Raw genomic sequence first — 57,671 nt, 5'->3', positions numbered from 1 at the left:
AAAAAATATTCTGTAACTATTCATACCAAATAAATAGGAATTATCCACGATAAACAGTCAATTATCATTGCCGATGTCGTAGTGGCAAGATTTAAGTATAATGAAATAATGTAAAAACTAAATCGGGTCTTACTGTAACGGTTAAAAAGCTATGCTAGAATCACAATCATCTCAAATTTTATTCCACAATAGTTATCAACCTAATTTATATTCCGTGCAGGAAGTGAATATGATCAACAATTCTGTACCAATGGTAGTGGAATCTACAGGTATGGGAGAAAAAGTTTTTGACGTTTATTCTCGTTTGTTGAGAGAAAGAATTATTTTTTTAGGCACTGCTATTGACGATAAATTAGCAGATTCTATCGTAGCTCAACTATTATATTTAGAAGCAGAAGATCCAAATAAAGATATTTATATATATATCAATTCCCCCGGCGGTTCAGTTTATTCTGGTTTAGCAATTTATGACACCATGCAACATATTCAACCAGATGTTTCTACAATCTGTTATGGTATTGCAGCTAGTATGGGAGCATTTTTACTCTCTGGTGGTGCAAAAGGAAAACGCTTAGGTTTACCTAATTCTAGGTTCATGATACATCAACCCCTCGGTGGTGCCCAAGGGCAAGCTAGTGAAATTGAAATTCAAGCCAAAGAAATTCTTTATATCAAACAAAAATTAAATCAATTACTAGCAGATCATACTAATCAACCCATTGAAAAAATTAGTGAAGATACCGAAAGAGATTTTTATATGTCTTCTACCGAAGCTAAAGATTATGGACTTATTGATGAAGTGATCATTCGAGACGGCATCGATCTTCCCCTAAGCCGTAAATCAATAGATGTAAGCGAATTTTTCTAATTATCTATTTTTACCAATTTTATTTCTCAATCTTAATCTTATGGCTAAATATGACTCTCATTTAAAATGTTCTTTTTGTGGGAAATCCCAAGAACAAGTACGCAAATTAATCGCCGGACCCGGTGTTTATATTTGCGATGAATGTGTCGAACTTTGCAACGAAATTTTAGAAGAAGAATTAATGCCTTCCCCTCCGAAAAATCATAACTCTCTCATCCATGGGAATAATAAATCTTCTAAAAGTGGTGCAACTAACTATAAACCTCTCTCTTTCAATAAATTACCTAAACCTAGAGAAATTAAACAACGTCTTGATCAATATGTAATAGGACAAGATGACGCTAAAAAAGTATTGTCTGTTGCTGTTTATAATCATTACAAACGTTTAACGGTTTCCGAAGATTCTGAACAAAATCAAGTTAATAACGATGACTCTATAGAGTTACAAAAGTCAAATATTCTATTGATAGGTCCTACTGGTTCAGGTAAAACCCTATTAGCACAAACTTTAGCAAAAATTCTTGACGTACCTTTTGCGATCGCTGATGCTACCACTCTAACCGAAGCAGGTTATGTTGGGGAAGATGTGGAAAATATATTATTACGTTTATTACAAGTCGCTAATTTAGATTTAGAACAAGCCCAGCGAGGTATTATTTATATTGACGAAATTGATAAAATTGCCCGTAAAAGTGAAAATCCTTCCATTACCAGAGATGTTTCAGGAGAAGGAGTACAACAAGCCTTATTAAAAATGTTAGAAGGTACAGTAGCAAATGTCCCCCCCCAAGGTGGTAGAAAACATCCTTATCAAGACTGTATCACTATCGATACGAGCAAAATTTTATTTATCTGCGGCGGCGCTTTTGTGGGTTTAGATAAAATTATCGAACAAAATAAAGAGAAAAAAGTTCTCGGTTTTGAAATTGCCCCCGATGCCATCTCAAAAGAACAAAGAGTATCTGAAGCAGCTCGTCAATTACAGCCTGATGATTTAGTCCGTTTTGGTTTAATTCCTGAATTCGCTGGACGTTTACCCGTTGTCGCTGTGTTAGATTCTTTAAATGAAGAAACTTTGATTTCTATTCTTACTCAACCTCGGAATGCTTTAGTTAAACAATTTCAAAAATTAATCGGCATGGATAATGTTACTTTAGACTTTGAACCTGATGCTATTCGTGCGATCGCTCAAGAAGCCTACAGACGTAAAACTGGAGCAAGGGCATTAAGAGGTATTGTGGAAGAAATCATGTTAGATGTGATGTATGAATTACCTTCTCGACAAGATGTTCAACATTGTATAATCACCAAAGAAATGGTAGAAAAACGCAGTACTGCTGAATTATTAGTTCTTCCTTCTCCTTTACCCAAATCAGAATCAGCTTAATTCAGAAAAGAAGGAAAATAAGAAAATGAATAAACATAAATTTTTTGTAAATTCTTTAACCTAATACCCGATACCTAACCTCACCAGAATACTTTATTCAGTAACCCCTAATTATTAAGAAATGAGTTCTAATACTGTTATTTCTACTACTAACCTAAAGTCTCGTCGTGATAAAATTAAAAGTAAACAGAGATGGGAAAATTTCGTTTCTTTCAATCGTAGTTTAATGATTTTATCTCTGACGGCGGGAGTTTTTTGGGTTTTAACTTTACCTCATTGGGTAATTCGAGACAGTCAGCAAATTAACTTACAAGGCAATGATTTACTTACCGATGACGAACTTCGGAGCTTAATTCCTCTGCAATACCCTCAATCTCTATTAAAATTATCTACTTCTCAATTAACGGAAAATTTACAAAAAAAAGTACCCCTCGCTAATATTGTCGTTACCAGAGAATTATTCCCTCCTAGTCTGACTATTAGAGTAACAGAAAAAAAACCAGTAGCCATCGCTTTAGCTTCGGTGGTATCTCCAAAAACAAAAAAACTAGAACTAAAAAGAATCGGTTATGTTGATAAAGACGGGATTTTTGTTGACAATGAAGTTTATAAACAGTTACAAAAAAAGTCAGATCAACTTCCTTCCTTAAAAGTTCTCGGTACACCACAAATTTATTTATCTTATTGGCAAAATTTATACGATTTAATCAGTCAATCTAATGTAAAAATAACAGAAATAGATTGGCAGAATCCCACAAATTTAATTTTAACCACTGAATTGGGTAAAGTTCATATTGGTGCTTATAACTCAAAATTTCCTCAACAATTAATGGCATTAGAAAAATTAAAATCGATTACCACAAAAATCCCTCGTGAAAGAATTATTTATATTGATTTAACCGATGTAGAAATCCCCTCTATTAAAGAAAAAAAACCTCCTAAAGAGGTAAAAAAAGATTCCTGAAAATTAATTTACCATACTTTCATATTTACCATAAATAGCTAATCCGGGTATATCATCCCCAAAAAGAATCGGTTGTTTAAATTCTTCAGGGGGATATTCTTGGCGAATAGCAATCAAAGGATTATAAAATTTTTCCCACTCTCTCAATAATCCTAATAATGATTGAAATTGATCATAGGATTTGCCGTGTCTATTTTTTAAAGCAATATACTGTAACATTAAAGCATAGGTTTCTGGGTTATTCTTAGGAGTTGGAACTTCAATAATTTGTCCTAATTTCAAGAAAACATCGGCATTTACCTGTACCATTACCATAAATTCTTTGATACTATCTAAATTCTTATCATAAAAAGTATCTGCAATGTCACCTACGGTACGCAATAAGGCAAAATTACTCAAATCATATTGCTTAAATAAATAAAGTAATTTTAATCCTAAGTTATTTTTAGCCACAATTTCTAAAGAATTAACATAGGCTTGTATTGCTGTTTTTCCTTCATCACTTTTGATTTGAGGAATAATATCTGTTAATTTCCTTTCAATTAATTCCTTAAATTGTATTGCATCATATTTTTTTTGTAACAGATCTAGGACATACTCATAAAATTCCTGTTGTGCATAGCTACGATAACGGGTTTCGGTAGCTTCAATCTTTAAAAAACTTTCTTTGGTTTCTAAAGCTATTTTTAATAAATCAATACTATCTTTTAAACCTTCATAAGCACCAATATTTTGCTCAAACTGACGATTTATCATTAAAAATTTGACAAATTCTCCACTGTTAAATTTATTATCATCTATAGCTTTCGCCATAGTAGAGATATTTTTCAGAGAATTGAGACAATCACGATAAATAGCTTGAGTAGTTTCAGGAATTTCTTGTTTACTAGCAAAAAGAGATTGAAACCATGCTAAAAAAGATTGATTCCCCCATAAAGGGCGACTATACCATGATTCGGCACTAACTTGTTTTACATTTCTATCTTTAAGATTTGTATCCATGACTAAACTTCTCAGTGACAATAATTAATATGTTAAAATTAACTTCAGTATTACACAGAATATAAAAAAAGACAACTTAATTTATATAACTGACGTGACGTACCAATTAAAATGTTAAGTTAAGGGAAGTTTTAGGTAGTAGATATGAGGGGAAGACAATGAAGTTAAACAGACTATGCTGTAAGGGATTTAAGATGCTAAAGGCATATCTAGTTACAAAAATAGATGAGTCATTTCCTTCGGAATCGAACATTTTTGCAAAAAGTTAAACAGAGTCAGAAAGAGTTTTTAGGCTAAAAAATGAATTATAGACAGACTTTTATTCGGCAAAATAATGCTATAAACAAGTCACAATAAGCATTAGAGAGGAATCGGGATGACAAGATTTGAACTTGCGACTTCTTCGTCCCGAACGAAGTGCGCTACCAAGCTGCGCTACATCCCGTTAATGACTTTAAATCATAACATACTTTGAGCAATCTTTTATAGAGTTACTAATAATTTTTTTCGGGTGTTATAAAATTAATGAATCAACTTTATAAATTAATTAAAGGCAATTTTTTATACTTTAAGAAATAACCTAATAAGATAAATAAAGTAATAGCCATTGTACCTAAACCAACATAATTAGGAAGCCAAAAAATAGCAGTAAGATCATTAATTTGTCCTGCTTCTAATTGAATACTATATTGATTATTAGGGGTTTTTTCCCATTTAGGAAACTCGTTATTATTGATTAATTTCGCACCCCAAGGAAAATTAAATTGTATTCTTAAATCGATTAAATCTCCCGAAGAAATAATAATTGTACCGTCATTAGAGATAACTCCTAAAGGACTTAAATCAGCATTAAAATGAAGAGTATTTCTCTCTAATAAAAGTAAATTATTTTGTTTAATAGACATTTTCGCTTCTAATTCGAGTAAATTACTAGAGTTATTTTTAGCGAGATTTTTTTGAGATTTTTTACTAAGTTGAGGCACAAAAAATTGATTAAATTTATCTACTAATTCTTCACCATTATGAAAAGGAATAGTTACTACTAATTCTTCCCTAGAGATACGCTTAGTTTTTCCTTGTAATTGAATGGCTTTATTCTGAAGGTTATTTAACCAAGCATTACCTTCACCATCGCTAAAACTGGTTAATTCTTCCCCTAATTTAATATGTTGAATCATTGTACCACTGTTGGCTTGAGGAAATTTAACCTCGACATCATAACGAACACAGCCTGTCAAAGTAATTATTAAACAGAGAAATAATATTAATTTTTTCATGATTTTTGTTGAATTAATATACTGAAATAAATTATTTAATAAAAGAAAGTTTTTAAGTAATGGAGAATAAGTAATTTATTCAAATTTTAGAAATAAATTTATCCTTATTCCCTATTCCTAATTATTTTTAGTCTTCAAAATCTTCATCAACGGCATCACTTCCGCCTCTGACGGTAACTAAATCAATTTGTTGGCGGTAATAATCAACGCTTTTAACTTCCACTTCTACTGTATCACCAAGACGATAAGCTGTACGATTTTTTCGCCCCACTAAACAAGTATGTCGTGAACGATATTCATACCAATCATCTTTTAATGAGCTAACATGGACTAATCCTTCTACTAAAGAATCTTCAATTTGTACAAAAAAACCATAGGATTGTACTCCAGTGATTAAACCACTAAAAACTTTTCCCGTACAATCTTTCATTTTTTCGGCTTTTTTTAATCCCGCCAAATCAGATTCCGCATCTTGTGCAATTTTTTCTCTTTCGTTGAGATGGGTTATTAAAGAATGTAAATCACCTTCTAAATAAGTTTGAATTGCAGGGGGTAAAACATTCCAGTTAATTTCACCATAACAAGTACTACTGCGTAAATCAATGCCTTTACTAACTCGACTATGACGGCGATCGCGCCCATATTGAAATAAGGCTTTTAAAATGCGTTGTATTTGTAAATCAACATAGCGTTGTCCGGGTGAAACACAATGAGTATAAATAGGTAAAGCCAAGCCGAAATGAGAAGAAGGATGTTGAGTATATTTATCAGATTTGAGGGAGTTTAAAAGGAGATAATGAAGGACTTTTTCATAGTCAGATTTACCAAATTCTTGAATAAGATGATAATAGTCCACAGATTGTAATTCATCTTCAGATTCTAAGTGAAAATCCAGTTTTAAATTAGCTACCAGTTTTAATAAATCTTCTAATTCATCCCAATCTGGTTTAGCTTGAGTACAATAAATACTAGGTAATTGTAATTCTTTTAAGTGTTGAGCAACTACTTTCCCCACTAAAACCATTAATTCTGTCATCAAAGATAATACGGGTAAACTAGCATAAGAAGCAATAGCGCCAATACGTCCTTCATCTTTAAAATAAGAAGTGATTTGATCTAAAGTAATATCAAAACCGCCTCTTTGTAATCTTTGAGCTTTAACTAAGGGAGCTAATTCAAAGAAAAGATGACTGAGTAATTCTAAAGTAGTTTCTAATTCTGGTTTAGTACTACCTGTACCAATCATATTTTGTACTTCTTTATACGTCAAAGAATGATCTACTCGAATAATGGAAGGTTGTATTTGAGATTCCATAACTTGCCCTTTTTCGTCAAAAATCAGAAAAACAGAAATAGTTAAGCGATCAACATCAGGAACGAGAGTACAATAATTTTGGACAATTTCGGGTAACATGGGGATAATTTTTTCACCTAGGTGAACTGTAGTACCACGTTTACGAGCTTCTCGATCTAAATGAGTTTCAGGTTCAACAAAATGAGCGACATCGACAATATGAATACCTAAACGCCAATGATTATCTTCGGTTTTGTCGAGAGTAAAAGCATTTTCGATGAATAAATTTAAGTCTTTACTAATTTCTTGTTCAATAGTAATAGTTAATAAATCTCGTAAATTTAAACGTTGTTGAATTTCAGCTTCGGTAATTTCAGCATTGATAACAGAGGCTTTTTGTAATACTCGTTCAGAAAATTCTTGAGGTAAATCATGTTTAGAAGAAACAATATCGGTATCCGCCGCCGCTTCCGCATCACTACCTAAAACTCTGATAACTTTACCTAAAGGAGGATTTTGACCGATAGGATAGCGAAGAACGTTAACATGAACTAAGTGATTAACCGCATCAATCAAAGAGTCATCATTATTTTTTAAATTCAACTCAAATAGTAAACGATCATCTAAAGGTACAGCATTATACTCTCCTTTTTCTTCTACCACTCTAGCTAATACCGAAGGATTTGCCCTTTCCACAATTAGTTTTACTTCCCCTTCAGGAGAACGACGACGAGTTCCTTCTTTAATGATTTTAACCAATACTCGATCACTATTCCAAGCATTACTAAGATGACTTTCTCGAATATAAATATCGTCTGCGTCTTCTTCATCTTGAATAGCAAAACAGAAGCCTTTACTCGAACAACGTAACTTTGCTTCTACTACATCTTCTTCCATTACTCGTCGGTATTTTCCGAACTCTTTAGTAACTACGCCGACTTTTTCTAACACATCGAGAGAAATTTGTAGTTTTTCGAGTTCTTCAGGTTCTTCACAACCTAGTTTTTTTTCGAGTACTTTACCCGGTACAAGTTTATCAGCACTTAAGTGAGAAAGTATTGTAGCGATTGAAAATTCCATTTCCTAATATCCTTTCAAATGTCTAAAATAATGTTGTTGAGTCAAATTGAATCCATTGATTTCTCATGAAGTAAAAATACTCATGGGATGATGTTTAAGAATAATAACCCTTGGTATTGTCCGCAAATTCAAGAATAAATAAAGCTATAAACATTTAAGTATCTATAACGCTGAAAAACTAATGATTAGCCGTGAGAAATAGTTATTTTTCCAGAATTAATGGTTATGCTCAATTTAATTATTTGTCTTTTTCTGTGTGGACAAAAACTTAGAAATGTCGAAACGGTATTTTTAGGGATGTCAATTTATATTTAACTTGTTTAAAAACCAAGACTTCATTTCTTTTTTACCTAATAATTTTATTCTTAACCTAATAATATATCTTATTCCGTGTTTATTATTTCAAATTCCTGATTTACATAGTAAAATTGTATTGATATTTTTTTATTGTTTATTCTAAATTTATGAGTATTAAGTCCTTAGTATTAATTAGTGATTTCGTTATAGTAGATCATGGTAAATACATTGTCAAAGTTTCAGTTTATCGAGATGGTATCATTTTAGGTTGTGCGTTAGCTTCTGGGGATACAGTGGAGAAAGCAGAAGATGAAGCAAGAAAAAGAGCGATTACTTTAGTAAATAGCAATATATCCCTAGAAATTCCTGAAAAAAGCAGTTATATTCCTAAAATTGAACTTCCATCAAAAATTGAGTCAGAAAAAAAAGATCTTTCTTCCTTACCAAAAAAAGTAAAATCGACAAAACCAACCCCTGAAGTTGTCCCTCAAGATTTAATTTCAGTATCTGAAAATATGGCTTATTCCCTAGAAAATGAACTGAATATGGACATAAATCAAGATGAAATTGTAGCAGATAATTTTATAGATAACGATAATTCTACAGAAGAAAATATAATAGAAACTCCTTTAGAATTTACTTTCTCAGAAGATAATGAGACACTAAATCTTTCTGAAAGTGAAGCTATTTTAGACAGTAACGATAACTCAGAAGATAATTCAGAGAATAATTTAATTTTATTTCCTTCTTCCACTTCAGAAGATGACTCTTACTCAGAAACTACTTTACCTTTGCCCATAGACTTAAGTGATACAGTGGACTTTTCCCAAATTATAGATCAAACTAGCATCGAAATGAAACGATTAGGATGGACACAAGATCAAGGAAAAAAATATCTTCTCGAAACCTATGGCAAAAAATCTCGTCATCTACTTTCAGATAATGAGTTAATCGAATTTCTTAATTATCTTAAAACCCAGTAATTAAGATCATTTCACTAAGATAATGGAGAGTTAGAAATATTTGGCAAAGTACAACAGTTAATTTCATCAATGCAAATTTTTCCCCATTGTAACGCCCAACGAACCAATTCTACTCGGTTATCAGTTTTTGTTTTCGTGAGGATATTACTGATATGATTATCAACGGTTCTTTTGCTTATTTCTAACTTTTCAGAAATGTCTTGATTAGTTAAACCAGTGGCGACTAACTCTAATATTTCTATTTCTCGATGTGATAAATAAGTTGATTCGGATATTTTGCCACTACTCATAAATATTTTTTAACCAGTAATTTTGCCTATTCTATATTGTCTAATTCTAACCAAAAATTTCCGATAAAAGATCTTTAATTTTTACGAGCAAAAACTGCATAAAAAGGATCTTTACCTCCCATACCTAACATTTGTAAAATAGCTGGTAATTCAGGTTGTGTTGCCACTATTTTCGGTGTATTAAAATCAGATACTGATTGAAAATAAGATTTAACTAAATGAATTCTTTGCCTATCCGTAGCGTCACGCCATGCAGAAATTGCTTTTTGATAAAACATTCGATTAGAAAAACTAAAAATAGCTACCCCCTTTGGTTTTAAAATTCGGGCTATTTCACTGAAAATTGCTTCAGGATATTGTAAATATTGCACTGAAACTGAACATAGCACAGCGTCAAAATCTTCGTCATTTAGCGGTATTTTAGGATTTAAGTTTAAATTTTGCACGAAATAATGATTTAACTGCTTATTTCTCTTTAATTCTTCCTCATTCATCCCATGCCCTTCAACATGACTAAATTTCATCTCTTTCGGTAAATGAGATACCCAACTACTCATTAAATCTAAAATTCGGCTATTCGATGGTAATTCTTGGCGATAAAGTTCTTTTAATTGATTGATATAGTTATCATCCACATGATTAACAAAACGAGGAAAAGAATAAAATAAGCTATCTTCACTATCATCTAATTTAGTGCGTTGATGAGGCTGTAATAACATTTTTCAAAGATATGGCGGATTAAATCAAGTTCAAATTAATTATAGTTATAGATTTAAAGATAGAAATTTTTTTTTCATGGCATAAAACCTCAAAACTGACTGGATAGATAAATAGAAACCATTAATTTAATCAATTATGACTACTATTCAATCTAATCTACATAATCTTTTTACCTCTATTTTCCCCGATGAATCTCAATCACCTAGTTTAATCATTAAGTTTTTACTGGTATTAGAGGCTGAAAATTTAATTCCTTTATTTAATGTTAATCAAGATCAAAATAATTCCACTATTAACGCTTTCATTCATACTCAAAATAATGAAATTATCCCCGTTAATAACATTATTCTTCAGTGTTTAAAACAAAATCAATCACCTTTATTTTTTGGCTCTAATTTTCCTCTAGAATTAACTCATTGTTTAAACGATACTATAGCCTTTAATAGTTTTCTTATTTTCACTCAAGAAGGTTTACTGTTAGAGTTTCCTCCCTCGAAATTTAACCCTATTCAAAATCAGGAAAAATATCAACTAATTTCTTGGGATTATTGGGAGAATGTTTCTCTTTCCTTTGCTAAAAATCAGCCTAAATGTACATTAATTTTTAATAATAAAAAAGGAGATTCTTTAAAAATAAATAGTGTTTTAGAATATCAATCAGAAACAGAACAAATAGAGCAACAATTACCTTTAATTTTTGTTTATTTTATTATGAAAAAATTTTGGAAATATGTTAAGAAATACCGTCATGAAAAGTTTTTCGTCTTTAATCCTCAAGATTTCCTTTATTTAGATAAAGACAGATTAACTTATTTCATTAAAAATATTTTGCAAAATATTAACATTACCGAAACAGATTTAGATAATTTAATCCGTAAAATTCAATTAACTTAAATTAGACAGTTGACAGTTAATTATTCTCTATTTTCTATGACACAGTTAAAGGTTTTTCTAATCTATGATGAGCAAATAATTGATTTTCTACTTGTTCACAAATACGATGATAAGTAATTAAATGTATCTCTTGTATGTAAGGAGTATTTTTTTCATTGACAAATAAAGGATAATCAACTAAATTATTCATCATTCCACCATTATTTCCGGCCATACCGATGGTAATTAAACCTTTTTCTTTTGCCACTTTTAAAGCCTCAATGACATTGCGAGATTTGCCTGAAGTGGATAATACCCACAACATATCTCCAGCCTTGCCAAAACATTCTACTTGACGAGAAAAAATAGTTTCAAATTCATGATCATTACTCCATGCTGTTAATGTAGCAGTATTTGTACCTAATGCCATAGCTGGTAAACCAGGGCGCTCAATGTGAAAGCGTCCTACAAATTCCGCCGCAATATGTTGCGCATCGGCAGCCGAGCCTCCGTTACCGCAAATTAAAAGAGTATGCCCTTCTTGAAACCTTCCAGCGACAATATTACTGATTTTTTCTACCCCTTGACAGTATTTTTGATCAAAAGCCTGTTGTAAACACTGTAACCTTTCTTGTACCCAATAATCCAATTTTTCTCTCCTCACAATTAATTAATAACTACTGAAATATTGATATTTAAACTTTGTCAATTTCTAATTTTTTTATGGTTAATTATGTTATTTCAAAGTCAAATATTCATAACTAACCTTAAGATAATTCTATTTAACGGCAAACTTGTGCCACTAAAGCCATAACATCATGACGGGTTAGTTTTGTTTTTCCTAAAATCAATACTTCTAAGGTAGCATGAGCGAGAGTTAAAGGTATTTGACAAAATTGTAAAGCTGGGCCTTTTGGTAAAGATTTAGTGTAAGAATCCCCTAAACTAAGATTATAACGAGCATAGTTGTGCATATCTTCTAATTGCCAACCTTCAGGAATGAAACTAACACCTCGAAGTTTATCTTCTTGATGATTACGCAAAATATTTATCGCTTGTAAACCTCTTCCAAAACCAATGGCTTCTTCTCTATTAGTTTGAGTGTTATCGTACCATGCCCATAAATCTGACAATAATAAACCTACCGCCCCTGCTACACTAAAAGTATATTGATCTAAATTAGATTTAGTTTTAATTGTCCAGTTATTTTCAGCCCAATAAGCCATTCTATCCGCCATAGATGCTGTGGCATCCCAGATTCTAGCAGAAATACTAGGCGGTGCTAATAATGCCCATTCCGCAAAACGATAACTAACTTCAGGAATTATATGTTGGTATGATTTAATTACCTCTGTCATTTCGTTATGAGTAGTACTTGAATGACCTGCTTGTAATGCTAAACTAATATTTTTTAAAATTTTGACTTTCGTTATATTATCAAGCTGAGGATGATCTTCAATTTCATCTATAGCTCTCATACACAAGTAAGCAGATATAACAGCTTCCTGTAAACCATCAGGTAATCGACTAATGGGAATATAAAAAGTTCTACTGGTATCCTTGAGAGTTTTTAAGGCATCTTTTTTTAAATTCATTGATATTCACTCCTCACGCCCACAAAATAGGACAATACTAACACTGTTTAGGTAATATTAACCGAATCTTCTCCAAATCGGATGAAAAATTTTTCAGATTCTACTTTGAATATTTTTAGGTCAAATTATGATTTAAGATTAGAAATTGTGGATTATTTTACAATAAAGGGATACTTTTTGTTAACTTTAGTCTCCATCTGGGATTATTTTTGTAAAAACAGTTTAAACCATCCTCTACGCCAAAAATAAAAAGTCATTCCTCCTGCTATTAATAACATTAAAAATAAAGTTCCAAAATATCCCCAACGCCATTTTAATTCAGGCATATATTCAAAGTTCATGCCATAAAGTCCTGCTATAAATGTTAAAGGAATAAAAATACTAGAAATAATGGTTAATAGAGTAATTACTTCATTCATTTTATTACTCATAGAAGATATTAAAACATCCATTAAACTCGATGCTAATTCTCGATAAGTTTCCAATATATCTAAAATTTGAATTGTATGATAATAACAATCTCGAAAATAAACATAAACTTCTTTTGTAATTAAATTATTATCTTCTCTAGTTAGTTCATTAAAAAGATTCCGTAAAGGCCAAATTGAGCGTCTTAAAGCTAATAATTCTCGACGAATATTATAAATTTCTTGTAAAGTTTTTTTGCTCGGATTTAACACTATTTGATCTTCTAAATCTTCAATTCTTTCTCCATAGTCTTCTAATACAGGAAAGTAATTATCAATCAAAGTATCTAATAATAAATAAGCTAAATAATCTGCTCCTAATTGTCTAACTTTTCCTTGATTAAGTCTAATACGGTCTATAATTCTAGTAAAATCCTCTATTTCATCTTCTTGAAAGGTTAATAAATAATTTTTTCCTAAAATAAAACTAATTTGTTCTGTGGTAAAACCAATTTCATTTTTATTCGGTTTAATAGAATGTAAAATGATTAATAATTGATCTGGATAATCTTCTATTTTTGGTCTTTGTGGTACACTAACAACATCTTCTAAAATTAAAGGATGTAACTGAAAAACTTGTTCTACTTCTCGTAAAATATTTTCTGTACCTAATCCTTCTATATTTGCCCAAGAAATCAGATTATTAGTCAGACAAGAAACACAATCTTTTGGTTGAGTATTTACTCGACGATAAGCATTATTTTCATCATACTCAATCAAAGTTAAACGAGAAGGTAACGCCAGAGGATCAATTATAATACTCCCCGGTTCAGTCCCAGCTACATCATAAGAATAATCGAAATAATCTTCTTCTTCTTCTTGTTCTTCTATAGAGAAATCAGAGGAAACCATAATTATTAATTAACTTAATTTTTCTTCAATAATCATACTCAATTTTACTTTGATAAGGGCGAAATCTTTAAAATTACTTTACCTTAATTCATCCATCCATATTGACTAAATTGAGATTTATAAATTATTTTCCGTAATTTTTTCTTCAATCTTTGGTTTTTCTTCCTCTGATTCAATAGTTTTATTTTCTTGGTTTACTGATTCTACTACCGTAATTTCTTCTTGAGTATTATCAACCTTTAACTCTGGTTTTATTTCTACTTTTTCAGTTTCAATTTTAGGAGTTTCTTCCTTAATATTTTCTAATATTTCTTCTTCTTTAATAACTTCTTTTTCTTCCGTGTTTAAAGTAGGTAAAGATTCTTCAATATTTTCTATTACTTCTTCTTCCTTAGTAATTTCTTCCTCTGTTATAACTTCTTCTTCCGCCATTTCATAGTTACGAATAGTTATAGCTTGGGCTTTATTTAAACTAATTTTACCAGTAACTAATTTTGCTAAAGTATCTTTAATTTGAGGAACATATTCGATGGCTCTTACGGTACTATTAAAAGCATTCTTAATCACGTCCCCATTTTCATCGATAAATTCTAATTTAACCCAATTTTGCCCTTTATTAAAACCAGTTAAATAAATCGGTTGCCAAGTATCTAATAAAAAAGATTCACCGTTAACAGTAACTCGAATACGCCAATCAGGAATATCATCATTAGGATTTTCTTTAGCCACCACATGAAGAGGTGCGTTAGTTAAATAAAAGTCTAACATAATCGGCTGCGCACCATAAACTCCTTGAGGGCGACTATAGGTAAGTAATGGTTGAGAATCCGAAGGGTTATTGTCTTCTGTCGGCGTAAAAACATGAAAAGTAGTTTGAGCGTAAGCTCCTTCATTTTTAAAACTTTCATGCCAAGGGCGAGAAGCAAAAACTCTGATAGTATGAGTACCGGGAGTTAAATCTGATAAAATTATTGGTTGTTCTATGGTATAAATAGCTTGATAGGGTTTATCATCAACAAAAAAGTGTAAATGAGGACCCATTTGTAATTCTTCATTTTTAAAAATATCTAATCCCTTCACATCTAAACTTACAGATACATCTTTAGTATTTAAGACTTCACCGTTATTGGGAGTAAGAATTTTTACCTGTGGTTGAGATTGGGCAAAATTTTGATTAAGTTGTTGAATCAAGGCAGGAGGTGCAACTTCGGCGATATTTTCAACGTTAGGAATTGGTGGTTTTAACTCACTATTAAAGGCTTGTACGCTGTCGATGGTATCATTACAAGCAGTTAAAGTACAGCTAAAAATAATGATAGTTAGCCAAGAGAATATTTTTTTTAACATAAGACTTTTTATTGGTAACAAATTTTACTGAGTTAATGATAACGATACTATTTTATCAATGGAAAAACTCTTGTCGAATTTAATTATTATTACTAAGATTAGATAGTATCAATGAAGAATTTTTAGGTATAGTTAATGAATTATTCTTTAAAATTAGAAATATCCCAAACACTTTATGAAAATTTAGTAAAAACAGCAACTAAAACGGGTAAAACAAAGGAAGAAATAGCCATCGAAGTATTACAAACTTCTGTAAAAAATCTCATAAAAGAAGATCCTTTAGACGAATTTATTGGTAGTATTAATAGTAATATTAATGATTGGACAGAAAAACATGATCAATATTTAGGAAATATCTTAAATGAGAAAATCTAATAATCTGTTTATGGATACTTCAGGATGGGGAAATTTAATTGATCAAAGCCAATCTTATCATCAATTAACTGTTAGTATTTATCATAATGCTCGTGAAAGAGGAAGAAAAATTATTACGACTAACTATATTATTACTGAATTAGTCGCACTTTTAACGAGTCCTCTTCATCTTCCTCGAAATAAAGTGATTAAATTTATTGATGGAATTAAAACTTCTCCATATGTAGAGGTTATTCATATTAATTTTCACCAAGACGAAAAAACTTGGATACTTTTAACTAAACGCCTGATAAACAATGGAGTTTAGTAGATTGCTCTAGTTTTATTATTATGCAAGAATTAAGTATAACAGAAGCGATCACGACTGATCATCATTTTGAACAAGCAGGATTTATTCGTCTTCTTAAATCTTAATTTCTAATTTTTGCTAATAAATCATAAAAAGGTTGCCAATTATCCTCAGTGGTTATGGGTTGCCAAATTTCTTCAATAATATTTCTAATAGGCACAATTTGAGGATTGTATTGATTAAGAGTAATTTTTATGTTGTCTAATTCTTCCCTAACAAAATTTTCTAAGGCTTGATGATAAAGTTTTTTCCATGTATCAAAGTTAGATGAATTAATATCACTATTTTCTAAGATTAAAGTATAATTTTCGTGCCAACCATAATTAAATTGAGAAGCTAAATCAGCAAAAAATTGACTATAACTAACTTGACTTTCTTTTAATAAATTAACAGTTTCTGTTACTAACTTTTTAGCTAAATTATCAGGTAACTTATTAAACCCTAATTTTTTCACCATTAAACCTTGGTAAAATTGTTCATAATATTGATTATAATTAGTTAATGCTTCTTGTAAATCTTGATAAGGAATTACTAAAGAGAGGGGTTTTTGTAATAATTCCAAATTCCATTGACAAATTAACGGTTGATTGCCATAACTATATCTACCGCCGTAGTCGAAGTAAGCCGCCGTAAAAAGAGGATCATAGGTATTAATAAAAGCATAAGGGCCATAATCGAAACTTTCCCCCGTAATAGACATATTATCAGTATTTAACACTCCATGACAAAAACCAGCCGCCATCCATTGCGCTGCTAATAAAGCTACTCTTTGCACTAATTCACGATAAAATTCAATGTAGGGATTTTCAGAAGTAGTTAAATGGGGATAATAATAATAGATTACATGATCTAATAAATTTTTGACCAAATCTGGACGTTGTAAATAGTGTAACCTTTCAAAAGTACCAAAACGAATATGAGATTGACTAAAACGCACCATTACAGAACTACGAGTAGGTGACGGCTCATCTCCTCGCCATAAAGATTCCCCTGTTTCAATTAAGGAAAAACAACGGGAAGTATTAACTCCTAGTCTATGTAATGCTTCCCCTGCCATAACTTCTCTAATTCCTCCTTTGAGGGTAAGTCTGCCATCTGCCGTGCGAGAATAGGGTGTTCTTCCTGATCCTTTTGTGCCAAAATCGTATAATATGCCATTATTGCCTCTTATTTGTCCATATAAAAAGCCTCTACCGTCACCTAATTGGGGATTATATGAGCCAAATTGATAACCATGATATTTTAAGGCTAAAAATGGGCGTATTCCCTGAAATTTGCCGAAGGCTTCTATCCAATCATTTTCTTTTACGGCGTTTTTATCTAAACCAATGACGGGTAATAAATCATCGTTGGCAAACCTTAGTATATGTTTAGGAAATTCGGCAGCAGAAACTTCTTCGTAATAACTATCTCCTAAATTTTCTATAGCAGTTTCGTATTCAAGGTTTAAAAAAGGATTTGTCATAATTATTAGAAATGAATAATCAGAAATTAATTATATATATGTTTTGACATTTTCAATTTTAAATTTATTTTATCTGTTACATTTCTGTTGGTAAATTTTCTTTAAATTCTTGATAAAAAAGATTTTGATAATAGTTTAAAGCAATGGCAATTAATCCTAATCTACTTTGAGATATTGCTAAATGATTATGCAAAGTTTCTCCCCAAATTTGACAATAACATTCTACATTTAAAATGGCTTTACTTAATTTATTTAATGAATTTTGATAATTGAGTTTATTATTAACTATTTTATCAGTTATGATGATTAATTCTTTAATCAGTTTTTGCTCATAACTTCCTGATAAATTTATTATTTCATACTTAATATTAACTGGTTTTTCTATATACCATTTATTGAGTATAAAATCTACACTATTGAGATTTATTATATTCTGTTGATGAGCAGATTTTAAGATTGAACAACATCGAGAATGGGTATAATAATTATTAAAATTGATTTGACTTTTATTGGTTTTTATGTTATTTTTATTTAGCTCTAAAAGATTGATTTTATTAACCTTATTTAACCACTTATTAATAAGGCGATCGCCAATAATAAATTCTAACCAACCATTCTCAGAAATTTGAATTAAAATATCTTGTTGATAACTACTTTGATTCAAAATATTAACTAAATTTTGGGCTAAAAATAAAGGTGATTTTTTATAAATTTTAGCTAAGGATAAACAAAGGGAAGTTTTATAGATAATATTGTCTCCATTTTTGCTCAATTCTATAGAAAAGTTAATCCTTGATAAATCAGTAAAATACTGTAATTGTTTTTTTTCCTTGGTTATTAAATCTATTAATTTATTTTTAATTATAGTAACCAAAGAAAAATTATTTATAGTCATTTATTATAAGTATTAAAGCATTTAGGAATTGTGGACTTTAAAATTATTAAAAATAACTAATAATCTTTGTTGCCTTTTGCATTGTATAAAGTAAATATACAATTAGTTTTGCCATTAGATAAATCAATTTTATAAACTAACAGTTATACGAATAATAATTTTAATGGTAACAATAATAGTTATATAAATAGAAGTTAAAAAAGCATTATAAGTACTAGAATTGATAGCATATTCTTCTTTTTCTTCCTTTGATTCTGCCCTTAAAAACTTTCTATTTTTCATTTTAAAATATATTAATTGACTGATAATTAAGATTAAAAGAATAATAATTACCCCATCATTATTAATTAGTAAACCAATGCCACTTAATAAAGTTAAAAAACCACCAATAAATATAAAATTTGTAATAAAATAATCAGCTTTTTTTTGTTCAATTTGTGCAATACAAGTATCAATAAATTGAGATTCTCTTGCTTTTTTTAGGGCAAAAATACCTCCAACTATCCAAAATAAACCAAAAACTCTTAGGAAGTTTTCTAAAATTAATAAAAGTAAATTCATTATTTTTGTCTAAATTATTGCCTCTAATTCTAAGTATCTAATATCACTATATTTTAAAACTTATAACATCATTATTCACTCTTAATTTTTTCTTTAATGAGCTTAATATAAAGATGTTTAAAAGTCGATTTTAATACCCTTGGCAAACCAAAATCTATGGGCATTAATGCAGAGGGTAATCTCCAATTTTCTACCCTTAAATCTTCTGGTTTTAGTAAAGGAAATTCAATCTCTTTTAACTCACTACATAAACCTAATTTTTTCTGAGCAACCAAAGTAGGCACTATTTCTGAAGATACATTCAGTATATCAGCGATCGCCACATCTAAAGCAAAAACATTACTAGAAGCCCCTAAAATTCCTAATTCTCTAGGCTCTCCAGCACTTGGGCCATTACCTTCATGGGCGATAATACCGTCAATAATCGTCAAATCTGGCTTAATTGCCTTAGCAGTTTCCACTAACATCTCTCCAAAACGACTAGCATCTTTTCCTGCTTCCATATGCCACCATGCTTTCATTTTTCCTGGCACACAACCAAATAAATTTTTAACTCCCATTGTCATGGTTAACTGCATATGAGACTTAATTTTTGGCAAATTAATAATAACATCCGCTTCCATTGCTTCTTTTGATAACCGCAGATGGTTAAAATTATCATTATCAATAGGGTATTTTTGAGCATTAAACTCGATAATCGGTAAATTTAAGGCTTCACATAGCGGTAAATAACGATTAGCTTTAGCTACCCCCTTTGCACTTCCAAAAGCTGGGCTATCCCCTAAAAATGGTTTTCCTCCTACTTCTTGCACCATTTGAGCAACACAATAAACTATTTCTTTACGAGTAGTACATTCTTTTGTTGGGCGAGAAGCAGTTAATAGGTTAGGTTTGAGTAAAACTCGATCTCCTTTTTTTACGAAAGCAGATATACCACCAAAAGGTAACAATAAATTTTTAATGGAAGTGCGTAACTCTTTTAACTCATAAGATTGAGCTTTTATTAAGGAAACTTGAGTCATAAAAAAATATTAGTTTGGTAAACTTTTATTATAAACTGATAAATTGAAACTGTATAATTATTTCTAATTTATGTTTAATAATTAATGCTTAATTTCCCATATTCCCGAAGGCAAAAAAACACCATTTAAAGCCTTAATTTTTTCTTCTGTCATGAAATAAGTCCATCCTTCATCTAAGGGATAATTAAACTCATCATAAACTATAATTTTTTCTCGCCCATATTCATTTAAAGGAGCGTTAGAAATACCTGAATAACCTTCTAATTTATCTAAATTTTTTAAGTCTTTCAAAGAAGTAAAATAAAGTAAATAACCGAAAACTTTATGATCACCTTTGCTCATGGCAGGATAACCTAAAGGTAAGTTAAATAATCGTCCTTTTGCCCAACATTTTATTTCTTTAAAAGTTTTTCCTTGACAATAAATTTGATAGTATTTACCTCTTGGCTTTAAAGTACCATAAACAAAAACTTTGATCATTTTTCGTGAATTATTCTTACTGATTAATTTCCTTAAGAGAAAATTTTATCGTTGACATTAGTGCAATTAGGGGATCTAATTCAGCTATTATAGTAATAAAATAAATGAATAAATTAAACTGTAAAAATCGTGACTGTTACTCCTATTAAAAATAATCGTAATTTGACTCAAGTACCTGATAATTTTGGACGTTTTGGCAAATATGGTGGAAAATATGTGCCTGAAACTCTCATGCCAGCCTTAACTGAGTTAGAAGCCGCTTATAGTAAGTATAAAAATGAGCCTGATTTTCAGCAAGAATTAAATCAATTACTAAAAGATTATGTTGGTAGAGCAAATCCTCTTTATTTTGCCGAAAGACTAACCCAACATTATGCAAAAGCTGATGGTAGTGGCGCTCAAATTTACCTCAAACGAGAAGACTTAAACCATACAGGCGCTCATAAAATTAATAACGCATTAGGGCAAGTTTTACTAGCTGTGCGCATGGGTAAAAAAAGAATTATCGCTGAAACAGGGGCTGGACAACATGGAGTTGCTACTGCTACAGTGTGCGCTCGTTTTGGTTTAGATTGTGTAATATACATGGGCGTAGAAGATATGGAACGCCAAAAGTTAAACGTATTTAGAATGAGACTTTTAGGAGCTAAAGTTGAACCTGTATCCGCTGGAACTGGGACACTCAAAGATGCTACATCTGAAGCCATTAGAGATTGGGTTACTAATGTTGAAAATACTCATTATATACTAGGATCAGTCGCTGGCCCTCATCCCTATCCCATGATGGTGAGAGATTTTCACGGTGTCATCGGGAAAGAAACCCGTAGCCAATGTTTAGAAAAATGGGGGGGTTTACCTGATATTTTACTCGCTTGTGTCGGCGGTGGCTCAAATGCTATGGGTTTATTTTATGAATTTGTCGGTGATAATTCCGTGCGCTTAATCGGAGTTGAAGCCGAAGGTAGCGGTATTACTACAGGAAAACACGCAGCCACTTTAACTCAAGGAAAACCGGGAGTATTACACGGAGCTATGAGTTATTTACTACAAGATACCCAAGGGCAGGTTACAGAAGCCCATTCTATCAGTGCTGGGTTAGATTATCCGGGAGTTGGCCCAGAACATAGTTACTTGAAAGATGAAGGTAGAGCCGAATACTATAGTGTCACCGATGATGAAGCGTTAACGGCTTTTCAGTTGGTATGTAAACTAGAAGGTATTATCCCAGCCTTAGAAACTGCCCATGCTTTTGCTTATCTTGAGAAACTTTGCCCTAATCTTGAAGGTAATCCTCATATTGTAATCAATTGTTCAGGGCGTGGTGACAAAGATGTACAGACTGTCGCTAAGTATATTGATGGTATTGATTTGTAAGCCATAGGATTTTGTAGGGGTTAATGGCATTAACCCTTATTAAGGGTTAATTGTTATTAGTATTTCCGTTCTTTTGGCTCAAACATCGTAATAACTACGGGCATATAATTAACTTTTACACTATCAGCAGAATAAGAAGCCAAAGTATGTTGTAAAAATTTTTCATCATCTCTAGTGGGATAATCTTCCCGAGAATGCGCCCCTCTACTTTCTTGTCGTTGTAAAGCCGAGGTTAAAATTATCTCCCCTACTATCATGATGTTTTGCAATTCTAAGGCTTCTATTAATTCCGTATTCCAATCTTTACCTTTATCATCAAGAAAAATTTGACTATATTTAGCTTTCAGTTGTTGAATTTGTTTAATACCCTCTTTCATAACTTCTTCTGTGCGAAATACTCCACAATGCTCTGTCATGGTATCCTGAAAATTCTGTCTTAGGCTATTAATTCTTAAATCTCCTTTTTGGGAAAGTAAATCTTGGATACGTTTTTGCGCTTCTTCTAAATATTTTTTCTCGTCAATTTCAGGCATTTTACGATTTATAACATAATTGGCGATGGCCCGTCCAACTCTTCTGCCGTAAACCACGCATTCTAAGAGAGAATTACTACCGAGACGATTACCGCCATGCACAGAAACACAGGCACACTCACCGGCGGCAAAGAATCCTTCCGTTAATTGAGTGGCATTTTGACGCACTCTACCATCGGTATTAACAGGAATACCCCCCATGCAATAATGGGCAGTGGGGCGCACAGGCATGGGCTGATAAACCGCATCAACACCAACTAAACGATGGGCTTCTTCCCAACAAAAAGGCACACGACTCATGATTTTTTCCTTACCCATGTGAGTTAAATCTAAATGCACATAAGCACCACCAGCGCTACCATCAGGATGAATACCTCTTCCTGCACGAATTTCTAAAACGATAGCACGGGAAGTAATATCACGGGGTGCTAATTCCATTTGATTTGGGGCGTAATTTTCCATAAATCTATCCCCCTCACTGTTGCGCAAATAAGCACCTTCTCCTCTCACGGCTTCAGAAATTAACACTCCCACAGGATATAAACCCGTAGGATGAAACTGTACAAATTCCATATCTTCTAGGGGTAAACCTGCCGCCGCACACATCCCTAAACCGTCACCAGTGGAAGCATAATCGTTAGAAGTGGTGTTAAAAACCCTTCCATAACCCCCCGTAGCAAACATTACCGCTTTAGCCTTAACCACCTTTAAACGCCCGTCAGCAATATTAAACATGACAACGCCTTTGGCTTCTTTGATTACATTCTCATGTGGGGGTTGAGAGGCGATATTTTCCGCCTCCTTTCCGACATTGGGGACTTTTTTTGATTCATTGCCCAGAATTTGGGGTTGGGAGGAATTATCTTCAAGAATTAACTGTAAAACATACCATTCTTCGTAAACAGTGACATTATTTCGGCGTAAATTATTAACCAGTTCATGTAGCATAGCATGACCTGTTTTGTCTGCAGCATAACAAGTGCGTTTATGGGAATGTCCACCAAATGCCCGTTGTGCAATTCTACCATCTTCCAAACGAGAAAATAACACCCCTAAATGTTCTAATTCGATGATAACTTCTGGTGCTTCTTTCGTTAAATATTCCACCGCATCTTGATCTGCTAAATAGTCTGAACCCTTTACTGTATCGAAGGCGTGGGCTTTCCAATCATCTTCTGGATCTACATTTTGTAAACTTGCAGCAATACCACCTTGGGCTGCCACAGAATGTGAGCGAATGGGGTGGGTTTTCGCCACTAAACCGACATCTAAACTACTATTTTGTTTTTTTATTTCAAGGGCAGCACGACATCCTGCTAAACCACCACCAATAATCATCACATCATGTTCTAACATCACGAATCCTGCTTAAATATAACTTTAAATCTCGAATAGTAAAATACAGGCAAGATGCCTGTGAAAATGAGAAAATACTTTTTTTGCTACGATTAAACCAACTTACGAGAAGTAAATTTTTCAATGGTTGCCTGAGTTTGATAGAGTAAATTATCCCGACTGTCTTTGACTTGATTTATAGATGGTAAAAGATTGCGAGATTGAAGACTCATGTGTAGTTGTAAGTGTGCAACATAATCACGAACATCTTCTTTCACTGACTGAGGTAAAGTATCCGAGTTGAGAGTCATGGTATTTGTGCTTAAATATTCCTTGTTTTAACAGCTAAACTTTATCATTTTTTTCGATGCTCGTCAATGGTTAATTCTCTTTAAATCCTTTTATTGTCAATGTTTTAATAATTCTTAATATAAAAACTTGAGTTAATCTGATTTTTTTTTCAAGTCAATCAATGATATTTTATTAGTTATGTTAATCTTGAATTTAAAATCATTTTTATTCTTAATTCTTAAATTATATTTATTAGATACCTATATCCATGAATAGCTCTGAATCTTCTTCTAAACCTATTTTAACTGATGTTGATTGGTATGCGGTTGCTTGTAAAATCAGGAAACAAAATCAACAATTGAAAGAACAAATTTTAAAACTAGAAACTTCCATAGAAGAACAAAAAAAACAAATTAAAGTTCAAGTAATTAAAAATCAAGATTATCTTAACTTAATAACTGATCAAAGTCAAAAAATAACAGAATTAAGCAAAGAAGTTGATGATAATCAAGAAAGAATTAAACAACAATCTAAACAATATAATCAACAAAAATTATCTATAGAAAGTCTTACCCAAGAATTGAAAAAAACTCAACAATTAGCGGCTAGTTTAGAAAGAGAATGTTCTTTACTTCAAGATGATTTTAATAGTATTAAACACTCTTTAAAACAAAAAGAAAAAGAAAATAAAGAATTACAAATTAGGCTTCAAAGACAGCAAAGATCAAACATACAATATAAAACAGCATTAGATAATAAATATTTAACTAATCCTCCTGATGTTAATAGTTTGGGAATCAAATCATGGTCTGAAATTGAGTCTAATAATTCATCACAAAATGGTAATAATACTATACAACAACAGATAAATAATGATCCAGATATTCCTGAAATAATTTACGATAATCATCCTCAAGAAGAGAAAAAATCAACAAATTATCTTGTATCTGAATCTAATATATTATCAGAAAATAATCTTAATGTTCTCTCCAGTAAAAAAGAAAATAATAATTCATCTAAAAAATTAGAAAATTCTCAAGATAATATTATCAAAAAAACGAGAAAAGAATCCTTTTTAAAATTACCTAAATGGGGAAAGTAAATCTTTAACAATTAAAAATTTGATTAAGTATTACTAGGATTTAATTCTAAACAATATCCCGCACCATATACTGTTTTAATATAACGAGGACGACGAGGATCTGGTTCTAATTTCGTGCGTAAATGACGAACATGAACTCTAATGGTTTCAATATCATCGTTAGGATCATATCCCCAGACTTCTTTTAAAATATCACTAGGGGGGACTGTTTGTCCATGACGTTGTAATAAGCAGTGTAATAATTCAAATTCAAGGTGTGTTAATTTAATAGTTTTATCAAACCAAATCGCTTCAAACCTTTCTGGCACAAGGGTTAAAAATTGGTGATTAAGAATCTCAGTATGTTTGGTTGACTGCGTACTTCTTTCTCCTCTCCTGAGTAATGCTTTAACTCTGGCTAACATTTCTTCTACTTCAAAAGGTTTTGTTAAGTAATCATCAGCCCCAGCATTAAAACCGTCAACTTTATCTTTTGTTTGCGCTAAAGCTGTTAACATTAATACTGGTATGTTAGCGGTTCTTTCATCTCTTCTGAGTCTTTGACACACAGTAAAACCGTCAACTTTAGGTAACATTAAGTCTAACATAATTAAATCTGGTTGGATTTGTAATGCTAAAGCTTGTCCTTTTATACCATCTTCTGCTTGAGAAATATCATATCCTGCCATTTCTAAGTTAATAGAAACTAATTCAGAAATAGCTGAATCATCATCAATTACTAATATTCGAGACATTGTTAATTTTGCCTATTATTTGTTAATAAAAATTGTGAAAAAAAACTATAAAAATTTATCTTATGGTAAAATTATAAGCAAAATTATTCAAAATAAATTAATTTTTTGTCTAATGATCACTGATTTTATTAAATCTATATAAATATTGAGATAATTTTAACTTAAACAGAAATAATACCAGACCACTGTACATTTTTTTCATGACTACGACGATAGGAAAAGAAATATTCTGGTGTTTGATAAGTACAATAAGGTGAAATAGCTATTTGATGGGGTAAAATACCTTCTTGTTGAATTTGTGAATTAATTATTTGAGTGACGTTTAGTCTAACTTTATTTTCCGTGGAATCTTTCAATATTGGTTGATTTGGCAATAAATAACCTTGGGTTAAAATTTCGTTATTATCTAAATTATGAGAGTTAGAAATGATAGTTTTTAACACTTTTACGGCGACTTCTTCTTCTACTTGATACACTTTACCACTAATAGCTGGACCTAAAGCGAATAATAAATTTTCCACTTGACAACCTTCCGATTTTAAAATTTTAATAGCTTTCGGTACAACTTCAGAAGCAGTGCCACGCCATCCTGAGTGAATTGCTGCGACTTTTCCGCTTTTACTATCAGCGATAAGAACAGGTGTACAGTCTGCACTAGCTACCCATACAGATTGTAGAGATTTTTGAGTAATAATACCATCACCTTCCATTAATTGATCATTATCATTCTTAGAAAAATGATTGTCAATCATATCAGTAGAAATAATAATATCACTATGAATTTGTTTTAGTCGATAACTCAACGCCGACGGGTGAAGATATTTAATCAGAATTTCTGGAGGTTTTCCTTGAAAATGACTAGAAAAAAAACCATGTTGCCAACCTTCTAATAGTTTACAAGTTAAATAGCTACCCTGATCATTTTTTTCCCATTGCCACGGTGAAGAATTAGCTGTGTTAATCATAATTTTAATTCTTTTAAAAAACTTTTTTATAAATATAACAAGACTATGAGAGTTGTAAAAAAATAATAAATTAACTTATCAGAAAATTGAAGGATAGAAGGCAACAATTCTGACAAATAATTTAAAATTTCTATATATTTTAAGCGACTTTTATCTATCAAGTTATTACTTTAAAGTTTGGGATTATGAATTTAAGATTTGTTGTTTCTCATGTTTAAGATTAAACAAAATAAATTATAACATTAACAAGAGTTATAAAATTTCTTCTTCTCTAAAATAGATTAAATTTTCTTTAACAAAACAACGTTATCTCTACTATCAATAATGTCGTAAGTTTTTTCTAATGTCACATTATTAATTAAGCTATTAATTGCTTCTAGCCAACCTTTTTCTTTATCAAAAATTATTCCATAACGTTGTAATTCCCATAAATCAGCGATAATGAAATCTACTTTTTCCGCTTCTTTATTATCATTACGAAATTCAATTATTGGTAAACGAATTATTGCCCGACGACTAGAAAGATGTGCAATGATATTATTGGTTGCACTCACACTCGCATCATCAGGAATTTGTGCTAAAAGTTGATAAATATTAGCTGAATGTTGCCATTGACGAGGTAAAGAAACATAAACTAAAGGTTGAAAAGAATCTGGTAAAATAAAATAAAACACTCTACTTAATTCTGTGGCACTAGAGATAAAAGTAAGAAGTAAAGAAATCACAATACAAGACACCCAAAAACGTTTAAATTTTAGCGTTAATTTTCTAGGATTAAGTTTAGTAATATTTTGTTGAAAATTATTAAAACTTTGTCCTCCCCACCATAAAATTGCACCATAAAATAATCCGGGAGTTACCATCATAGCATAACGAATATTAAGAGATAAAACTGATTTTCCTTGCCCTAATAATGGAGTTAATAAAGGAAAAATTGAGATTATCCACGCACTAGGAGAAACCGCAGGAATCAAGGCTAAAGATAACCATTGCCCGAATAAATATTCTATAGTTTTGCCTATAGGTGAAATTAATTCCCATATAACTAACCAAGGTTGAGTTATCATTCCCCAAATTACTGCTAAAGTTGACGGATTTTCTCCTTTGATATATTGTCCAAATTTATCTACCATAAGTCTTTTACCAACATCTTGGGTAAATTGAGGCATAATTATGTTAGTTATAAACAGCATATAAACTAAAGAAATTAGACAAATTAATACACCTTGACGAGGATAACGTTTACTAGCAATTAAATAAACTCCAATACCAAATAAATTTAATCCTGCTTCTTGTCTAACACTTAAAATTAACACAGAAAAAAGACTAAATAACCACCAATTTTTTTTTTCAAGACTTAATAATAAACTAAAAACTAATATAGGTAACTGTGATATATTATCAAAATTAGAAAGAGTTGGTACTAAAATTGCGATGGCACTATAAAAGCTAATCACTATTAATATAGAAATAAAATGTTCAACATATTCTCTCGCTAAAAAATATAAAATAATTCCTGCACCAGTAATTAAAATACTTTGAATAATAACCAAAGTAGCAGGAGAAGGAAATAAAAAATAAATAGGTAATAATAGAAGTAAATTAGGGGTAAAATGATGTCCTAAATAACTATCAAAAACTCGTGGTATTTCTTCTCCACTTGTGACATGAGTTGAAATAGCAGATGCTAAAGAACTATGATAGAAATTTCCGTGTAAATTATTCCAAAAAACTTGATTAAAAATACCGTGATCATAAGAAGCGAAAAAACTATAATAACGATTAAGTCCTAATAATAAAGTTATCAATAAATATAATCCACTAACAACAATTATTGAAGATATTTCAGTTTTTTTGATTTGATTTTGCATTAAATGTGTAAATTTTTCGTTTATGATATATTAAGGCTTAATTATACGTTGGTAAATTCCTTCAAAATTTTAAGATATGACAAACCAGCCAGACAGAATTATTATATTTGATACCACATTGCGTGACGGTGAGCAATCTCCGGGCGCCAGTTTAAATGTAGATGAAAAACTAAATATTGCTCGTGCTTTAGCTAAATTAGGGGTTGATATTATTGAAGCAGGTTTTCCCCATGCCAGTCAAGGAGATTTTTATGCGGTGCAACGTATCGCTGAAACTGTAGGCACAGAACATGGCCCGACAATCTGCGGTTTAGCCCGTGCAACCCTAAAAGACATCAAAAGTGCTGGAGAAGCCCTAAAACCAGCTTTTAAAAGCCGAATCCATACATTTTTGGCAACCTCTGATATACATTTAAAATATAAACTAAAAAAAACTCGTGCTGATGTTTTAGCTATTGTGCCTGAAATGGTTGCTTATGCTAAAACTTTCACTGATGATGTAGAATTTTCCCCCGAAGATGCTGGACGTAGTGATCCTGAATTTCTTTATCAAGTTTTAGAATTGGCGATCGCAGCAGGAGCAACAACCGTTAATATACCAGATACAGTGGGTTATACTACTCCTAGCGAATACGGTGCAATCATTAAAGGAATCAAGGATAACGTACCTAATATTGACAAAGCTATTATATCTGTTCACGGTCATAATGACTTAGGTTTGGCAGTGGCTAACTTCCTTGAAGCTGTGAAAAATGGAGCAAGACAGTTAGAATGTACTATTAATGGTATCGGTGAAAGAGCAGGAAATGCAGCCTTAGAAGAATTAGTCATGGCACTTCATGTACGTCGTCAATATTTTAACCCATTCTTGGGTAGAGATGTTAATTCCACTGAACCTTTAACTAATATAGATACTAAACAGATTTATAAAACTTCTCGTTTAGTGTCAAGTTTGACGGGCATGATAGTACAACCCAATAAAGCCATTGTTGGTGCGAATGCTTTTGCCCATGAATCGGGAATCCATCAAGACGGTGTCTTGAAAAACCGCCTCACCTATGAGATTATGGACGCAGAATCTATTGGTTTAACCACCAATCAAATCGTATTAGGTAAACTTTCAGGACGTAACGCATTTCGTACCCGTCTGGTAGAGTTAGGATTTGAATTATCAGAAGATGACTTAAATAAAGCCTTTTTGCGTTTTAAAGAAGTAGCTGATAAAAAACGGGAAATTACTGACTGGGATTTAGAAGCTATCGTCAATGATGAAATTCAACAACCTCCTGAACTTTTTCGCCTTGAATTAGTACAAGTTTCTTGTGGTGATCATTCTTCTCCTACTGCTACCATTACCATTCGTAACCCTCAAGGGGAAGAATTAAGCGATGCTTCTATTGGTACAGGTCCTGTAGATGCGATATACAAAGCGATTAACCGTGTAGTAAATATTCCTAACGAGTTGATTGAGTATTCCGTAAAATCCGTCACCGCAGGAATTGACGCTATGGGTGAGGTAACAATTCGCTTGAAACACGAAAATAAAACCTACTCAGGTTATGCCGCTAATACTGACGTAATTGTAGCGTCTGCTCGTGCTTATATCAGTGCTTTAAATCGTCTTTATGCTGCCATTGAAGCTAAAAAAGAAACTGATTTAATTACAGTTAATAATTAATAAAATTATTTGATATTTAGGGTGGGCAATGCTCACCTTTTTAGTTTATTTTTCATGTTCATTTTCAATATTTTTACTTTTCAAAGTATAGTAAGTATTAGTATTAATATTGATGTTTAAATCTTCTAAATTATTACCTAATTCTTCTTGAATTGCCTTCGTTAAAGTTATGGGAAAATCTATATTAATATTCTTCTCATTAACTAATTTTACTAACTGTTGTAAATCAGTTTTAATAGTTTTTTTTGTGATAGAATTAACTTTAAAATATTCGTTTTCTTTGATATGATTATCAATCATAATTTCTTTTATTTGCTCTTTTAAATAATTTATTTCTGAGTCTAATAATAACCATTTTTCTTCAATTATTTTATATCTTTTATTTAAAAATTCTAAATCAATATTCTTTTTATTTTCCTTAATTTTATCTTCTAATGCTGATAATTTATGATAAATTTGAGCTAAATAAACACAGTCCATTTTTGCATATTCTAACTGAATTTTCCTTAAGGGGCGAATACCCCAATTGCTACCTTGTTCTTCTTTACTTAAGCCTTTAAAATCTGTCAAATATTCTGTTAAACTCTTTAAAGTATAACTTTTTACTGGTAATAAATAATAAGGAATTTTTTTTGCTAATTCTAAAGTGCAACAAATATTTTTAGCGGTGGTTTTACCTAATAATCTCAAGTCATATTTAGCATTATGAAACACTTTTTTGATTGACTCATTTATCATAATATTTTTAATAAAAAAGTCTATTAAATCCTGCTTATCTAACACATCTAACATATAAGTACGTTCTCCATCAAGATTATGAGGATAAGCTAACACTTGAATTAAAGATAAACGAGGTTTTTTTGTGGCATAATCAGCCACTTCCGTATCTAGCCAAAGAATATCAGTTTCTGTTAAGTCGAGAATAGCATTTTTAATGTCATCGAAATCTGTTAAATAAATCATAATTTAATTAAAAATTTTAGTTATTTTTATAGTAATTCATCTTGCTAATATTAAAAGTTGTTGAATTTTTTATAGAAAAAACTAAGGTAAATTGAACAGATTAATAACTTATAAATTTCCTATTTTTTATTACCAGAGACGACGTTTTCCATCAGGAAAAATGGTATTCCAATTAGTTTCGACTTCTTCTAATTGTTCTTCTGAAATATTTGCTTTACTTAAATTAGCACCACAAAAATTAGCACCTTTAACATTAGCACCTTCTAAATTTGCCCTTCCTAAATCAGCTTCCCTAAAGTCTGTATTCTGTAAATCTGCTTTGACAAAATGAACTTTACGAAGATTTGCCTTTCCAAACTTAGCTTTACTGACATTCGCATTATAAAAATTAGCATTAGTTAAATTCGTTTCTTCAAAATTCGCCTCCGTTAATAAACAATGACGAAAATTAATATCAGGAATATTTCCTTGACTAAAATTAAATTGATGAAAATTTTGCTTACTAAAATCTGTTCTACCTTGAGCATAAGCAGTTATGATAGTTTCAGGTGTAACTTGAACTAAATACTTACTTTTCCCCTGACGAGATTTTCTCGCTCGAATTGCCATAGCTAAACGAGAAGTAGCAGAAACATGAGTATTTTCAATACTATTCTCTGGCACAGGTAAAATAGTTGGAGAAGATTTAACACCATTAGATAAACTTTTTTCTAATTCTTGCTCATAAGGCACCATTTCTAAATCATTAATCACCTCTTCAGCGGATTTATAACGATTACGAACATCTACCTCTAGCATCTTACGCAAAACTTTAGCAAAACCGTCACTAACCTTAACTTCTTTTTCCCATAAAAGTTCTCCTGTTAACTCATTACAAGGTATATCTTTCGGTGATTTCGCCGTCATTAAATATAAACAAGTTGAAGCTAGAGCATAAATATCACTACCATACACAGGACGCATGGCTAATTGTTCAGGAGGTGCAAAACCCATTGTACCTACAGCAAACTGAGTAAAGGCTGTTTGACCATAGTTTTTCGCTAATTGTGTATTAACTTGATCTTTCACCGCTCCAAAATCGATTAAAACTAATTTCTCATCCTGTTCTCGACGAATAATATTAGCAGGTTTTATATCACGATGAATCATCTTAATAGAATGAATATATTTTAGTACTTCCAATATTTCTTTTAAAAATGTCTTCGCTTGAACTTCATCGAAAATACCATTTTGCTTAACTTCTTGTTGTAAATTTTTTCCCTTAACTAAACTTTGAACTAAATAAAAATGTAAATTATCTTCAAAATAGTCTAATAATCTAGGAATTTGAGGATGATCAATTTTTCCTAAAGTTTTTGCCTCTCTCTGAAATAAATCTAATGCCATCTGAAAAGTTTCGGGATCTTTTGTATTCGGACGTAGCTGTTTAACAACACAAAAAGGATTACCCGGCAAAGATAAATCAACACCCAAAAAAGTTGTCCCAAATCCACCTTTGCCAATTTTTTTTATAATGCGATAACGATTATGCAAGATCAAACTTGAGCCACAACATTGACACACCTTTTCATTTGGGTTGTTTTGTGGTTCAGAACAATCAGGATTTAGGCAATAACTTAAAATCATTCAGCCCTTTCAATATTGCGTTATTGAATTAGTATAGCGATTTTTATAATCACATTCAATTCTCATTAAATCACAAAAAAGGGCTAACCAACCTAAATTGATTAACCCTAAAAATTGGGAACATACTTTTAGAAAATAAATCTTCCTATTTAAGAACTAACTTCACGTTAGCGTTTTGTAATCCCCGTTGTTTTACGTCACTTAAGGTTTTATTAACCGCATATTTTTGGTTAATGGAGTTAATTAACTCAGTTTGATTGTGTTTTTTAGCAACACCCCAGAGATCAGCGATTAAGTCAAAGCTGCCATCGGCATTACGAGACCAACCGAGATCGTATTCTCCTTCCAAAGTAGCTACAATATCAGCACGAAGACGTTGACCATTATAACCACGAACATCCGCATCAGTTTTGACATTGATACCAAGATCTCGTAACGAACTGGTTAAAATTTCAGCATCACTGATTTTGGTGCGTAAAGTACTAAAATGAGACATTGGAATTTCCTCCTAAGAGATTAAAGACAACTTTTTATTTTAAGATTGCACATAAAGTGCTTTAGATTAAACTGTTAGCAATGAAGCTAACCTTTCTTTCGATAATGAGAGAAAGACTGTTAAAATGACCCTCGTTGATATTCCACAACGGAGGTTGAAGCAGGTCTGGCTCTTTTATTAGCCCAATCCCGTAGCGCGGTGACCTGTTCTGTCATAGTTCGAGACAGAGGTAATGTAGATTTGACAGCGGCAATAATATCTAACTGTGTAAACTCTCGCTCTCCTGCAAAAGCCTCGTACATAGCAGCTACAATTGCTTGTTCAATCTCTGCCCCAGAAAAACCTTCTGATACCTTGGCTAATTGTTCCAAGTCAAAACGACCAATATCGGAACGACGTTTCCCAAGATGAATTTTAAAAATAGCTTCCCGTTCTTGATGACTAGGTAAATCCACGAAAAAGATTTCATCAAAACGCCCCTTGCGTAAAAACTCACTGGGTAATTTTTCAATACGGTTAGCCGTTGCCATGACAAACACAGGAGATTTTTTCTCTTGCATCCATGTCAAAAATGAACCAAAAATACGACTAGATGTTCCCCCATCGGAATCACCAGATCCAGCCCCTCCTGCGAAAGCCTTATCTAATTCATCGATAAATAATATCGCAGGAGAAATAGATTCCGCCGTTTTTAAAGCACTACGCAGATTAGCCTCTGATTTACCTACCGTTGAGCCGTCATAAACTCTACCCATATCTAACCTTAGTAAGGGTAAACCCCATAATTTAGAAGTGGTTTTGGCAATTAAAGATTTTCCACAACCGGGTACTCCCAAAATAAGCATTCCTTTAGGTTGAGGTAAACCATAAGCTCTAGCTTTTTCCGTGAATGCTTCTGAACGTTGAGTTAACCAGTGTTTTAGTTCTTCTAAACCCCCCACTGCATTAATGGTTTCATCTTCTTCAATATAGTCAAGGATACCGTTACGCCGAATTAGTTGTTTTTTCTCAGAAAGCACGATTTCAACTTCATTTTCTGTTAACTGTCCTGCTTTAATCTGAGCTTTACGATATACTTTTTCCGCCTCGTCTATGGTTAAACCAAGGGCGGCTCTGCGTAATTTTTCTTTGACTTCTGGATGAAGTTGTTTTTCCCTACTATGTTTTAAAGCTCTTTCCAAAACTTGGTCTAATTCATGAGCTTGAGGTAAAGGAAAATCTAACACCACTAAATCTTTTTCTAGCTCTAAAGGTGTTTGCTGATAAGGTGACATTAACACAATTATTTTATCTGTCCCCTTAAAACTAGCAATGGCATCTCTTAGCCATCTTGTTACTGGAGGAGATTCTAAATAAGGGTGTAAGTCCTTGAAGATGTAAATCCCCGCTTCTTTTTGCCTAATAACCCACTCAATAGCTGCTTCAGGAGAAACAGTGTTATGCTGTACAGGAGAACCCTGTTGACCACATTCAACGATACCACGAGTTACTGTCCATACAAATACCCGACGAGATCCCTGAGTTGGTAGTTCATTCACTATTGTTGCAATGGCTTCCTCTGCTCGTTCTTCTTCCGAAGTTACTAAGTAAATCAGGGGATATTGAGCTTTGATGAGAATGTTTAACTCTTCTTTCATGGGAGCAACCTCTGTTTTGATTCGGCAGTTACTTTAATCGCTGACATTTGTGTCATTAGTTAGCAGGGGATTAATTCTTCTTGTCCTTCTGTGTCTGTACCGATTTCTGTGGTTTCTCCGATTAACGGAAACTCTTCGTCAACAACATTTGGTTGATTTTTGAGAGAAATCATGTCTCCGTCACGCATTACCATAGCGGCATTACATTCGGGGCAAACGTGAACTTGATGAGTTTTTCCGTAACTCGCTTCTAATTCCTCTACTGTTTCGGGGTGTTTTAAGTAGAAACTAATTGCTCTCTCTACTAATGCTGACATAGAATCAGTGTCAATAGCTGCTTTTACTTTTAACTGTCGATGCAGTGTTGGTGGAATATAAAGCGTAACTTTTTGCTTGTCTTGCATATTCGCTTTTATTTGATATGCCTAGGTGCGATATAAATTAATTTAACTTTTTTTTTTCAAACTGTCAAGCTGTTATCCCGTTTTAATGGCAATATTGTTACAAAACTTAATAATTACTTTTTAAAAATACTTCAGTAAACGATAAAAAACCTTGTCAAATAAAGATTTAAGAGTAATGGTTAAGGAAAATTTGTTCACTAAAAATAATTAAATTAAGCCTAGATAATTCCTGAAAATCAATTTGACTAATGTTTAAATCAATTATTACTATTATCTTCTCTTTTCCTAGCATCAGAGAAAATTTTATCGTTCACTGAGGCGGTTTGTGGGCATTGCCCACCCTACATTTAAGAGTAATTTTTATAACAGTAAGAATCTTTCAAGAATTATTCATGCTCTATATATCTAATAGTCTCGTTTTTCAATACAGTTTCTGATCTCATTAAGATCCATATATCTGTCTGTTGCGTTTCGTAATTCTCTAGCAATCATGCCATCGGTAGAAACAACAGTAATATGAGTGTTTTTTGACCTTAATAATTCTATGGCTCTTTCAAAGTCTCCATCACCGCTAAATAAAACCACTCTATCGTATTGGTCAACGGTATTAAACATATCTACTACTATTTCAATATCTAAGTTGGCTTTTTGAGAGAATCGCCCTGAACTATCATCGTAATATTCTTTAAGGATTTTCGTGCGTACGGTATAACCTAGACTAATTAAAGCATCTCGAAAACCTCTTTGATCTTGAGAGTCTTTTAATCCTGTGTACCAAAAAGCATTAATTAACATAAATCCTGATTCTTCTGAAAAATAGTCAATTACTTTTCTAGGATCGAAAAACCAGCCATTTTTTTGTTGTGCATAAAACATATTATTTCCATCAACAAATATGGAAATTCTATCTCTTAATCGATGGGAATTTATTTGATGATTATTATGGTAACTATGATGATTATTGTGATTAATTTCGGTGGTTGATGTGATTATTGTTGTGGAATTAACTTGAAATTCTGGGTTATATTCAGGACGTGGAATAAGTTGTGGTTTCTGATTTAATGGATTATTCTCATTATTCTCTCCATGAAAATTTGTTTCTGTATTAATTTCTGATTTAAGTTCTAAATACTTTTTCCCTAGGCTAAAATTGCCATTATTTAGTTCAAAATTTTCCATATAAATAAGGTTTAATTTAATAATTTAAAAATAAAAATAAAATGAAATATTTTAATATATATAACTATGATTATATTCTATACTAATTCAATAAAATTAGTCTAATTTTCTAATATAAAAGTTGTTTTTAACTATAATTATTTTAATCATTTCGTAGTAAAATATACTGTTAAATTTATACTTATAGATATTATTTTAATCTAGCTATAGCATTCTTACTATGTGAGATTTTTTTTACAGATGTTAGCTATTAGTTATTCGCTTTCAGTCTTTAATTGTTAGATTACAGATATAGTAAAATTGACAGATTTATTTTTTAATCTTTAATTATTTGCAAATGATTTAAACATTGCTATATTTTCTTACATAAAAGTTTTATCAGCAAAAATCGCATTAGTACAATAATTTAATATAAGAATTGAAAATTATCTGAAATTTTTATTAATAACTCAAATCGAACAAATAATTAATTAGTAAGAACACCAATCACTCCAACCTCCAGAATATAATTTACACTGACAAAGATTAATCGTTTTTAATGCCAAAATATCTACACAAGCAGTTACTCCTGACCCACAATAGACTATTATTTCTGGATAATTTTGATATGGTTGCCAAATAGCTTTTAATTCCTCTACTGATTTAAGTTTTCCTTCCTCTGTAGTCATTTCTTGCCAAAAAATGTTTTGAGCGGATGGAATACTCCCAGCTACAGGATCTATGGGTTCGACTTCTCCTCGATAGCGATCGCCACTTCTAGCGTCAATAATAACGGTAGAGTCTGAATTTAGAGCTTGTTTAACGTAATCGATATTTACAAGCCAATCTTGTTGTGCTTGAGGAGAAAAATAACCTTGAGAAAGAGTAGGAGTAATATTTGTAACGGGATAATTAAGTTGTTGCCATTGTTGCCAACCGCCATCAAGGACAAAAACTTGATTATGACCTAGATAACGTAAAAGCCACCATAAACGGGCTGAAAAGGCAAAACGAGAGGAATCATAAATAACAACGGTGGTTTGGTTTTGGATAATACCAATTTGTGCTAATTTATCGGCAAAAACTTGATTGTCGGGTAAAGGATGACGACCTCCATGGGGTTGAATAGGACTAGAAAAATCTTGATTTAAGTGAAAATAATAAGCATTTTCAATATGGCTATGATTATATTGTTGATAACCCCAATCACTTTCTGATAAAAGAAAACGACAGTCAATAATTTTAACTTGAGGATTATCGAGATTATCTTTGAGCCATTGTGCCGAGACGGTAGTCTTAGTGTGACCCATTGTTTGTAATAAAAATTAAATAAAAACTAAATATAAAATAAATAAAAATATATTTACATAGTAATGAATTTTAACAGTCAAGAACCCTTTATAGGGAAACTAATCTTGTATTATTATATATCATAAGCAATATTTCTATTGCGTATTACCATCCGTGAGGGATAAAATTATCGGTGAAAGGGAAGTTAGGAGTAAAACGAAGATTATATAAATAAAAAAGAAATTAAAATTAATACAGACTTCAATTATATTTAGAGTACGATACAAAAAAAGAATCATAAAAGATTTTATCAAGTGTCTAGTGGGCTTTTGACTTGAAAAGATATATATATTAATTTAAAAATATAAAACAGATACATTTGTGTTGTTTTTTCTGTTTTCGTTTATTTAGATTTATTTATAATTCACTCTTTTATTTGTTTCGGTTTAATTTCCTGTTATTATTACACAATAACTTACGATAAGTAAAGAAATATTAAGCAATTTTGTTCACTAATACCCTTTTATCTCAATTAACAACTTCCATTGTACCCCTGAGAGATAATTTTCTTAATTTACTCTCTAGTTGGTGGTGGGAAAAACAAAAGCGTCAAAATATACTCGTTTTTTTCGCTTCGGCTTTTTTAGTTTCTATTCCTGTATTTTTTCAAGCACCTTTGGTAAGGATTTTTCCTTGGCTTAGTCTTCTTTTAACCCTTTTTTGGTTTGGGCTTAGTTTTTACGCTCAACGTCAACCTCACAGCTATCTTTGGGGTGATATTCTCTGGGGTTTTAGTTGGAGTTGGCTTTGTGGTTCAATTTATTGGGGGTGGTTACGGTATAATCCAGCTATTCATATCCCCATTGAAGCCATTGGTTTACCTTTTGCTTTGTGGTGTTTATCAAAAGGTTGGAGTAAGATTGGTAACTATTTTTATCTCGGTTCATTGCTGGGTACTGCTATTACTGACTTATACTTTTATATAGTAGGATTAATCCCCTATTGGCAAGAAATCATGGTTACTAACCCGACTTTAGTTAAACCTATCTTACAAGGGGCTATCGCTCAAGTGCAAACTGTTTGGGGAATTAGTTGGGCTGTACTATTAGCTAATGTTCTACTAGGAATTAGTTTATACGCTTTAGTTAAAAAAGAAACTCACTATATTGCTTTTGCGGGGGCGGTTTTAGCAACTATTTTTACTGATGCTTTATTCTTGATTGTTGCTTATGTGAGCAGTATTTCTGTTTGAGGTATCAATAAAGTTTAGACTCTTTTTGAGGAAAGAAAATTTTTTCTGTATTTTTACGGTTACTTAATAGATAATTTTTGTTGTGATGTCAAATTAAATACAATTTTTCACAAAATATTACGAAAATTTTTACTTTGAAGTTTTTGTTAACAAATAATACTGAATAATTACGTAAACTTCTTAACATAAATTTACAATAAAATCAGTAATTTTAACGAGATAATATTTTAAAAAGATAGTTAGAGTAATACTATCACAAGAATAAGTCAATAATGAGTAAAGCAATGAAATTTTGTATTAAGTGTAAAGGTACAGGAAAGATTTTAGAAAAGAGACTCTCTGATTATATCAACTCTTTTGATTACTATCTTGCTCCATGTCCTAATTGTCAACCAGATAGTGAAGGAAAATCCCAATACAATTCTGTTAAAGATAGATATTTTAGCTAAATGATAATTAACACAATATCCTCCATCACAGTAATTTGAGTAAGATGGAGTATCAAATTATTACTATAAGTATTAAAGCATTTAGGGATATATTTTGAAACTAATAACAATAACTAATAATTTTTGCCACCTCTTGTATGAGTGTCTTTGAGAAAGTAAACATAGGATTAATTTTGCCTACTTAACTATAATCGATTAATGTCCTTATTTGAACCAATGACAACCATCGACAACCCTTTTGTTAATACATAGTTTGGAGGGGGATTAATTATAAATTTATCATCATTACCCACCGCTAAAACATTTAAACCATAATGACTACGCAACTTCACCTCAGCTAAAGTTTTATTGTCAAATTCAGGAGGAATAGATACTTCTACTATGCTATTATCAGGATCTAATTCAAAACGATCAAGGATTCCCGGTTTAGTAAGAGTATAAGCTAATTCGCACCCTGCTTCATGTTCAGGATAAACAACTAAATCAGCACCTACTTTTTTTAATAATTTACCGTGGGTTTCCGATGATGCTTTAGCAACAATATATTTGACTCCCCCTTCTTTAACATTTAGGGTAGTAACAATGCTTTCTTCTAAATAGTTACCGATAGCGATGATAACGGTATCTAATTCTAAAATTCCTGCTTCTTTTAAGGCACTAAGTTCGGTACAATCAAGACGAATAGCACTCGTAGCTATTTTATCGGTTAAGGCTTGGGCAACTAATTTCTCATCAACATCTGCACCTAAGACATCATAACCCATGTTATGCAAAGTTTGAGATACGGCTCTGCCAAATCTACCTAAACCGATGACGGCAAATTGACGACTTTCTTTCCTGAGATTATTTAAAAATTTGATGGAAGAAAGATCTAAACTAAATATATTCTTAAATCTTTGATTGCTATTACTATTACTGATATTAGACGTTGATTTATTGTTGATGCCCATAAAATTTTAACCTACTAACAGATTTTCTTCAGGATACTCGATACGACTAGGTTTAGGATCTCCTACAATAGCTGCCATAAATAATAATACTCCTACTCGTCCTAAATACATGGTAAAAACTAATGCTAATTTTGCCAATGTTGATAAACTAGCGGTGATACCTGTAGATAAGCCAACGGTAGCAAAGGCAGAAACTACTTCAAATAAAATATCAAGGAAAGAGAAATCTGGATGAATTAACGAAATTGTTAGAGTAATTGTTACTACTGTTATCATTGAACCAAAAACTACCGCCATTGCTTTTAAAATTAAAGATACTGGTACTTCTCTTTTATGTAAAATTACCGCCTCTTTACCTCGTAATACGGCTCTAGTGCTATTCATCAAGATGCTTAAAGTCGTAGTTTTTATACCTCCACCAGTACCACTTGGACTTGCACCAATAAACATTAAACCAATAGAAATAAATAAACCAGCAGTAGTCATTTTACTAATATCAATGGAATTGAAACCAGCAGTTCGTGTAGTTACAGATTGAAACCAAGATGCGATAATTCTATCGGATAAAGATAAGGAAGCAAAAGTCTCATTATTATGAAATTCCGTTAGGAAAAATGCTGTTGTACCGAATAATAATAAAACAATAGTGGTGGTAATAACAACTTTAAAGTTAAGAGAAAAATCTTGTATGTGTTTTTTATTATTTTTAATTTTCTCTATCACCCAAAAAGAAAATTCAATGATGACTTGATAACCAATACCCCCCAAAATAATTAAAAAGGTAATGACTAAATTGACAACCACAGAAGTTTTATAACCAATAAGACTATCTACAAATAGACTAAATCCTGCGTTATTCCATGCGCTAATAGTATGAAAAATGGCTAACCATAATCCTTGTTTCATACCATAATCATTAGTAAATACGGGAAATAAGAACATTATTGCTATCAATTCCAAGATAAATGTCGTAGCAAAGACTGAGATGACTAAATTGCGACTTCCTTGAAGAAATGGACGATCAAATGATTCGTTTATAGCGATTTTTTGTCTAAAATCAAACTTTTTGCCAATCAATAGTATTAAAAAGGTGGTGGTAATCATATAACCTAAGCCACCTATTTGAATAAGACAAGTAATAAATAATTCCCCCCAAAAAGAAAAATAAGTACCTGTATCAACTACGATTAAGCCTGTTACACATACGGCGGATGTTGAAGTGAATAAGGCAGTAATAAAACCTCCCCATTCTCCTGTTTCTGTAGAAAAAGGCATCATTAATAATAATGTACCTAATAAAATTACAGCAATAAAACCTAGACAAATTGTTCTCGCAATAGTCATATTAATAATTAACAGTTAATAATTGACAATGAAAAAAGGCAAAGGGTAAAAATAAATTAAGCATTTTTTCCTCTTCTCCCCTTTTCCTCTTCTCCCCTTCTCCTCTTCTCCTCTTCTAATTATTTAAGGCTTGAATAACTGAATCATGAATTAAGCCGTTACTAACTACCACTCCTCGATTATCATTCATTTTACTGGCAGTAGCAAAATCAAGGGGTTTTCCATACATATCAGTAACTTTTCCTCCAGCTTCTTCCACGACAATGGCCCCAGCAGCGTGATCCCAAATGTTCTCTCTATAATTCGGATATTTAGGGGAAGGTAATCTCAAATATAAAGCGGCTTCTCCTGCTGCGACAATACCATATTTAGCTTGGGAATCTACTCTCACCGAATCAGTGGTTATACCTACTTTTTTGGCGATCGCATTTTGTTGAATTTGATCACCGTGATTGGCTTCAACGCTTTCTACAAAACGAAAACGACTAATATCATCATTACTAACTACCTGTAATTTGGTTATGTCACCTCCAGATAGAGACATTTTATAACTACCTTCTCCTTTAACAGCGACAAAAATAAATCCTGTATCACCACTATCTAAGGTTAACGCAGGACAACCTAAAATACCTAATTTTACCTCTCCATCTTCAATTAAAGCTAAAGCAACCGCATATTGATCTTGACGTAAAAACCCTTTTGTGCCATCAATAGGATCTAAAGTCCAAAAACGATGACTAACAGTACCATTACCATAATCTATCCAATCTAAAACCTGATCAACTTTAGCAGAAGGGATAATTTCTTGTACATAAGTAGTTATTTTTTTGATGGTATCTTGAGAAGTTTCTTGTCGTAACTCCTTGGAATCTTCCTCCCCAACGATGGGAATATCGGGGAAAACTTCTTTTAATACTTTACAAATTATAGCTTGAGAACCAAAATCAGCAACAGTAACAGGGCTTTTATCTTGTTTTTCCAAAGCTGGAGGAATGTCTTTGCGCACTTGTTGACATAATTTAGCAGCCTTTATTACCGCAGAAATAGCCGTTTCTTTTTCTAATTGATAAGCCATAGATTTTTATAATTGATGAATAATACTTCATTATCAATGATTAACCAATTTTTGACTATAGCCATAGAGAAATATTTATTTTTTTGCTAAATTATGATTATGGACTTAAAAACATCTTCAAATATTTCTGTTTAATAAAAATCTTAGAATCTTATCTATAAATTAATCAAATAAGAGCAAACCTTTTATAGTATAATTGTTATAGTTATTCGTCAAATATTGGTATAGTAGAATCATTTATTAAGTGAAATAATTTTTTTGATTCATTATCTTGATAAGATTTTGATAATTAATTATTGGTTTAATTAATGTCTTTATATTAACTCACGTAAAAATTTATTTATTAAGTCATCATTAAATATGAATTATATTTTACTATTTTCAGTTATTATAGTTTTTCTTATATTAATAAACTTTATTTTTATTCTTCAGATTAATAAACTTAGAAAAATTAACTGTAATTTAATTACCGAAAAAAATACTTATAAACATTATCTATCAAATTATCAAGAGAAAGAGTATCAAACTATAAATGAAAATAAGTATGATGTAGCTTTATTAAAAGCTCAAAATGTCATGATTAATTCTCTTGATATACAAAATATTTATCAAGAAATAACGAAAATAGTTAGTGAAACATTAAATATTCAGTTTAGCTATTTATTAGAATGTATTCCCGATGAAAAAAAATGATTTTAAGGGGTGGAAAAGGATGGAAAGAGAATAAAATTAATAATTATGAAATTGAAGAATTAAGCGATGAATTAATAGAATATTTAAAAACAGATGATGATTTATTAATTGACAATCAAAAATTGTTAAATCTGAAGATAAATTCACTAATAATAAACACAGGAAAGTCTTTTCAATCTGAAATTAATTTTAAAATAATTAATCCTCTGAATAATCAAATAAAAGCTATCTTAGGATTTATATTAGAAGAAAATAATAATTTTAATACTCAAGAAATACAGTTTATAGAATCGATATTAAAACTAATAGAAGAAAGTATCAAAAAAACATCCCAACTAGAGAAATTAAGTATTTTAGAAAGAAGTATCGATAGCAGTACAAATGGCTTAATTATTACGGATGCAAGAAAAGGTAATATTATTATTTATGTAAATACTAGATTTGAAAAAATTACAGGATATTCTAGTAAAGAAGTATTAGGGAAAAATTGTCGGTTTTTACAAGGAGAAATGACAGATAAAAAAGAAATTGATAAGTTAAGACAAGCTATTGCACAAAAATATGAAACTAGAGTTATTTTATCTAATTATCGTAAAAATGGTGAGTTATTTTGGAATGAAATTCACATTTCTCCTATTTATAATAACAAAGGAGAAGTTACCCATTTTTTAGGCATACAAAATGACATTACAGAAAAGCATATTGCACAAGAAAATTTATTAAAGAAAACTCAAGAATTAGAATCTTTTAATAATCAATTAAGTTGGATAAATGAACTTAATAATATTAATTATGATAATATTTATAATCCTCTTAACTATTATTTAGAAAAAATTAGTCCTATTCTAAATCTTAATTTAGCTATAATTACGGAGGTTTTTCCCGATGATTATAATGTCATTGCGTCCTATAATAACTTACCAGATTTTAATATATCATGGGAGGATAACTATTTAATCAACTCATTAAATAAAGAAATATTTATTGAAGGTAAAACAACTTATCATAACAAATTTAATAATAATACTCAATTAAATCAATTATTAAATCAACCATTATTTTTAGATTCTAATATTAATTGTTATATAGGTAGCCCTATTTTTATTAATGAAAATATTTATGGAGTTATTCACTTTTTTAGTATTCAAGAATTAGAATTTAATTCCACTTATCAAGATACAGTAATTCAATTTATTAATCAAGCTATAGCAAGAATTATTTTAAAAGAAGAAACAGACTTAGAAAAACAACAAATTAATATTGCCTTACAAGAAAGTCAAGAAAGACTAAATAATATGCTTTTTTCTTTAGAAGATGTTATTTGGTCAATTCATCCCCATACATTACAATTAATTTACATAAATCCTGCTGCAGAGGTATTATTTAATTGTCCATTATCTAATTTTTTCCAAAAAAGAGCATATTGGTTAGAATTAGTACATCCACAACAAAAGCAACAAATTAAAGAAATTTATTCTAACTTATTGAATATTTCATTATTAGGAGATAACCAGAAATCTCACGATATAGATTATCGAATATTATTAGCCAATGGAGAAGAAAAATATATCAGAGATAGAGCGCATATTGTTTATAATGAAGAAGGAAAAATAGTTAGAATTGATGGAATCATTACTGATATTACCAAGAAAACGAAAATTCAAAAAGCCTTAGAAAAGAGTGAAGAAGAGTTTCGTCTAATTTTTGAACTTGCACCTATTGGTATGATGATTACTAATTTAGAAGGAAATATTATCCAAGTAAATCATTCTTTATTTGAACTTTTAGAATATCCTTTATCAGATATAATTAACCAAAGGGAAACCTCTATTTTTCATCCTGATGATCGAGAAAAATGTGAACTATTTAAACAAAAAATTATTACAGAATATTTAGATCAAGACAGTCAAAAAATACGGTTTTTAGCTAAAAATGGTTCAGTAGTTCATACCATTGTCAACGTTACAGCTTTAAGAAATAATCGAGGAGAAATAATCCAATTTATTCAACAAATTATCGATATTTCTGAGTTAAAATTCATGGAAGAACAAATTTTTTATGATGCTTTTCATGATAAATTAACAGGTTTACCAAATCGTTTTCTTTTAATAGATAGATTAAAACAATTTTTAAATAGAAGTAGTCATTATAATCAAAATTTCTGTGCAATCTTTTTAATTGATGCTGATAATTTTAAAACAATTAATGATAGTTTAGGGCATAAAATCGGTGATGAATTATTAATCTTAGTAACCGATAAAATAGTAAATTGTGTAAGTATAAATGATACTGTTGCCAGAATTAGCGGAGATGAATTTATTGTCTTTTTACCCGATATAATCTCAGAAGAAGAAACCTATAAAATTGCCACCAATATTCTTAACTCTTGTAAATTTAATACCATTCTTCATGGGCATTCTGTATCTTGTTCTGTTAGCATTGGAATTACTTTTAGCTCATTTGGTTATGTAAAATCCGAAGAAATGATTAGAGACGCTGATTTAGCCATGTATCAAGCTAAAGAAAATGGTAGAAATTGTTACCGTGTATTTAACCCTACCATGCACAGAGATTTAGTCAAAAGATTAAGTTTAGAATCTGACTTGAGAAAAGCCTTAGAAAATGAAGAATTAGAATTATATTATCAACCGATAATAGACTTAAAAACAGGAATTATAGCAGGATTTGAAGCATTAATACGTTGGATTAGTCCTATTCATGGCTTTATTTCACCAGTAGAATTTATCCCCATTGCTGAAGAAACAGGATTAATTATTTCTTTAGGAAAGTGGATTTTAGACACCGCCGCAAAACAAATTAAAGAATGGGAAAATAAATATCCTCAATTAAAGTTATTTACTGCGGTTAATGTATCGAGTAAACAATTACTTAATCTCAATTTTTTAGCAGAATTAGACGATATTTTAGCCACCACAAAAGTTAATCCTTATCTATTAAAAATCGAAATTACCGAAACAATTTTAATGAATAATTATGATCATGCCAAGGAAATTTTAGATCAAATTCAAGAACGTAATTTAAAAATTTCTTTAGACGATTTCGGTACGGGATACTCTTCTTTAAGTTATCTTCATCATCTGCCTTTTAACACCCTTAAAATTGATCGTGCTTTTATTCAACCATTAATTCGTGTTGATCAAAAACATCCTATTGTAGAGGCTATCGTTACCTTAGCGCATAATCTTTCCCTCGATGTTGTAGCAGAAGGCGTAGAAACAACAGTACAAGAGCAAATTTTAACCAATATTAACTGTAATTATGGACAAGGATATTTATATTCAAAACCCGTCAACGCTAAAAGTGCCACGGAATTTATTGAAAAAGAGTTAGAAAAATATAATTGTCAATCTACCGTTTCATAATCTCCCGTAATAGTCTCATCTTTATCATAATCAAAATCAAAATCGTTAGGGTCTTCCGAAATTTGACTTAAACCGCTTAAAATCTCATCTTCAATACTCTTAAACTCATCATCACTATCTAAACTTTCATAAAGAGTACCTTGTTCTTCTTCATCAAAACTATTAACAATAGTAGGTTCTTGAGTTGATTGATAGGCTTGAGCGCCAATATTAACTATCATATTACGAAAATCACTCATTAATTGTTCTACTTGTGTAACAGGAATTAACGGCGATTCGATCGCTTCGTCAACTTTACGCTTATTTACCTCTATTTTATTTTTCAAATCAGAATTAATCAGATGAGGATTTTTTTCTAAAGTCAACTCATAACTATACATCAAACTATCTAATTGTTTTTTGATTTCTACCAGTTGAACTCTACGACGATCTTCATTAACAAATCTTTCCGCTTCCTGCTTCATGGTATCAATTTCCGAAGAACTTAAAGCACCAGTGTTACTAATAAGAATACTTTGTTCTTGACCAGTACCTTTATCCTTAGCAGATACTTTTAAAATACCATCCACATCAATATCAAAAGAAACCTCAATTTGAGGAATACCTCTAGGCGCGGGTGGAATACCCGTTAACAAAAACTTCCCTAAACTTTTATTATCTTTTACCATTGACCTTTCGCCCTGCAACACATGAACTTCCACAGAATTTTGTCCATCAATAGCCGTAGAAAATACTTGAGTGCGACTGGTGGGAATAGTTGTATTCCTATCAATTACTTTTGTAAAAACTTCTCCTAAAGTCTCTAATCCTAAAGATAAAGGAGTTACATCTAAAAGCAGTAAATTACGCACTTCTCCCCCTAAAACTCCACCCTGTACAGCCGCCCCTAAAGCCACCGCTTCATCGGGATTAATAGAGCGATCAATAGGGATACTTTTACCGAAATATTCTTCGATTTTTTCCGAAATAGCGGGAGTCCGAGTTGATCCACCTACTAAAACAATACGATTAATTTGTTCACGACGTAACTCAGAATCTTTTAAAGCCTGTTCCATAGGAGGAACAATCTCAGCTACTAAGTCCTGAATTAATTCCTCTAATTGTGGTCGAGATAACTCTAATTCCAGATGTTTCGGACCACTCTCATCCGCCGTAATAAAAGGTAAATTGATGGAAGTTTCTGACAAATTTGATAATTCTATTTTTGCCTTTTCCGCTGCTTCTCGCAGACGTTGAACTGCCATTTTATCTGAACGTAAATCAATGCCTTCCTGTTGTTTAAATTTATTGATCAACCAATCAACAATCACCGCATCAAAATCATCTCCTCCTAGTTGATTATTCCCAGAAGTTGAGACGACTTCAAAAATACCATTCCCTAGTTGTAACAAAGAAACATCAAAAGTTCCACCACCTAAATCGAAAACTAATACATATTGATCTTCTTCTTGTTTATCTAATCCATAAGCTAAAGCCGCCGCCGTTGGTTCATTGATAATCCGCATTACCTCTAAACCAGCGATCACTCCTGCATCTTTCGTTGCTTGTCTTTGAGCATCAGTAAAATAAGCCGGAACGGTGATCACTGCCTGAGTAACGGTTTCACCGAGAAAAGTCTCCGCATCATTTTTTAACTTCTGTAAAATCATCGAAGAAATTTCTTGGGGGGTATAACTTTTACCCTGAATATCCACCGATACCGTAGAGTCTTTTCCTTGAATACAGTTATAAGTAACTCTAGTTCTATCTTGTTGAGTTTCTTCCCACCTACGTCCGATAAAACGTTTAATACTGTAAATAGTATTTTCTGCATTTGTCACCGCTTGTCTTTTAGCTAATTGACCAACTAACCGTTGATTACCCTTGCCAAAACCAACAATACTCGGAGTTGTCCTTGATCCTTCTTGATTAGTGATGACAATGGGTTTACCGCCTTCTAAAACGGCAACGCAACTATTGGTTGTGCCTAAATCTATTCCGATTACTTTTCCCATAGCTAAAAGTGATGACGATTTACTTTATGATTGAACTTAGTTTGTGATCTCATTATACCCAGAACCTAAAACTGAGTATCTATATTTTTAGCTTTGTTTTGCTTCAGAGATATTTTCATCGGTATCCATGAATTCTGTTTCCGATTCTTCCTCTGATGGAGCCGCTACTTTTACCATAGCATGACGTAATACTATGTCATTAAGAAGATAACCTCTAACTAATTGTTCAATAACTGTACCTTCAGGATATTCCTTAGTGGGTTCTCTCAACATTGCTTCATGATAATTAGGATCAAAAAGTTCTCCTTCAGGGCGCATAGCCGACACACCAATTTTTTTCAAACTATCCACAAAGGTTTTATATACTCCTTGATAACTCTTATGAATAGTCATTTCACCATCATTAGCTGGTTTTATTTGAGTTCTAGCCCGTTCAAAATTATCAACTACTGGCAGTAATTCATTAATAGTTTTTTTCTTAATTATTTGCTCTAACTCTTCTTTTTCTTTACTGGTGCGACGACGAAAATTCTCAAAATCAGCAGTTAATCTGAGAAACTGATCTTTAAAGTCTTTAGTTTGGGTTTTTTGCGTTTCTAACTGTGTTTTTAAGGAAGCAATTTCCTTTTCTAAAGAAGTAATTTGAGTTTGAGTAACTTCATCTATCACATTATTGTCAGAATCGGTGTTTTCTGTTTCACCTTCTGGAGAATCTTTTCCCATGATGTCTTGATTCGACTCATCAACAGTTTGAGCTGATTCAAAATCCGTTTCCAATACTGTGGAATCATCCTCGTTGGTAGCTTCGGGAGTTGACAAAAATTCTTCATTATTCACAATATCTGTTTCTTTTTCTAAATCAGGGTAGTTGTCTGTTTCACTCATCATAACTGCAATATTTTTTTATACTTAAATGATACTGAATAAAAGAAAATTATTTTCTCAAAATCAATGTCACTAATATATTTTACTAGAATTGGGATAAATTTAACAAAATTAATGAGATCTTGAAATTTTCTTCATTATGATAATATATAAAAATAAAAAAAACTATTTCGTCTTTACTTTTCACCAATGTGAACAATCTCAAGATAACTTTATCTATATTCCTTGATAATTATAGATAATTTAACTTAGTCATGGATCATGGTAATTTTTGTCTATGATGATTCTTAATGTATATATATGGCAAAACTAATAATAAAAATCTTATTAATAAGAAAATTATCTTGATTTTTTTATAGTTAAATTTTCTTTTACATAAACTATAATTTACTAATATTTAAAATCTCAAATCTTATACTTATCTAAATAATTAACTCCAATAATCATCAAATTTTATTCCTTGTCAAAGTAACTTAATATTCTCAATAAAATCATGACTCAAACACCTATTTCTTCTTCTAATCAAAAACAGGAAAAACTAAAAACTGCCTTAGTAAGTCCTGATTATTTTAACCCTTTTGGTAATAAATTAATTCAATCTGGTTATATCGATAAAGATCAATTAAAAAATGCTTTAGTAGAAGTTAGAAAATCCAGAAAACCACTGGTAAAAGTGTTAGAACAAATGACTCAAAGAGCTTTATCTCCTGAGTTAGTTAGACAATATAAACAACATTATCTTTTTGAATTAAAAATTTTATATGGTGTTGACTGTGTTGATCCTGAATCAGAAGAGATTGCCTCGGAACAAATGACGGATTTAATTGAATCAGTGGTGGGAATTCAAATTTGTCGTCGTCATAAACTTCTGCCTTTACACAGAATCAATGAAGATCCCCCTATGGTAGTTATTGCCATGATTAATCCTGATGATTTACAGGCATTAGATGATGTTAAAAAAATATTACGCTCAAAAGGATTAGGATTACAGAGAATTGTTATTACGGAAGAAGATTACGATAAATTATTACAAAAATATTATCAAGAACAAAAAGAAAGACAAAAATTAAAAGAAGCTAAAGACAAGATACAAGAGTTAGAAAGATTAGGAGATGTTAGTGGTATTGTTGATGATTTAGGTAGTAGTAGTTTAGACGAAGCAGATGGAGAAGGGGGAGACGATTTAGCTTCCGATAGTGAAGCAAACCAAGCACCTATCATTGAATTAGTTAACAAAATTTTAATTAAAGCCATACAAGAGGGGGCATCTGATATTCATGTTGAACCTCAAGAAGAAAATTTCCGAGTCCGTTTGCGTAAAGATGGTGTTTTACGAGAATATTTCAGCCTTCCTAAACATATTATTGCGGCGGTAACAGCTCGTTTCAAAATTATGGGAGAATTAGATATATCTGAACGTCGTTTACCTCAAGATGGCAAGATTCGGCGTAAATTTCAAGGACGTACTGTAGATTTTCGCATGAATACTTTACCCAGTCGTTACGGGGAAAAAGTCTGTTTACGAATTCTTGATAACTCTGCTACTCAGTTAGGTTTAAACTTCCTTATCAGTGACGAAGAAACTTTAGCTAAAGTAAGGGATATTGCTAGTCGTCCTTTTGGTTTAATTTTAGTTACAGGGCCAACAGGATCTGGTAAATCCACCAGTTTATACTCTGTTTTAGCAGAAAGAAATGAACCGGGAGTTAATATTAGTACGGCTGAAGATCCCATCGAATATGCTTTACCTGGTATTACTCAAGTACAGGTAATTCGAGAAAAAGGCATGAACTTTGCTTCTATTCTACGGGCATTTATGCGTCAAGATCCTGATATTATTCTTGTGGGTGAAACCAGAGACGCTGAAACCGCTAAAACAGCTATCGAAGCTGCTTTAACAGGACACTTAGTTTTAACTACTTTACATACTAACGATGCTGCTGGTGCTATCGCTCGTTTAGATGAAATGGGAGTTGAACCCTTTATGATTTCGGGTGCATTATTAGGGGTTTTAGCACAACGTTTAATGCGTCGAGTTTGTAGTGAATGTAAAGAAGCCTATAATCCCACTAGAGAAGAATTAGCTCGTTATGGACTATTAGCAGCTAATGAAGAATCCGTGACTTTTTATCGTGCCAAAAGTTTAAAAGGAGAAGAGTTACAAGCGGCGGCTGCTAACGGTACAGTTTGCATGAAGTGCGGTGGTACTGGTTATAAAGGCAGGGTTGGTGTATATGAATTTATGGTTATGAGTGAAAGGTTAGAAAAACTCATCAACCAAGGTGCAACTACTGATATGATCAAAGAAGCTGCAGTAGAAGAAGGCATGACAACTATTTTGGCTTATAGTCTTAATTTAGTACGCCAAGGACATACAACCTTAGAAGAAGTGGAAAGGGTAACATTTACTGACTCAGGTTTAGAAGCTGAATTAAAAGCAAAACGGAAAACATCTTTAGTGTGTAGTAATTGTGATGCGGAACTAGAACAACAATGGTTAGATTGTCCTTATTGTATGACTCCCCGTTTTAGCTAACTTTCAGACATAACAGGAGAATATATTTTTATTAATTTCTGATTATTAATTGAGTTATATTGAAATTAAATTTTAGATTGCGGAGCATGAAGTTATGGAAGTAATGATCGAAGATTTGATGGAGCAATTGGTGGAGTTAGGCGGTTCGGATATGCACATTCAAGCTGGTGCGCCTATCTATTTCCGTATTAGTGGTAAACTTACTCCCATCGGTGATGAACCTCTTAATCCTCAAGAATGTCAAAAACTGATTTTCAGTATGTTAAATAATACTCAAAGAAAAACTCTCGAACAAGAATGGGAGTTAGATTGTTCTTATGGTGTTAAAGGTTTAGCTCGATTTAGAGTTAATGTTTATAAAGAAAGAGGTTGTTATGCGGCTTGTTTACGGGCTTTATCCTCTAAAATTCCTAACTATGATCAATTAGGATTACCTGATATTATCAAAGAAATGACTGATCGCCCCAGAGGTTTAATTCTGGTTACAGGACAAACAGGCTCTGGTAAAACTACAACTTTGGCGGCGATGTTAGATTTAATTAATCGTACCCGTGCTGAACATATTTTAACGGTAGAAGATCCCATTGAATATGTTTTCCCTAACATTAATAGCTTATTTCATCAACGACAAAAAGGAGAAGATACTAAAACTTTTGGTAATGCTTTAAAAGCTGCTTTGCGAGAAGATCCTGATATTATTCTAGTGGGTGAAATGCGAGATTTGGAAACTATTTCTCTTGCTATTAGTGCTGCAGAAACAGGACACCTTGTTTTCGGTACTCTTCATACTAGCTCCGCTGCTGGTACTATTGATCGTATTATTGATGTATTTCCTGCTGCTGAACAAGCTCAAATTCGAGCCATGTTGTCTAACTCTTTATTAGCCGTCTTTGCCCAAACTTTAGCTAAAAAGAAAAATCCCAAACCGGGTGAATTTGGTCGTGCTATGGCTCAAGAAATTATGATTATTACCCCTGCGATCGCCAACTTAATTCGAGAAGCAAAAGCACCACAAATTTATTCAGCCATTCAAACAGGAGGTAAATTAGGAATGCAAACCATGGAACAAGCCTTAGCTGGGTATGTCAAAACAGGTACAATTAGTTTAGAAGAGGGATTAGCAAAAAGTGGTAAACCTGACGAATTAAAACGTCTATTAGCTGGTAGTGGTATGGATGGTAATGTGGCAACAACGACAAGGAAAAGATAAGTGGAGAATTTAGAATTTAGAATCTAGGATTGACTTTTAATTCCTAATTCCTAATTCCTAATTCCTAATTCCTAATTCCTAATTCCTAATTCCTAATTCCTAATTCCTAATTCCTAATTCCTAATTCCTAATTCCTAATTCCTAATTAAATATATGGCTACTTTTATTGTTCAAGTTAAAGATAGATCTGGTAACATTCTTGAAGAAAGAGTCGTTGCAGATAGTCAAGAAGAAGCAAAAAGAATCCTGAAAAAAAGATTTTCTTCCATCGGTAAAATCAAAAAAGCAGGAATAGAATTCGACATGGCTAGTATTGAGGCTGCCATGAGTAAAGTTACGGTGAAAGATAAAGCGATTTTTTCCCGTCAATTTGCAGTGTTGGTAAATGCTGGAGTAGCTATTGTTCGTACTCTGTCTGTATTAGCCGAACAGTCAGGAAACCCTAAGTTTAAAAAAGCCTTAATGGCTATTAATACTGACGTACAACAAGGTACAAATCTTTCCGAAGCCATGGCGAAGCATCCTGATTGTTTTGATCAACTTTATGTAAGCATGGTAGAAGCAGGGGAAACAGGGGGGGTTTTAGATGAGGTAATGAATCGTCTAGCGAAATTATTAGAAGATGTTGCTCGTTTACAAAACCAAGTCAAATCCGCTATGGCTTACCCTGTTACGGTAGGAATTTTTGCTGTATTAGCTTTTTTAGGAATGACTATTTTTCTGATTCCTGTATTTGCTGGTATTTTTGAGGGTTTAGGGGCAGAATTACCTGCCTTAACTCAATTTATGGTAGATTTAAGCGGATTTTTAAGAAGTCCGAAGGTTGTTTTACCTATTTTTGGTTTTATGGGCGCTGTTTTTGGTTTTAAACAATACTATAAAACTCCCATGGGGCGAATCCAAATCGATACATTAGCTTTAAAAGCACCTATTTTTGGTGACTTAAATGAAAAAAGTTCTGTGGCTCGTTTTTGTCGAGTTTTCGGTACTTTGACTCGTTCTGGTGTACCTATTTTACAATGTTTGGATATTGTTCAAGAAACTATTTCTAATAAAGTTATTTCTAATGCCGTTGGTGCAGCTAAAGATGCCATTCTCGAAGGAGGAATGTTAAGTGTGGCCATCGCCGAGAAAAAAGTGTTTCCTACCATGGCAATTCAAATGATGATGATTGGGGAAGAAACAGGGGAATTAGATTCTATGATGATGAAAGTAGCTGACTTTTATGAAGATGAAGTAGAACAAGCCGTCAAAGCCTTAACTAGCGTAATTGAACCGATTATGATGGTTGGTATTGCGGGGATGGTAGGGACAATTCTATTATCAATGTACCTTCCTATGTTTGCAATTTTCGATCAATTAGGATAAAAAAATCATCAAAATCAAATAGTTGACAGTTGATTATAATTTTTGCCTATTAAAACGTATTTAAGTTAATCAAAATCATGAGTATAAAGCAATCAGATTATGAAACGGTATTAGCCGATTATAGCAATCGAGAGGGTATTGTTTCTTTATTGGGGCAATATCGTCAATATTTGGAAATGATACCAAGTATGAGACGACCTAGTGACAGTGTGATTGCGATACCTTTACCTTTAGCCAAAGTGCAAAATTTAAGAACTTTAGAAGGGGATAACTTAAGTCAAATGTGCTTAAACGAAGTTACTCCTATTCCTTGTGATATTGCTGTATTAATGTGTGATCCTGAATGGAAAATAAAAATGGGTGTAGAAATACTAATTTTTATCCATCGCCCAGAAGAAGATTTTTCCGATTTACTGCGACGTTGGCGACAATCACAAATTTATCTTCATAAAGAATATGAATGGATTATGCCTCATGAGCAAGAACATATGTTTAGTAACATAGCGGATAAAATTCATCCATTATTTATTGTTTTTCCTGAAACTCCTGAAAGAATCAAAAAAGGATTATCTGGCACTTCTCTTCCATATTTAGAGTATATTCGGGAAGAAGTTAAGAACGATAATAGTTTAAATTCCTATGTTCATGGTTAAATTGAAAAATCTTAAAATATGTCTAATTTAGATTCACAAACAACTATTAATAACTTAGCATCAGAATATTGTCAAAAAGGAAATCCTACAGGATGGTTTGAAGAAATTTACTCTCAAGCAAATCAAAACCCTGCAAATATACCTTGGGCAAATTTAAGTCCAAATCCTTATTTAACTGAATGGTTAAGTCAATATTCAGGAATGACATCTAATGCCTTAGTGGTAGGATGTGGTTTAGGAGATGATGCAGAAATTTTACAACAAACTGGTTTTAATGTCACCGCTTTTGATGTTTCAACTACAGCCATTAATTGGTGTAAAAAACGATTTCCCAACTCAGAAGTTAATTATCTTACTGCGGATTTATTTAATTTACCGAGTGCTTGGCAAAATCAATTTAATTTAGTATGGGAATGTCGCACTATTCAGGCTTTACCCCTTGATGTTCGAGAAAAAGTCATCCAAGCAATTTCTTCTATGGTTAAACCTTTAGGTACTTTATTAGTAGTGACTCATTTTCGTGAGAATAAAGTTACTTCCCCCATAGGTCCTCCTTGGCCATTAAATGATTTAGAATTAAACTTATTTTCCAAATATGGGTTAACAGAAAATAAACGCACTTTATCTTATTCAAATAAAGGTACAGAAATTTTAAATCTTAAATACTTGAAAAACTAGAGATTTTATCTTGATAATTATTACTACAAATTGATTGATTTTCTGATAATAGACTCCAAAATTTGATCATTTCTTCCGCTAATAATTTATATTGAAAATGATGAAAAAAATGTTCACCAGTAGGACATTGCCATAAATAATCTTCTGGTTTTAAATGACATTGCCATCTTTCCATTTCTTCCCAACACACAATATGATCATTTTTACTACCACAAATCATCAAGGGTTGAGAAATTGTACCCATGGGCAAATTAAATCTTTGATAAAGAGAATGAGGTGATAAAGAATATAATAATGCTCTTTCTAGGAGTTTAACAAAGGCTTTTTGATAATAAGGATTTTGATAACCGAATAAATGTTTTGCTAATCTGGCGAGGATAACTTCTTTACTACAAGAGAGATTACTGCGCATCATATAGTAATAACTAACCCAATCAAAAGCAGGATTAACACCTACTCCTAAAATTGACAAAGATTTTACTTTTTCAGGATATTTGTGAGCATACCATAAACCGAGTAACCCACAAGTACTATGACCAACTAAATGCACAGGTTTATTCATTAAAGATAAATAATCATCCAGTAGTTTCATCGCCACATCAAGGGATGTACCTTCATCTTCATTTTGTTGATATTCCCAATGAGCAATATTTACAAAGTTTGATAAATATTTGATGATAGGTAAATTAAAACGGAGTAAGTAACGGTTTGTGTTTAACCAAATTATCTCAGGATTTTTGAACATACTTCTCAATTAATAATGACTAAATAAAAAGTATCAGCAAGAAAAAAGCCTTGCTTAATACATAGTAACCGATTCTTATTGATAATATTTATCAAGTAGTTATTATTAATATAACTAATTTTAAAAGTTATTGCAACTAATTATCATTAATTTTTTGATTATGCAGTGTATTTTAGTTTTTGATGTGTAGATTTTATTTGCCTTTAACCTTTGGTAATAAAAGGTTTCAACCCCTTGCTTACATACAATTAATTTTGTCTGAGTACTTATTCTCCATTGTAACTCTAGTCAATAATTACAATTAAAATCTATTAGGTTAGGATTTTTTAAAATAGAAAAGTCATTACCACTAGACAACGAGTCGAGGTGTTATAGTTTTACAATATTTTTTTACTTCAATAACAATACCAAATTTTAACAGATCTTTAATTCTGTAAGAAGTTTAATATAGTGATTATTGTGGGTTTTCCCTACTCTACTATTATCAATTAGGAGTAAATACTATGGCGAAAGATAAAGTTCATGACATTATGCGGTATAACTATAATCCTTTAGA

At 31.7% G+C, this 57,671-nt stretch carries 51 protein-coding genes and 1 tRNA gene (1 of these 52 only partly in view); 19 read left to right on the top strand and 33 right to left on the bottom strand.

Translation table 11 applies throughout. The features are described 5' to 3' along the window. Positions 1-151: 151 nt before the first annotated feature. The 3 genes from clpP to ACEW8E_RS12915 all read left to right on the top strand — a co-directional run bounded on the left by clpP (position 152) and on the right by ACEW8E_RS12915 (position 3,219). Positions 152-868, top strand: coding sequence for an ATP-dependent Clp endopeptidase proteolytic subunit ClpP (gene clpP / locus ACEW8E_RS12925; RefSeq protein ID WP_373480760.1), 717 nt, complete (start codon positions 152-154; stop codon positions 866-868). A gap of 40 nt (positions 869-908) precedes the next feature. After that, a complete protein-coding gene (gene clpX, locus ACEW8E_RS12920; RefSeq protein WP_373480759.1) occupies positions 909-2,255 on the top strand; it encodes an ATP-dependent protease ATP-binding subunit ClpX in 1,347 nt (448 codons plus the stop codon). Between the two features lie 121 nt (positions 2,256-2,376). Further along, entirely contained in the window at positions 2,377-3,219 is an 843-nt protein-coding gene (locus ACEW8E_RS12915; RefSeq protein ID WP_373480758.1) for a cell division protein FtsQ/DivIB, read from the top strand. A gap of 3 nt (positions 3,220-3,222) precedes the next feature. Here the strand turns inward: ACEW8E_RS12915 and ACEW8E_RS12910 are convergent, their stop codons facing one another. From ACEW8E_RS12910 to ACEW8E_RS12895, 4 genes are all read right to left on the bottom strand, one after another. Continuing rightward, positions 3,223-4,221, bottom strand: coding sequence for a hypothetical protein (locus ACEW8E_RS12910; protein ID WP_373480757.1), 999 nt, complete (start codon positions 4,219-4,221; stop codon positions 3,223-3,225). 371 nt (positions 4,222-4,592) lie between these two features. Continuing rightward, a tRNA-Pro gene (locus ACEW8E_RS12905) sits at positions 4,593-4,666 on the bottom strand. Positions 4,667-4,757: 91 nt separating this feature from the next. Continuing rightward, positions 4,758-5,498, bottom strand: a complete 741-nt coding sequence (locus ACEW8E_RS12900) for a DUF3153 domain-containing protein (RefSeq protein WP_373480756.1) — start codon at positions 5,496-5,498, stop codon at positions 4,758-4,760. Positions 5,499-5,625: 127 nt separating this feature from the next. After that, positions 5,626-7,872 carry a ribonuclease R family protein gene (locus ACEW8E_RS12895; protein WP_373480755.1) on the bottom strand — a complete coding sequence of 749 codons (2,247 nt, stop codon included), beginning with the start codon at positions 7,870-7,872 and terminating at the stop codon, positions 5,626-5,628. A 464-nt stretch (positions 7,873-8,336) separates the two neighbouring features. Here ACEW8E_RS12895 and ACEW8E_RS12890 point away from each other — a divergent pair, with 464 nt between their 5' ends. Then, positions 8,337-9,152 (top strand): hypothetical protein, encoded by an 816-nt coding sequence (locus tag ACEW8E_RS12890; protein ID WP_373480754.1) that lies wholly within the window; start codon positions 8,337-8,339, stop codon positions 9,150-9,152. A gap of 14 nt (positions 9,153-9,166) precedes the next feature. Here the strand turns inward: ACEW8E_RS12890 and ACEW8E_RS12885 are convergent, their stop codons facing one another. After that, positions 9,167-9,442: a LuxR C-terminal-related transcriptional regulator gene (locus tag ACEW8E_RS12885; protein WP_373480753.1), complete on the bottom strand. Its 276-nt coding sequence runs from the start codon at positions 9,440-9,442 to the stop codon at positions 9,167-9,169. Positions 9,443-9,516: 74 nt separating this feature from the next. After that, positions 9,517-10,161, bottom strand: coding sequence for a class I SAM-dependent methyltransferase (locus ACEW8E_RS12880; RefSeq protein ID WP_373480752.1), 645 nt, complete (start codon positions 10,159-10,161; stop codon positions 9,517-9,519). Between the two features lie 136 nt (positions 10,162-10,297). Between ACEW8E_RS12880 and ACEW8E_RS12875 the strand changes: the two genes are divergently transcribed. After that, the gene (locus tag ACEW8E_RS12875) at positions 10,298-11,056 is read left to right on the top strand and encodes a hypothetical protein (RefSeq protein ID WP_373480751.1); all 759 of its coding nucleotides are present in this window, start codon (positions 10,298-10,300) and stop codon (positions 11,054-11,056) included. Between the two features lie 34 nt (positions 11,057-11,090). Here ACEW8E_RS12875 and gmhA read toward each other — a convergent pair whose 3' ends face one another. The 4 genes from gmhA to ACEW8E_RS12855 all read right to left on the bottom strand — a co-directional run bounded on the left by gmhA (position 11,091) and on the right by ACEW8E_RS12855 (position 15,296). Beyond that, a complete protein-coding gene (gene gmhA / locus ACEW8E_RS12870; RefSeq protein ID WP_373480750.1) occupies positions 11,091-11,684 on the bottom strand; it encodes a D-sedoheptulose 7-phosphate isomerase in 594 nt (197 codons plus the stop codon). Between the two features lie 133 nt (positions 11,685-11,817). Next, positions 11,818-12,630 carry a squalene/phytoene synthase family protein gene (locus ACEW8E_RS12865; RefSeq protein WP_373480749.1) on the bottom strand — a complete coding sequence of 271 codons (813 nt, stop codon included), beginning with the start codon at positions 12,628-12,630 and terminating at the stop codon, positions 11,818-11,820. Between the two features lie 203 nt (positions 12,631-12,833). Beyond that, positions 12,834-13,949, bottom strand: a complete 1,116-nt coding sequence (corA, locus tag ACEW8E_RS12860; RefSeq protein ID WP_373480748.1) for a magnesium/cobalt transporter CorA — start codon at positions 13,947-13,949, stop codon at positions 12,834-12,836. Positions 13,950-14,066: 117 nt separating this feature from the next. Further along, positions 14,067-15,296 (bottom strand): hypothetical protein, encoded by a 1,230-nt coding sequence (locus ACEW8E_RS12855; protein ID WP_373480747.1) that lies wholly within the window; start codon positions 15,294-15,296, stop codon positions 14,067-14,069. 135 nt (positions 15,297-15,431) lie between these two features. Here ACEW8E_RS12855 and ACEW8E_RS12850 point away from each other — a divergent pair, with 135 nt between their 5' ends. Further along, entirely contained in the window at positions 15,432-15,671 is a 240-nt protein-coding gene (locus tag ACEW8E_RS12850; protein ID WP_373480746.1) for a hypothetical protein, read from the top strand. Beyond that, positions 15,658-15,978, top strand: coding sequence for a VapC toxin family PIN domain ribonuclease (locus tag ACEW8E_RS12845; protein ID WP_373480745.1), 321 nt, complete (start codon positions 15,658-15,660; stop codon positions 15,976-15,978). Before ACEW8E_RS12850 ends, ACEW8E_RS12845 begins: the two co-directional genes overlap by 14 nt. A gap of 103 nt (positions 15,979-16,081) precedes the next feature. Here ACEW8E_RS12845 and ACEW8E_RS12840 read toward each other — a convergent pair whose 3' ends face one another. The 5 genes from ACEW8E_RS12840 to ACEW8E_RS12820 all read right to left on the bottom strand — a co-directional run bounded on the left by ACEW8E_RS12840 (position 16,082) and on the right by ACEW8E_RS12820 (position 20,443). Further along, positions 16,082-17,485, bottom strand: coding sequence for a YdiU family protein (locus ACEW8E_RS12840; RefSeq protein ID WP_373480744.1), 1,404 nt, complete (start codon positions 17,483-17,485; stop codon positions 16,082-16,084). A 76-nt stretch (positions 17,486-17,561) separates the two neighbouring features. Next, positions 17,562-18,380: a hypothetical protein gene (locus ACEW8E_RS12835; RefSeq protein WP_373480743.1), complete on the bottom strand. Its 819-nt coding sequence runs from the start codon at positions 18,378-18,380 to the stop codon at positions 17,562-17,564. A 129-nt stretch (positions 18,381-18,509) separates the two neighbouring features. Next, a complete protein-coding gene (locus ACEW8E_RS12830; RefSeq protein ID WP_373480742.1) occupies positions 18,510-18,941 on the bottom strand; it encodes a hypothetical protein in 432 nt (143 codons plus the stop codon). A gap of 71 nt (positions 18,942-19,012) precedes the next feature. Beyond that, positions 19,013-19,963 (bottom strand): DUF362 domain-containing protein, encoded by a 951-nt coding sequence (locus ACEW8E_RS12825; protein WP_373480741.1) that lies wholly within the window; start codon positions 19,961-19,963, stop codon positions 19,013-19,015. 81 nt (positions 19,964-20,044) lie between these two features. Beyond that, positions 20,045-20,443, bottom strand: a complete 399-nt coding sequence (locus ACEW8E_RS12820; protein WP_373480740.1) for a gamma-glutamylcyclotransferase — start codon at positions 20,441-20,443, stop codon at positions 20,045-20,047. A gap of 129 nt (positions 20,444-20,572) precedes the next feature. Here ACEW8E_RS12820 and trpB point away from each other — a divergent pair, with 129 nt between their 5' ends. Beyond that, positions 20,573-21,817 carry a tryptophan synthase subunit beta gene (gene trpB / locus ACEW8E_RS12815; protein ID WP_373480739.1) on the top strand — a complete coding sequence of 415 codons (1,245 nt, stop codon included), beginning with the start codon at positions 20,573-20,575 and terminating at the stop codon, positions 21,815-21,817. A 56-nt stretch (positions 21,818-21,873) separates the two neighbouring features. Here the strand turns inward: trpB and ACEW8E_RS12810 are convergent, their stop codons facing one another. Together ACEW8E_RS12810 and ACEW8E_RS12805 are read right to left on the bottom strand one after the other, a co-directional pair. Then, positions 21,874-23,706, bottom strand: coding sequence for an FAD-binding protein (locus tag ACEW8E_RS12810; RefSeq protein WP_373480738.1), 1,833 nt, complete (start codon positions 23,704-23,706; stop codon positions 21,874-21,876). A gap of 92 nt (positions 23,707-23,798) precedes the next feature. After that, a complete protein-coding gene (locus ACEW8E_RS12805) occupies positions 23,799-23,996 on the bottom strand; it encodes a hypothetical protein (RefSeq protein ID WP_373480737.1) in 198 nt (65 codons plus the stop codon). A gap of 248 nt (positions 23,997-24,244) precedes the next feature. On the opposite strand from ACEW8E_RS12805, the gene ACEW8E_RS12800 reads away from it, so the two are divergent. Then, positions 24,245-25,078, top strand: a complete 834-nt coding sequence (locus ACEW8E_RS12800) for a hypothetical protein (protein WP_373480736.1) — start codon at positions 24,245-24,247, stop codon at positions 25,076-25,078. A gap of 23 nt (positions 25,079-25,101) precedes the next feature. On the opposite strand, the gene ACEW8E_RS12795 is transcribed toward ACEW8E_RS12800, so the two are convergent. From ACEW8E_RS12795 to ACEW8E_RS12785, 3 genes are all read right to left on the bottom strand, one after another. Further along, positions 25,102-25,812: a response regulator transcription factor gene (locus ACEW8E_RS12795; protein ID WP_373480735.1), complete on the bottom strand. Its 711-nt coding sequence runs from the start codon at positions 25,810-25,812 to the stop codon at positions 25,102-25,104. A gap of 161 nt (positions 25,813-25,973) precedes the next feature. Then, positions 25,974-26,777 (bottom strand): peptidoglycan editing factor PgeF, encoded by an 804-nt coding sequence (pgeF, locus tag ACEW8E_RS12790; RefSeq protein ID WP_373480734.1) that lies wholly within the window; start codon positions 26,775-26,777, stop codon positions 25,974-25,976. Positions 26,778-27,058: 281 nt separating this feature from the next. Beyond that, the gene (locus tag ACEW8E_RS12785; RefSeq protein WP_373480733.1) at positions 27,059-28,648 is read right to left on the bottom strand and encodes a DUF2079 domain-containing protein; all 1,590 of its coding nucleotides are present in this window, start codon (positions 28,646-28,648) and stop codon (positions 27,059-27,061) included. A gap of 76 nt (positions 28,649-28,724) precedes the next feature. Here ACEW8E_RS12785 and ACEW8E_RS12780 point away from each other — a divergent pair, with 76 nt between their 5' ends. Further along, a complete protein-coding gene (locus ACEW8E_RS12780; RefSeq protein ID WP_373480732.1) occupies positions 28,725-30,326 on the top strand; it encodes a 2-isopropylmalate synthase in 1,602 nt (533 codons plus the stop codon). A 45-nt stretch (positions 30,327-30,371) separates the two neighbouring features. On the opposite strand, the gene ACEW8E_RS12775 is transcribed toward ACEW8E_RS12780, so the two are convergent. The 7 genes from ACEW8E_RS12775 to ACEW8E_RS12745 form a co-directional block, all read right to left on the bottom strand. Beyond that, positions 30,372-31,289 carry a 3'-5' exonuclease gene (locus ACEW8E_RS12775; protein ID WP_373480731.1) on the bottom strand — a complete coding sequence of 306 codons (918 nt, stop codon included), beginning with the start codon at positions 31,287-31,289 and terminating at the stop codon, positions 30,372-30,374. A gap of 129 nt (positions 31,290-31,418) precedes the next feature. Then, a complete protein-coding gene (locus ACEW8E_RS12770) occupies positions 31,419-32,915 on the bottom strand; it encodes a pentapeptide repeat-containing protein (RefSeq protein WP_373480730.1) in 1,497 nt (498 codons plus the stop codon). A 145-nt stretch (positions 32,916-33,060) separates the two neighbouring features. Continuing rightward, entirely contained in the window at positions 33,061-33,411 is a 351-nt protein-coding gene (locus ACEW8E_RS12765) for a DUF1257 domain-containing protein (RefSeq protein WP_373480729.1), read from the bottom strand. 119 nt (positions 33,412-33,530) lie between these two features. After that, positions 33,531-35,048 carry an AAA family ATPase gene (locus tag ACEW8E_RS12760; RefSeq protein WP_373480728.1) on the bottom strand — a complete coding sequence of 506 codons (1,518 nt, stop codon included), beginning with the start codon at positions 35,046-35,048 and terminating at the stop codon, positions 33,531-33,533. Positions 35,049-35,107: 59 nt separating this feature from the next. Further along, positions 35,108-35,452 carry a hypothetical protein gene (locus ACEW8E_RS12755; protein ID WP_373480727.1) on the bottom strand — a complete coding sequence of 115 codons (345 nt, stop codon included), beginning with the start codon at positions 35,450-35,452 and terminating at the stop codon, positions 35,108-35,110. Between the two features lie 405 nt (positions 35,453-35,857). Then, positions 35,858-36,382, bottom strand: a complete 525-nt coding sequence (locus ACEW8E_RS12750) for an NYN domain-containing protein (RefSeq protein WP_373480784.1) — start codon at positions 36,380-36,382, stop codon at positions 35,858-35,860. A 719-nt stretch (positions 36,383-37,101) separates the two neighbouring features. Further along, positions 37,102-37,920: a sulfurtransferase gene (locus tag ACEW8E_RS12745; RefSeq protein ID WP_373480726.1), complete on the bottom strand. Its 819-nt coding sequence runs from the start codon at positions 37,918-37,920 to the stop codon at positions 37,102-37,104. Positions 37,921-38,405: 485 nt separating this feature from the next. On the opposite strand from ACEW8E_RS12745, the gene ACEW8E_RS12740 reads away from it, so the two are divergent. Further along, positions 38,406-39,152 (top strand): DUF3120 domain-containing protein, encoded by a 747-nt coding sequence (locus ACEW8E_RS12740; protein WP_373480725.1) that lies wholly within the window; start codon positions 38,406-38,408, stop codon positions 39,150-39,152. A gap of 634 nt (positions 39,153-39,786) precedes the next feature. Here the strand turns inward: ACEW8E_RS12740 and ACEW8E_RS12735 are convergent. The 3 genes from ACEW8E_RS12735 to ACEW8E_RS12725 all read right to left on the bottom strand — a co-directional run bounded on the left by ACEW8E_RS12735 (position 39,787) and on the right by ACEW8E_RS12725 (position 42,970). Then, a complete protein-coding gene (locus ACEW8E_RS12735; RefSeq protein ID WP_373480724.1) occupies positions 39,787-40,551 on the bottom strand; it encodes a TrkA family potassium uptake protein in 765 nt (254 codons plus the stop codon). Positions 40,552-40,557: 6 nt separating this feature from the next. Beyond that, on the bottom strand, positions 40,558-41,895 hold the full coding sequence (locus ACEW8E_RS12730) for a TrkH family potassium uptake protein (protein ID WP_373480723.1): 1,338 nt from the start codon (positions 41,893-41,895) through the stop codon (positions 40,558-40,560). Positions 41,896-42,010: 115 nt separating this feature from the next. Next, complete coding sequence (locus ACEW8E_RS12725; protein WP_373480722.1) at positions 42,011-42,970, bottom strand: 3'(2'),5'-bisphosphate nucleotidase; 960 nt, start codon at positions 42,968-42,970, stop codon at positions 42,011-42,013. A gap of 360 nt (positions 42,971-43,330) precedes the next feature. On the opposite strand from ACEW8E_RS12725, the gene ACEW8E_RS12720 reads away from it, so the two are divergent. Together ACEW8E_RS12720 and ACEW8E_RS12715 are read left to right on the top strand one after the other, a co-directional pair. Further along, on the top strand, positions 43,331-43,663 hold the full coding sequence (locus ACEW8E_RS12720) for a hypothetical protein (RefSeq protein WP_373480721.1): 333 nt from the start codon (positions 43,331-43,333) through the stop codon (positions 43,661-43,663). Further along, positions 43,660-47,046, top strand: coding sequence for an EAL domain-containing protein (locus ACEW8E_RS12715; RefSeq protein WP_373480720.1), 3,387 nt, complete (start codon positions 43,660-43,662; stop codon positions 47,044-47,046). Before ACEW8E_RS12720 ends, ACEW8E_RS12715 begins: the two co-directional genes overlap by 4 nt. Here ACEW8E_RS12715 and dnaK read toward each other — a convergent pair. Together dnaK and grpE are read right to left on the bottom strand one after the other, a co-directional pair. Next, positions 47,028-49,040 carry a molecular chaperone DnaK gene (gene dnaK / locus ACEW8E_RS12710; RefSeq protein WP_373480719.1) on the bottom strand — a complete coding sequence of 671 codons (2,013 nt, stop codon included), beginning with the start codon at positions 49,038-49,040 and terminating at the stop codon, positions 47,028-47,030. The two genes, ACEW8E_RS12715 and dnaK, sit on opposite strands and share 19 nt — an antisense overlap. Before the next feature lie 87 nt (positions 49,041-49,127). Then, positions 49,128-49,925 carry a nucleotide exchange factor GrpE gene (grpE, locus tag ACEW8E_RS12705; RefSeq protein ID WP_373480783.1) on the bottom strand — a complete coding sequence of 266 codons (798 nt, stop codon included), beginning with the start codon at positions 49,923-49,925 and terminating at the stop codon, positions 49,128-49,130. Between the two features lie 493 nt (positions 49,926-50,418). Here grpE and ACEW8E_RS12700 point away from each other — a divergent pair, with 493 nt between their 5' ends. The 5 genes from ACEW8E_RS12700 (at position 50,419) to ACEW8E_RS12680 (ending at position 56,370) form a co-directional block, all read left to right on the top strand. Then, positions 50,419-52,461, top strand: coding sequence for a GspE/PulE family protein (locus tag ACEW8E_RS12700; RefSeq protein WP_373480718.1), 2,043 nt, complete (start codon positions 50,419-50,421; stop codon positions 52,459-52,461). Positions 52,462-52,555: 94 nt separating this feature from the next. After that, complete coding sequence (locus tag ACEW8E_RS12695) at positions 52,556-53,671, top strand: type IV pilus twitching motility protein PilT (protein ID WP_373480717.1); 1,116 nt, start codon at positions 52,556-52,558, stop codon at positions 53,669-53,671. Positions 53,672-53,824: 153 nt separating this feature from the next. Further along, positions 53,825-55,039, top strand: a complete 1,215-nt coding sequence (locus tag ACEW8E_RS12690; RefSeq protein ID WP_373480716.1) for a type II secretion system F family protein — start codon at positions 53,825-53,827, stop codon at positions 55,037-55,039. A gap of 77 nt (positions 55,040-55,116) precedes the next feature. Beyond that, positions 55,117-55,692, top strand: a complete 576-nt coding sequence (locus ACEW8E_RS12685) for a hypothetical protein (RefSeq protein ID WP_373480715.1) — start codon at positions 55,117-55,119, stop codon at positions 55,690-55,692. Positions 55,693-55,710: 18 nt separating this feature from the next. After that, positions 55,711-56,370 carry a class I SAM-dependent methyltransferase gene (locus tag ACEW8E_RS12680; RefSeq protein WP_373480714.1) on the top strand — a complete coding sequence of 220 codons (660 nt, stop codon included), beginning with the start codon at positions 55,711-55,713 and terminating at the stop codon, positions 56,368-56,370. On the opposite strand, the gene ACEW8E_RS12675 is transcribed toward ACEW8E_RS12680, so the two are convergent. After that, on the bottom strand, positions 56,351-57,115 hold the full coding sequence (locus ACEW8E_RS12675; RefSeq protein ID WP_373480713.1) for an alpha/beta fold hydrolase: 765 nt from the start codon (positions 57,113-57,115) through the stop codon (positions 56,351-56,353). The genes ACEW8E_RS12680 and ACEW8E_RS12675 overlap by 20 nt on opposite strands. A gap of 503 nt (positions 57,116-57,618) precedes the next feature. On the opposite strand from ACEW8E_RS12675, the gene ACEW8E_RS12670 reads away from it, so the two are divergent. Then, positions 57,619-57,671: the start of a GNAT family N-acetyltransferase gene (locus tag ACEW8E_RS12670; RefSeq protein ID WP_373480712.1), read on the top strand. 2,656 nt of this gene lie beyond the right edge of the window; the window shows 53 of its 2,709 coding nt (coding positions 1-53); its start codon is at positions 57,619-57,621; the stop codon falls past the right edge of the window.

This window comes from Geminocystis sp. (assembly GCF_041753295.1).
GTDB lineage: Bacteria > Cyanobacteriota > Cyanobacteriia > Cyanobacteriales > Cyanobacteriaceae > Geminocystis.
Note: the sequence above shows the minus strand (reverse complement) of the source record. Positions and strands in the feature narration are given on the sequence as shown.

Excerpts from the sequence above, each read along its gene's own strand:
- clpP (WP_373480760.1), top strand. The coding sequence starts at position 152 with ATGCTAGAATCACAATCATCTCAAATTTTATTCCACAATAGTTATCAA.
- clpX (WP_373480759.1), top strand. The coding sequence starts at position 909 with ATGGCTAAATATGACTCTCATTTAAAATGTTCTTTTTGTGGGAAATCC.
- ACEW8E_RS12915 (WP_373480758.1), top strand. The coding sequence starts at position 2,377 with ATGAGTTCTAATACTGTTATTTCTACTACTAACCTAAAGTCTCGTCGT.
- ACEW8E_RS12910 (WP_373480757.1), bottom strand. The coding sequence starts at position 4,221 with ATGGATACAAATCTTAAAGATAGAAATGTAAAACAAGTTAGTGCCGAA.
- ACEW8E_RS12900 (WP_373480756.1), bottom strand. The coding sequence starts at position 5,498 with ATGAAAAAATTAATATTATTTCTCTGTTTAATAATTACTTTGACAGGC.
- ACEW8E_RS12895 (WP_373480755.1), bottom strand. The coding sequence starts at position 7,872 with ATGGAATTTTCAATCGCTACAATACTTTCTCACTTAAGTGCTGATAAA.
- ACEW8E_RS12890 (WP_373480754.1), top strand. The coding sequence starts at position 8,337 with ATGAGTATTAAGTCCTTAGTATTAATTAGTGATTTCGTTATAGTAGAT.
- ACEW8E_RS12885 (WP_373480753.1), bottom strand. The coding sequence starts at position 9,442 with ATGAGTAGTGGCAAAATATCCGAATCAACTTATTTATCACATCGAGAA.
- ACEW8E_RS12880 (WP_373480752.1), bottom strand. The coding sequence starts at position 10,161 with ATGTTATTACAGCCTCATCAACGCACTAAATTAGATGATAGTGAAGAT.
- ACEW8E_RS12875 (WP_373480751.1), top strand. The coding sequence starts at position 10,298 with ATGACTACTATTCAATCTAATCTACATAATCTTTTTACCTCTATTTTC.
- ACEW8E_RS12865 (WP_373480749.1), bottom strand. The coding sequence starts at position 12,630 with ATGAATTTAAAAAAAGATGCCTTAAAAACTCTCAAGGATACCAGTAGA.
- corA (WP_373480748.1), bottom strand. The coding sequence starts at position 13,949 with ATGGTTTCCTCTGATTTCTCTATAGAAGAACAAGAAGAAGAAGAAGAT.
- ACEW8E_RS12855 (WP_373480747.1), bottom strand. The coding sequence starts at position 15,296 with ATGTTAAAAAAAATATTCTCTTGGCTAACTATCATTATTTTTAGCTGT.
- ACEW8E_RS12850 (WP_373480746.1), top strand. The coding sequence starts at position 15,432 with ATGAATTATTCTTTAAAATTAGAAATATCCCAAACACTTTATGAAAAT.
- ACEW8E_RS12845 (WP_373480745.1), top strand. The coding sequence starts at position 15,658 with ATGAGAAAATCTAATAATCTGTTTATGGATACTTCAGGATGGGGAAAT.
- ACEW8E_RS12840 (WP_373480744.1), bottom strand. The coding sequence starts at position 17,485 with ATGACAAATCCTTTTTTAAACCTTGAATACGAAACTGCTATAGAAAAT.
- ACEW8E_RS12835 (WP_373480743.1), bottom strand. The coding sequence starts at position 18,380 with ATGACTATAAATAATTTTTCTTTGGTTACTATAATTAAAAATAAATTA.
- ACEW8E_RS12830 (WP_373480742.1), bottom strand. The coding sequence starts at position 18,941 with ATGAATTTACTTTTATTAATTTTAGAAAACTTCCTAAGAGTTTTTGGT.
- ACEW8E_RS12825 (WP_373480741.1), bottom strand. The coding sequence starts at position 19,963 with ATGACTCAAGTTTCCTTAATAAAAGCTCAATCTTATGAGTTAAAAGAG.
- ACEW8E_RS12820 (WP_373480740.1), bottom strand. The coding sequence starts at position 20,443 with ATGATCAAAGTTTTTGTTTATGGTACTTTAAAGCCAAGAGGTAAATAC.
- ACEW8E_RS12810 (WP_373480738.1), bottom strand. The coding sequence starts at position 23,706 with ATGTTAGAACATGATGTGATGATTATTGGTGGTGGTTTAGCAGGATGT.
- ACEW8E_RS12805 (WP_373480737.1), bottom strand. The coding sequence starts at position 23,996 with ATGACTCTCAACTCGGATACTTTACCTCAGTCAGTGAAAGAAGATGTT.
- ACEW8E_RS12800 (WP_373480736.1), top strand. The coding sequence starts at position 24,245 with ATGAATAGCTCTGAATCTTCTTCTAAACCTATTTTAACTGATGTTGAT.
- ACEW8E_RS12795 (WP_373480735.1), bottom strand. The coding sequence starts at position 25,812 with ATGTCTCGAATATTAGTAATTGATGATGATTCAGCTATTTCTGAATTA.
- pgeF (WP_373480734.1), bottom strand. The coding sequence starts at position 26,777 with ATGATTAACACAGCTAATTCTTCACCGTGGCAATGGGAAAAAAATGAT.
- ACEW8E_RS12785 (WP_373480733.1), bottom strand. The coding sequence starts at position 28,648 with ATGCAAAATCAAATCAAAAAAACTGAAATATCTTCAATAATTGTTGTT.
- ACEW8E_RS12780 (WP_373480732.1), top strand. The coding sequence starts at position 28,725 with ATGACAAACCAGCCAGACAGAATTATTATATTTGATACCACATTGCGT.
- ACEW8E_RS12775 (WP_373480731.1), bottom strand. The coding sequence starts at position 31,289 with ATGATTTATTTAACAGATTTCGATGACATTAAAAATGCTATTCTCGAC.
- ACEW8E_RS12770 (WP_373480730.1), bottom strand. The coding sequence starts at position 32,915 with ATGATTTTAAGTTATTGCCTAAATCCTGATTGTTCTGAACCACAAAAC.
- ACEW8E_RS12765 (WP_373480729.1), bottom strand. The coding sequence starts at position 33,411 with ATGTCTCATTTTAGTACTTTACGCACCAAAATCAGTGATGCTGAAATT.
- ACEW8E_RS12760 (WP_373480728.1), bottom strand. The coding sequence starts at position 35,048 with ATGAAAGAAGAGTTAAACATTCTCATCAAAGCTCAATATCCCCTGATT.
- ACEW8E_RS12755 (WP_373480727.1), bottom strand. The coding sequence starts at position 35,452 with ATGCAAGACAAGCAAAAAGTTACGCTTTATATTCCACCAACACTGCAT.
- ACEW8E_RS12745 (WP_373480726.1), bottom strand. The coding sequence starts at position 37,920 with ATGGGTCACACTAAGACTACCGTCTCGGCACAATGGCTCAAAGATAAT.
- ACEW8E_RS12735 (WP_373480724.1), bottom strand. The coding sequence starts at position 40,551 with ATGGGCATCAACAATAAATCAACGTCTAATATCAGTAATAGTAATAGC.
- ACEW8E_RS12730 (WP_373480723.1), bottom strand. The coding sequence starts at position 41,895 with ATGACTATTGCGAGAACAATTTGTCTAGGTTTTATTGCTGTAATTTTA.
- ACEW8E_RS12725 (WP_373480722.1), bottom strand. The coding sequence starts at position 42,970 with ATGGCTTATCAATTAGAAAAAGAAACGGCTATTTCTGCGGTAATAAAG.
- ACEW8E_RS12720 (WP_373480721.1), top strand. The coding sequence starts at position 43,331 with ATGAATTATATTTTACTATTTTCAGTTATTATAGTTTTTCTTATATTA.
- ACEW8E_RS12715 (WP_373480720.1), top strand. The coding sequence starts at position 43,660 with ATGATTTTAAGGGGTGGAAAAGGATGGAAAGAGAATAAAATTAATAAT.
- dnaK (WP_373480719.1), bottom strand. The coding sequence starts at position 49,040 with ATGGGAAAAGTAATCGGAATAGATTTAGGCACAACCAATAGTTGCGTT.
- grpE (WP_373480783.1), bottom strand. The coding sequence starts at position 49,925 with ATGAGTGAAACAGACAACTACCCTGATTTAGAAAAAGAAACAGATATT.
- ACEW8E_RS12700 (WP_373480718.1), top strand. The coding sequence starts at position 50,419 with ATGACTCAAACACCTATTTCTTCTTCTAATCAAAAACAGGAAAAACTA.
- ACEW8E_RS12695 (WP_373480717.1), top strand. The coding sequence starts at position 52,556 with ATGGAAGTAATGATCGAAGATTTGATGGAGCAATTGGTGGAGTTAGGC.
- ACEW8E_RS12690 (WP_373480716.1), top strand. The coding sequence starts at position 53,825 with ATGGCTACTTTTATTGTTCAAGTTAAAGATAGATCTGGTAACATTCTT.
- ACEW8E_RS12685 (WP_373480715.1), top strand. The coding sequence starts at position 55,117 with ATGAGTATAAAGCAATCAGATTATGAAACGGTATTAGCCGATTATAGC.
- ACEW8E_RS12680 (WP_373480714.1), top strand. The coding sequence starts at position 55,711 with ATGTCTAATTTAGATTCACAAACAACTATTAATAACTTAGCATCAGAA.
- ACEW8E_RS12675 (WP_373480713.1), bottom strand. The coding sequence starts at position 57,115 with ATGTTCAAAAATCCTGAGATAATTTGGTTAAACACAAACCGTTACTTA.